This is a genomic window from Xanthomonas sp. NCPPB 1068, assembly GCF_041479385.2.
GTDB classification, from domain to species: Bacteria; Pseudomonadota; Gammaproteobacteria; order Xanthomonadales; family Xanthomonadaceae; genus Xanthomonas; species Xanthomonas cannabis.
In genome coordinates, this window is sequence record NZ_CM192986.1 from 2922774 (window position 1) to 2979715 (window position 56942).

Annotated in this window: 54 protein-coding genes and 2 tRNA genes (2 of these 56 cut by a window edge); 7 read left to right on the plus strand and 49 right to left on the minus strand. The window is 64.9% G+C overall.

Annotated elements, in window-relative coordinates; genetic code table 11:
* From ACCQ12_RS12385 to grxD, 4 genes are all read right to left on the minus strand, one after another.
* Positions 1–1704, minus strand: partial view of a TonB-dependent receptor gene (locus tag ACCQ12_RS12385; RefSeq protein ID WP_166745160.1) — the 5' portion only. The gene continues 1542 nt to the left of window position 1, outside the view; the window shows 1704 of its 3246 coding nt (coding positions 1–1704); its start codon is at positions 1702–1704; the stop codon falls past the left edge of the window.
* A 361-nt stretch (positions 1705–2065) separates the two neighbouring features.
* Positions 2066–2665 (minus strand): YhgN family NAAT transporter, encoded by a 600-nt coding sequence (locus tag ACCQ12_RS12390; RefSeq protein WP_039407493.1) that lies wholly within the window; start codon positions 2663–2665, stop codon positions 2066–2068.
* The gene (locus ACCQ12_RS12395; protein ID WP_372381850.1) at positions 2662–3405 is read right to left on the minus strand and encodes an SDR family NAD(P)-dependent oxidoreductase; all 744 of its coding nucleotides are present in this window, start codon (positions 3403–3405) and stop codon (positions 2662–2664) included. Before ACCQ12_RS12395 ends, ACCQ12_RS12390 begins: the two co-directional genes overlap by 4 nt.
* Positions 3402–3722 carry a Grx4 family monothiol glutaredoxin gene (gene grxD, locus ACCQ12_RS12400; RefSeq protein ID WP_039407489.1) on the minus strand — a complete coding sequence of 107 codons (321 nt, stop codon included), beginning with the start codon at positions 3720–3722 and terminating at the stop codon, positions 3402–3404. Before grxD ends, ACCQ12_RS12395 begins: the two co-directional genes overlap by 4 nt.
* 120 nt (positions 3723–3842) lie before the next feature.
* Between grxD and ACCQ12_RS12405 the strand changes: the two genes are divergently transcribed.
* Positions 3843–4421, plus strand: a complete 579-nt coding sequence (locus ACCQ12_RS12405) for a superoxide dismutase (protein WP_039563610.1) — start codon at positions 3843–3845, stop codon at positions 4419–4421.
* A 143-nt stretch (positions 4422–4564) separates the two neighbouring features.
* On the opposite strand, the gene ACCQ12_RS12410 is transcribed toward ACCQ12_RS12405, so the two are convergent.
* The gene (locus tag ACCQ12_RS12410) at positions 4565–5710 is read right to left on the minus strand and encodes a 5-(carboxyamino)imidazole ribonucleotide synthase (RefSeq protein ID WP_372381851.1); all 1146 of its coding nucleotides are present in this window, start codon (positions 5708–5710) and stop codon (positions 4565–4567) included.
* On the minus strand, positions 5707–6210 hold the full coding sequence (purE, locus tag ACCQ12_RS12415; RefSeq protein ID WP_372381852.1) for a 5-(carboxyamino)imidazole ribonucleotide mutase: 504 nt from the start codon (positions 6208–6210) through the stop codon (positions 5707–5709). The genes ACCQ12_RS12410 and purE overlap by 4 nt, the downstream gene beginning before the upstream one ends.
* Positions 6211–6268: 58 nt before the next feature.
* Between purE and ACCQ12_RS12420 the strand changes: the two genes are divergently transcribed.
* The 3 genes from ACCQ12_RS12420 to ACCQ12_RS12430 all read left to right on the plus strand — a co-directional run bounded on the left by ACCQ12_RS12420 (position 6269) and on the right by ACCQ12_RS12430 (position 8535).
* Positions 6269–6538 carry a Trm112 family protein gene (locus ACCQ12_RS12420; RefSeq protein WP_372381853.1) on the plus strand — a complete coding sequence of 90 codons (270 nt, stop codon included), beginning with the start codon at positions 6269–6271 and terminating at the stop codon, positions 6536–6538.
* On the plus strand, positions 6535–7416 hold the full coding sequence (gene nadC, locus ACCQ12_RS12425; protein WP_372381854.1) for a carboxylating nicotinate-nucleotide diphosphorylase: 882 nt from the start codon (positions 6535–6537) through the stop codon (positions 7414–7416). Before ACCQ12_RS12420 ends, nadC begins: the two co-directional genes overlap by 4 nt.
* Before the next feature lie 63 nt (positions 7417–7479).
* A complete protein-coding gene (locus tag ACCQ12_RS12430; RefSeq protein ID WP_372381855.1) occupies positions 7480–8535 on the plus strand; it encodes a DUF2272 domain-containing protein in 1056 nt (351 codons plus the stop codon).
* Positions 8536–8910: 375 nt separating this feature from the next.
* Here ACCQ12_RS12430 and pnp read toward each other — a convergent pair whose 3' ends face one another.
* The 25 genes from pnp to tpiA form a co-directional block, all read right to left on the minus strand.
* Positions 8911–11025 carry a polyribonucleotide nucleotidyltransferase gene (gene pnp, locus ACCQ12_RS12435; protein WP_372381856.1) on the minus strand — a complete coding sequence of 705 codons (2115 nt, stop codon included), beginning with the start codon at positions 11023–11025 and terminating at the stop codon, positions 8911–8913.
* A 167-nt stretch (positions 11026–11192) separates the two neighbouring features.
* A complete protein-coding gene (gene rpsO / locus ACCQ12_RS12440; RefSeq protein ID WP_005991399.1) occupies positions 11193–11453 on the minus strand; it encodes a 30S ribosomal protein S15 in 261 nt (86 codons plus the stop codon).
* A gap of 156 nt (positions 11454–11609) precedes the next feature.
* The gene (gene truB, locus ACCQ12_RS12445) at positions 11610–12536 is read right to left on the minus strand and encodes a tRNA pseudouridine(55) synthase TruB (RefSeq protein ID WP_372381857.1); all 927 of its coding nucleotides are present in this window, start codon (positions 12534–12536) and stop codon (positions 11610–11612) included.
* Between the two features lie 79 nt (positions 12537–12615).
* Positions 12616–13008 carry a 30S ribosome-binding factor RbfA gene (gene rbfA / locus ACCQ12_RS12450; protein ID WP_039407461.1) on the minus strand — a complete coding sequence of 131 codons (393 nt, stop codon included), beginning with the start codon at positions 13006–13008 and terminating at the stop codon, positions 12616–12618.
* Positions 13009–13150: 142 nt separating this feature from the next.
* Positions 13151–15859: a translation initiation factor IF-2 gene (gene infB, locus ACCQ12_RS12455; RefSeq protein ID WP_372381858.1), complete on the minus strand. Its 2709-nt coding sequence runs from the start codon at positions 15857–15859 to the stop codon at positions 13151–13153.
* Positions 15860–15954: 95 nt separating this feature from the next.
* Positions 15955–17466, minus strand: a complete 1512-nt coding sequence (gene nusA / locus ACCQ12_RS12460; protein WP_039407455.1) for a transcription termination factor NusA — start codon at positions 17464–17466, stop codon at positions 15955–15957.
* Positions 17467–17470: 4 nt separating this feature from the next.
* Complete coding sequence (rimP, locus tag ACCQ12_RS12465; RefSeq protein ID WP_047693160.1) at positions 17471–18061, minus strand: ribosome maturation factor RimP; 591 nt, start codon at positions 18059–18061, stop codon at positions 17471–17473.
* Positions 18062–18258: 197 nt separating this feature from the next.
* Positions 18259–18335: transfer RNA gene (locus ACCQ12_RS12470), tRNA-Met, on the minus strand.
* 202 nt (positions 18336–18537) lie between these two features.
* Positions 18538–19998 carry an NADH-quinone oxidoreductase subunit NuoN gene (nuoN, locus tag ACCQ12_RS12475; protein ID WP_372381859.1) on the minus strand — a complete coding sequence of 487 codons (1461 nt, stop codon included), beginning with the start codon at positions 19996–19998 and terminating at the stop codon, positions 18538–18540.
* Positions 19999–20033: 35 nt separating this feature from the next.
* Positions 20034–21536, minus strand: coding sequence for an NADH-quinone oxidoreductase subunit M (locus ACCQ12_RS12480; protein WP_166751401.1), 1503 nt, complete (start codon positions 21534–21536; stop codon positions 20034–20036).
* A gap of 20 nt (positions 21537–21556) precedes the next feature.
* Complete coding sequence (gene nuoL / locus ACCQ12_RS12485) at positions 21557–23728, minus strand: NADH-quinone oxidoreductase subunit L (protein ID WP_372381860.1); 2172 nt, start codon at positions 23726–23728, stop codon at positions 21557–21559.
* A 7-nt stretch (positions 23729–23735) separates the two neighbouring features.
* Positions 23736–24041 (minus strand): NADH-quinone oxidoreductase subunit NuoK, encoded by a 306-nt coding sequence (nuoK, locus tag ACCQ12_RS12490; RefSeq protein ID WP_039407444.1) that lies wholly within the window; start codon positions 24039–24041, stop codon positions 23736–23738.
* The gene (locus ACCQ12_RS12495; protein WP_372383609.1) at positions 24038–24700 is read right to left on the minus strand and encodes an NADH-quinone oxidoreductase subunit J; all 663 of its coding nucleotides are present in this window, start codon (positions 24698–24700) and stop codon (positions 24038–24040) included. Before ACCQ12_RS12495 ends, nuoK begins: the two co-directional genes overlap by 4 nt.
* A gap of 4 nt (positions 24701–24704) precedes the next feature.
* A complete protein-coding gene (gene nuoI, locus ACCQ12_RS12500) occupies positions 24705–25193 on the minus strand; it encodes an NADH-quinone oxidoreductase subunit NuoI (protein ID WP_003485557.1) in 489 nt (162 codons plus the stop codon).
* A 3-nt stretch (positions 25194–25196) separates the two neighbouring features.
* Positions 25197–26288, minus strand: coding sequence for an NADH-quinone oxidoreductase subunit NuoH (gene nuoH, locus ACCQ12_RS12505; protein ID WP_184439144.1), 1092 nt, complete (start codon positions 26286–26288; stop codon positions 25197–25199).
* Positions 26285–28519 (minus strand): NADH-quinone oxidoreductase subunit NuoG, encoded by a 2235-nt coding sequence (nuoG, locus tag ACCQ12_RS12510; RefSeq protein ID WP_166745169.1) that lies wholly within the window; start codon positions 28517–28519, stop codon positions 26285–26287. Before nuoG ends, nuoH begins: the two co-directional genes overlap by 4 nt.
* Positions 28516–29850 (minus strand): NADH-quinone oxidoreductase subunit NuoF, encoded by a 1335-nt coding sequence (nuoF, locus tag ACCQ12_RS12515; protein WP_047693166.1) that lies wholly within the window; start codon positions 29848–29850, stop codon positions 28516–28518. Before nuoF ends, nuoG begins: the two co-directional genes overlap by 4 nt.
* 3 nt (positions 29851–29853) lie before the next feature.
* A complete protein-coding gene (nuoE, locus tag ACCQ12_RS12520; protein ID WP_003485548.1) occupies positions 29854–30381 on the minus strand; it encodes an NADH-quinone oxidoreductase subunit NuoE in 528 nt (175 codons plus the stop codon).
* Positions 30378–31685 (minus strand): NADH-quinone oxidoreductase subunit D, encoded by a 1308-nt coding sequence (locus ACCQ12_RS12525; protein ID WP_047693168.1) that lies wholly within the window; start codon positions 31683–31685, stop codon positions 30378–30380. The genes nuoE and ACCQ12_RS12525 overlap by 4 nt, the downstream gene beginning before the upstream one ends.
* Positions 31682–32434, minus strand: coding sequence for an NADH-quinone oxidoreductase subunit C (locus ACCQ12_RS12530; protein WP_039407413.1), 753 nt, complete (start codon positions 32432–32434; stop codon positions 31682–31684). Before ACCQ12_RS12530 ends, ACCQ12_RS12525 begins: the two co-directional genes overlap by 4 nt.
* Positions 32435–32470: 36 nt before the next feature.
* Positions 32471–33025: a NuoB/complex I 20 kDa subunit family protein gene (locus ACCQ12_RS12535; protein WP_010371165.1), complete on the minus strand. Its 555-nt coding sequence runs from the start codon at positions 33023–33025 to the stop codon at positions 32471–32473.
* A complete protein-coding gene (locus tag ACCQ12_RS12540; RefSeq protein WP_047693170.1) occupies positions 33016–33372 on the minus strand; it encodes an NADH-quinone oxidoreductase subunit A in 357 nt (118 codons plus the stop codon). Before ACCQ12_RS12540 ends, ACCQ12_RS12535 begins: the two co-directional genes overlap by 10 nt.
* Before the next feature lie 102 nt (positions 33373–33474).
* Positions 33475–33559, minus strand: a tRNA-Leu gene (locus ACCQ12_RS12545).
* A 49-nt stretch (positions 33560–33608) separates the two neighbouring features.
* Entirely contained in the window at positions 33609–34082 is a 474-nt protein-coding gene (gene secG, locus ACCQ12_RS12550; protein ID WP_039407398.1) for a preprotein translocase subunit SecG, read from the minus strand.
* A 33-nt stretch (positions 34083–34115) separates the two neighbouring features.
* A complete protein-coding gene (tpiA, locus tag ACCQ12_RS12555) occupies positions 34116–34871 on the minus strand; it encodes a triose-phosphate isomerase (protein ID WP_372383610.1) in 756 nt (251 codons plus the stop codon).
* 112 nt (positions 34872–34983) lie between these two features.
* On the opposite strand from tpiA, the gene ACCQ12_RS12560 reads away from it, so the two are divergent.
* Positions 34984–35784, plus strand: coding sequence for an SDR family NAD(P)-dependent oxidoreductase (locus ACCQ12_RS12560; protein WP_372381861.1), 801 nt, complete (start codon positions 34984–34986; stop codon positions 35782–35784).
* A gap of 206 nt (positions 35785–35990) precedes the next feature.
* On the opposite strand, the gene ACCQ12_RS12565 is transcribed toward ACCQ12_RS12560, so the two are convergent.
* From ACCQ12_RS12565 to accD, 7 genes are all read right to left on the minus strand, one after another.
* Positions 35991–36419 carry a group I truncated hemoglobin gene (locus ACCQ12_RS12565; RefSeq protein WP_166751406.1) on the minus strand — a complete coding sequence of 143 codons (429 nt, stop codon included), beginning with the start codon at positions 36417–36419 and terminating at the stop codon, positions 35991–35993.
* The gene (locus tag ACCQ12_RS12570) at positions 36419–37291 is read right to left on the minus strand and encodes a DUF3034 family protein (RefSeq protein ID WP_372381862.1); all 873 of its coding nucleotides are present in this window, start codon (positions 37289–37291) and stop codon (positions 36419–36421) included. The genes ACCQ12_RS12565 and ACCQ12_RS12570 overlap by 1 nt, the downstream gene beginning before the upstream one ends.
* Positions 37288–39654, minus strand: a complete 2367-nt coding sequence (locus ACCQ12_RS12575) for a putative bifunctional diguanylate cyclase/phosphodiesterase (RefSeq protein WP_372381863.1) — start codon at positions 39652–39654, stop codon at positions 37288–37290. The genes ACCQ12_RS12570 and ACCQ12_RS12575 overlap by 4 nt, the downstream gene beginning before the upstream one ends.
* Complete coding sequence (locus ACCQ12_RS12580; protein ID WP_372381864.1) at positions 39651–40334, minus strand: methylamine utilization protein; 684 nt, start codon at positions 40332–40334, stop codon at positions 39651–39653. Before ACCQ12_RS12580 ends, ACCQ12_RS12575 begins: the two co-directional genes overlap by 4 nt.
* Positions 40335–40584: 250 nt before the next feature.
* Complete coding sequence (locus tag ACCQ12_RS12585) at positions 40585–41523, minus strand: isopenicillin N synthase family dioxygenase (protein WP_104580475.1); 939 nt, start codon at positions 41521–41523, stop codon at positions 40585–40587.
* 123 nt (positions 41524–41646) lie between these two features.
* Positions 41647–42996 (minus strand): phosphoglucosamine mutase, encoded by a 1350-nt coding sequence (glmM, locus tag ACCQ12_RS12590; RefSeq protein WP_104580476.1) that lies wholly within the window; start codon positions 42994–42996, stop codon positions 41647–41649.
* A 121-nt stretch (positions 42997–43117) separates the two neighbouring features.
* Positions 43118–44002 carry an acetyl-CoA carboxylase, carboxyltransferase subunit beta gene (gene accD, locus ACCQ12_RS12595; RefSeq protein ID WP_372381865.1) on the minus strand — a complete coding sequence of 295 codons (885 nt, stop codon included), beginning with the start codon at positions 44000–44002 and terminating at the stop codon, positions 43118–43120.
* Positions 44003–44277: 275 nt separating this feature from the next.
* Here accD and ACCQ12_RS12600 point away from each other — a divergent pair, with 275 nt between their 5' ends.
* Positions 44278–45030 (plus strand): hypothetical protein, encoded by a 753-nt coding sequence (locus tag ACCQ12_RS12600; protein WP_355603998.1) that lies wholly within the window; start codon positions 44278–44280, stop codon positions 45028–45030.
* 12 nt (positions 45031–45042) lie between these two features.
* Here ACCQ12_RS12600 and trpA read toward each other — a convergent pair whose 3' ends face one another.
* Genes trpA through trpB form a run of 3 tightly spaced genes read right to left on the minus strand, consistent with a single transcriptional unit; the run spans position 45043 to position 47532 of the window.
* A complete protein-coding gene (gene trpA / locus ACCQ12_RS12605; protein ID WP_355604001.1) occupies positions 45043–45846 on the minus strand; it encodes a tryptophan synthase subunit alpha in 804 nt (267 codons plus the stop codon).
* Between the two features lie 43 nt (positions 45847–45889).
* Positions 45890–46270 (minus strand): hypothetical protein, encoded by a 381-nt coding sequence (locus ACCQ12_RS12610; RefSeq protein ID WP_355604004.1) that lies wholly within the window; start codon positions 46268–46270, stop codon positions 45890–45892.
* Between the two features lie 44 nt (positions 46271–46314).
* Positions 46315–47532 carry a tryptophan synthase subunit beta gene (gene trpB, locus ACCQ12_RS12615; protein ID WP_228314023.1) on the minus strand — a complete coding sequence of 406 codons (1218 nt, stop codon included), beginning with the start codon at positions 47530–47532 and terminating at the stop codon, positions 46315–46317.
* Positions 47533–47639: 107 nt separating this feature from the next.
* On the opposite strand from trpB, the gene ACCQ12_RS12620 reads away from it, so the two are divergent.
* The gene (locus tag ACCQ12_RS12620; RefSeq protein WP_372381866.1) at positions 47640–48566 is read left to right on the plus strand and encodes a LysR family transcriptional regulator; all 927 of its coding nucleotides are present in this window, start codon (positions 47640–47642) and stop codon (positions 48564–48566) included.
* 341 nt (positions 48567–48907) lie between these two features.
* Here the strand turns inward: ACCQ12_RS12620 and ACCQ12_RS12625 are convergent, their stop codons facing one another.
* The 8 genes from ACCQ12_RS12625 to prmB form a co-directional block, all read right to left on the minus strand.
* Positions 48908–49576, minus strand: coding sequence for a phosphoribosylanthranilate isomerase (locus tag ACCQ12_RS12625; protein WP_047693184.1), 669 nt, complete (start codon positions 49574–49576; stop codon positions 48908–48910).
* A complete protein-coding gene (truA, locus tag ACCQ12_RS12630; protein WP_372381867.1) occupies positions 49573–50346 on the minus strand; it encodes a tRNA pseudouridine(38-40) synthase TruA in 774 nt (257 codons plus the stop codon). Before truA ends, ACCQ12_RS12625 begins: the two co-directional genes overlap by 4 nt.
* 179 nt (positions 50347–50525) lie before the next feature.
* A complete protein-coding gene (locus tag ACCQ12_RS12635) occupies positions 50526–50918 on the minus strand; it encodes a VOC family protein (protein WP_372381868.1) in 393 nt (130 codons plus the stop codon).
* Complete coding sequence (locus tag ACCQ12_RS12640) at positions 50915–52912, minus strand: motility hub landmark protein FimV (protein WP_506191661.1); 1998 nt, start codon at positions 52910–52912, stop codon at positions 50915–50917. The genes ACCQ12_RS12635 and ACCQ12_RS12640 overlap by 4 nt, the downstream gene beginning before the upstream one ends.
* A 200-nt stretch (positions 52913–53112) precedes the next feature.
* Positions 53113–54138 carry an aspartate-semialdehyde dehydrogenase gene (locus tag ACCQ12_RS12645; RefSeq protein ID WP_039566622.1) on the minus strand — a complete coding sequence of 342 codons (1026 nt, stop codon included), beginning with the start codon at positions 54136–54138 and terminating at the stop codon, positions 53113–53115.
* Between the two features lie 83 nt (positions 54139–54221).
* Positions 54222–55295, minus strand: a complete 1074-nt coding sequence (locus tag ACCQ12_RS12650) for a 2-hydroxyacid dehydrogenase (RefSeq protein ID WP_355604016.1) — start codon at positions 55293–55295, stop codon at positions 54222–54224.
* On the minus strand, positions 55288–56391 hold the full coding sequence (aroC, locus tag ACCQ12_RS12655; protein WP_372381869.1) for a chorismate synthase: 1104 nt from the start codon (positions 56389–56391) through the stop codon (positions 55288–55290). Before aroC ends, ACCQ12_RS12650 begins: the two co-directional genes overlap by 8 nt.
* A gap of 10 nt (positions 56392–56401) precedes the next feature.
* On the minus strand, positions 56402–56942 hold the 3' portion of the coding sequence (prmB, locus tag ACCQ12_RS12660) for a 50S ribosomal protein L3 N(5)-glutamine methyltransferase (RefSeq protein WP_047693191.1). The gene runs 386 nt beyond the window's last position; only the last 541 of its 927 coding nucleotides appear in the window; its start codon lies beyond the right edge, outside the window; it ends in the stop codon at positions 56402–56404.

Here is a 56942-nt window from a genome sequence, read left to right on the forward strand (position 1 = left end):
ATCCTGCAAGAACACGCCGACATTGCGCATGCCCCAGTTGGCCGCGATGTCGTCGATGTTGCCGCTGTTGGAGCGCGAATAACGGTAGTTCAGCGGACGATTGGCTGCGTAATCGGCAATCGAATTGAACGTGTAGGAACCGAAGACACGCTGACCGAACAGATTGAACAGGTCGTTATCTTCATAGTCGAAGCCGAACTTGACGGTGTGGTCGTTCAAGAACAACGTGCCGGCAAAGAAGGCGTTCCAGGTTTCGGTTCGCAGTTCGTTGGCCTGGGTGCTCTGCTCAGTGCCCAAGTTGACGGTGTTGTTATTGATCCGCACAGCAATGGCCGGCAGCTGCGATGCAGCGGTACGCACTGCCGAGTAATCGCGGTACGACACCTTGGCTTCGGTGGAGAACATGTCCGTCCAGTCACTGAAAAGCTGCGCCGTGTATGTCTTGAGGCTGAAATCGCGAACGTAGTGGAACGAATTCAGCGACAGCGCCTGATTGCCGAAACCATTGAGATTGGCAGTGCTCTGCTCGCTCTCGCCGTAACGAACCGACGCACGGTGCTTGTCGGAGATATTCCAGTCGAGCTTGAAGCCCTTTTCTTCCGAATCCGAATCCAGGGCCGGCAGCGCCAGGGTTCCCGGATCGAAACCATAGACATTGCGCGAGATGTCGATGATCTGATCGACCTGCGCCTGCGAAATACCGACGATATTGCTCTCGCCCGACCCCAGAGGACCGTAGCCGGAAGCGCCGGTGAACACGCCCTTGCCCTTGTACTTTTCGTAGTTGGCGAAGAAGAACAGCTTGTCCTTGATGACCGGGCCGCCCAGGGTCAAACCGTAGGTGGTTTCGTTGTCGAACAGCTGCGGACGGATGTCATTCTGGTTCTTGCCCGACCAATCGTTCTCACGGTAGGTGCCGTACACCGATCCGTGGAATTCGTTGGTACCGGACTTGGTGACCGCATTGATCACGCCGCCGGTGGCGCCGGTGATGGTCACGTCGTAGTTGGCCACGTCGACGGAGATTTCGTCGATGACATCCATCGAGAACGGCTGGCGAGGCGTCGGCAGGCCGTTGGATTCGAGACCGAACGCGTCGTTGGTGCTGATGCCATCGACGCGGATCAGGTTGAAGCGCGGATTCTGGCCGCCCACGGAAATCTCGTTACGCGCCTTGTCGGTCTGCGCCACACGCGGATCCAGGCGCACATAGTCCTGCAGGTTGCGGTTGATCGACGGCAGCGATTCGATCTGCTCGCGGGTCACGTTGGTGCCCGTGCCCATCTTGTTGGCGCTGAACAGCGCCGAGCCGTAGTCGCCACCGATGGCCTGCACCGCGCCAAGCGTGGTGACGTCGCCGCCCAGGGAAGCGTCGACGCTATTGACCTGATTGAGGTTCAGGTACACGCCCTCTTCGGTCTTGGTGCCTTCGCCGGACTTGGTGATGGTGATCGTGTACGGCCCACCCACACGCAGGCCGCGCGCGTTGTAGCGTCCGCTGGCATCGGTGGTGGCGCGGCTGACGGTGCCCGATTCGACGTGGGTGATCGTGACTTCGGCATTCGGGACCGGCTGGCCGCCGCTGCTGGTGACCAAACCAGCGACGCCGGCGGAGGTGCTCTGGGCAAAGACAGGGGCAGCAGCGAGTGCGGCGACAAGGCCAAGCGTCAGCTTGGACATGCGAAGACAACGGGGGTGGGTCATTTCGGTAGCCTCGATACAGGTTGGGCAGTGACAAAAAGGCGCAGTCAGCCCAACCGTTCCCGGGGGTGGGCTGCCGATGATCTGGGGTCCCTTGCCGCGCGGCTGGTTGCTGCCGCAACGGTTAACAACAGATTAACACGCTAAGGCCTGATTGTGACGGCGGCGTGACAAAGTTCGCGCAGTGCAACATGAACTGCCCATGTGAAGGCGCACACGCTAGGGCGCACCGGGTCGCAGAGAGAGCGAGACGTGCGTCTCGGCATATCGAGGAGTCGCGGCTTGGAGTCTCGCCGCGCACTCACCACGCCCTTCCGCGCGGATGGCGGCAACCGGTCAGGCGACCCGCCTGATGACAAGCGTCTTAAATCGAAACCGGCAGCTTGAAGTACGTGCCCAAGCCATCCAGGAACATCTGCACCGAGATGGCGACCAACAACATCCCCATCAGACGCTCGACAGCGGTCAATGCGCGGTGACCGAGCAGCTTGTACAGCAACGGCGCCGAGGCCAGGATCGAGGAAGCGCCGATCCAGGCGATCATCAGCGCCAGGCTCCAGTCCCACAGACGCGTGGGCTCGTTACTGCCCATCAGCATGACCGCGGCCATGCCGGACGGGCCAGCCACCAGCGGGATGGCCAACGGCACGATGAAGGGCTCGCCATCGGGGATCTCGCCCATCAGGCCCTCCGGCCGCGGGAAGATCATGCGGATGCCGATCAGGAACAGCACGATGCCGCCGGCGATCGCCACCGATTCCTGACGTAGATGCATCAACTCCAGCGCGTATTTACCGCCCCACAGGAACGCCATCAACACACACAAGGCGATCAGCAGCTCGCGCGCCAGCACGAAACGCTGGCGCTTGGGCGGGAGCGGCTTGAGCACGCTGAGAAAGACCGGGATGTTGCCCAGCGGGTCAAGAATCAAAAATAGCAGCAGGGCTGCCGAAAGAATGGTCATGCCGAAGGGCTCCAGATCGCACCGCGGTGCGGAGCACCTGCCATGGACAACAGGGTGACGCAGGCCGACGCCGCCACTGCGGGGTCGGCCGCCTGGCTGTCTTCCTGATGGGTAAAGGCACGCGCACGCAACGCGGTGCGCATCGGGCCGGGCTGCAGGCCGTGGATACGCACCGGGCCGGCGGCGGTTTCGTGGTGCAGGCTGGCGATCAAGCCGTGCTGGGCGTACTGGGCAGCCCCATACGCGCCCCAGTACGCCTGACCGATCCGTGCAGCATCGTCCACGACGAGCACCACTGCCGCATCGCGCTGCTGCCGCAGCAGCGGCAGGCAGGCCTGCGTCAACCATGCCCGTGCGGTGAGGTTGACGTGGATGCTGCGGGCGAAGTCTGCCGGCGCCGCGAGTTCGGCCGGCGTCAGACCGCCGAACTCGGCCGCACACTGCAGCAGGCCGTGCAGACCGCCCAGTTCGCTCTGCAACCGTTGTGCGAGCACCGCATAGTCGTCGGGCGTGGCACCTGCCAGATCCAGCGGATACAGCAATGGCTCGGGGCCGAGCTTGGCCACCGCGTCATACACGCGCTCCAGCGGCCGCAGTTTGCGGCCGAGCAGCACCAGCGTGGCACCGGCCGACGCGCACGCCTGTGCAGCAGCGCTGCCCAGCCCGCCGGCGGCGCCGGTCACCAGCACGACCCGCCCGGCCAAGGCAGCCGCTTCGGGCTGGCCCTGCACTTCGGTCACGGCTGATAGGCCTCGCTGACAATGCGCTTGAGCTCGCCGGCTTCGAACAGTTCCAGCGTGATGTCGCAACCGCCGATCAACTCGCCGTGGATGAACAGTTGCGGGAAGGTCGGCCAGTTGGAATAGCGCGGCAGATTCGCGCGCACTTCGGGTTCTTCCAGCACGTTGACCGTGCGCAGCTGGTCGGCGCCGGCAGCGACCAGCGCCTGCACCGCGCGACTGGAAAAGCCGCACATCGGGTACTGCGGGGTGCCTTTCATGAACAGCACGATGGGGTGTTGTTCGACTTCGGCCTGGATCCGTTCCATCACCGGCATTGGACTCTCCTGACTGGGAGCGGCAGGCCCGACCGCCGGGTCGGATAGACTTCCGCAAAGGCGCGCATTGTAAGCCTTCACGCGACCTGCCGCCGGACTCCTTTCGCTGCCCTTGCCACCATGCCGATCGAACACGTTGCACTGCCCTACTCCCGCGCCGCCCTCGAGCCGCACCTTTCGTCCGCGACACTGGAGTCGCACCACGGCATCTGTCATCGCAACGAGGTCGAACGGCTCAATGCGCGCATCGAAGGCAGCGAGTTTGCCGAGCTGACGCTGGAAGAGATCATCGCGCAGGCGCAGGGCACGCTGTTCCACCTGGCGGCACAGGTGTGGAACCACAACTTCTACTGGCAGTGTCTGCGCCCACGCGGCGGCGGCGAACCGCTGGGCAGGTTGGCCGACAGCATCGCCGCATCATTCGGCGATTTCGTGCATTTCAGGCAGGAGTTCAATCGCGTGGCCTTGAGCACCTTCGGCTCGGGCTGGACCTGGCTGGTGCAGCGCCCGGATGGCACCCTGGCCATCGTTGCCACGCCCAACGCCTCCACGCCGCTCACCGGGCCAGACACCCCGCTGCTCGCCTGCGACATCTGGGAGCACGCTTATTACCTGGACTACCAGCAGGACCGCGCGCACTACCTGGACGCGTTCTGGAAACTGATCAACTGGGACTTCGTGGGTAGCCGATTGAGCTGACCCTCGCAGCGGCAACCGATTCGGTTACCGCTCGCGGCACAACCCACGCGCTTCAGCAGCGCAGGCCCGTCCTTCCTGTCCTTGAGCGGCATCCCGGTACACTGCCGAACGTGGGCACCGCCGCGTAAACCGCAACGCGCTAGTCAGCCTTCCTGCAGACGCCCGACCACCGGCGCGACCTGTGCATCGCGCTGCAATGCCTTGCCCGCCTGCACCAGCGCAGTCGCCAGCGCCTGCGGTGTATCGGCACGTAAGCTGGCATGCCCGACCTTGCGGCCCTCGCGTGCCTGCTTGCCGTAGTCGTGCCAATGCCCGCCCGGCACAGCCAGGAATGCACCCGCAGCGGGCATGCTGCCCAGCCAGTTCAGCATGCAGGCATGTCCACGCATCGCGGTGCTGCCCAATGGCAGGCCAAGCACCGCACGCACATGATTTTCGAACTGCGAGGTCTCGGCGCCTTCGATGGTCCAGTGGCCGGAGTTATGCACCCGCGGCGCGATCTCGTTGGCGAGCAGCTGGCCATCGCGCACGAACAGCTCCAGCGCGAACACGCCCACATAGTCCAGCCTGTCGGCAATCGCACGTGCATGCGCTTCGGCAGCCGTCTGCAACGCCTCGTCCACCCGGGCGGGCGCGAGACTGGCCGACAGCACACCGCCCACGTGCCAGTTTTCGGTCAGCGGCCAGGCACGGAATTCACCGTCGCGGCCACGCACGGCGACTACGCTGACTTCGCGTTGAAACGGCACGAACGCCTCAAGGATCAGCCCCACCGTGGCCCCCTGCGCGCCCAGCGCGTCCCAGGCGGCATCAGCGTCTGCAAGCGTCTTGATCCGGAACTGGCCTTTGCCGTCGTAGCCAAAGCGGCGGGTCTTGAGCACGCACGGTGCACCGATCTGCGCCAACGCCGCATCCAGGCCGGCGCGATCGTCGATGGCGGCGAACGCCGGCACCGGAATGCCCAGCTCGCGAAACAGGGTCTTTTCGCTGAGCCGATCCTGCGCCACTGCCAGGGCATCCGGGCCTGGGAAAACCGGTACCTGCGCGGCAAGGTGCTGCGCGGCGGCGGCCGGCACGTTCTCGAAATCGAAGGTGATCACATCCACTTGCGCGGCGAATGCGGCCAGGGCCGCCGTATCGTCGAACGCGCCAACCTGCAGCGGCGCCAGCTGCCCTGCGCAGGCATCGGCCGCCGGGTCGAACACCGCAAAGCGCAGGCCGAGCGGCGCACCGGCCAGCACCAGCATGCGCGCCAGCTGGCCGCCACCGAGAATGCCAACGGTACTCATTGGCGCGGGTCGTCGCTGGCCATCACATCGTCGGTCTGCCTGGCACGGAACTGCGCCAGCGCATCACCGACCTGCGGCAGCTCCCGCGCCAGCATCGCCGCTGCGAACAGGGCCGCATTCGCTGCGCCGGCATTGCCGATCGCAAAGGTGGCCACCGGGATCCCGGCCGGCATCTGCACGATCGACAGCAGCGAATCCATGCCGTTGAGCGCCTTGGACTGCACCGGCACGCCAAGCACCGGCACCGCGGTCTTGGCGGCCAGCATGCCCGGCAGATGCGCCGCGCCGCCGGCACCGGCGATGATTGCGCGCAGGCCGCGCTCGCCTGCCTGCTCGGCATAGGCGAACAACACATCCGGGGTGCGGTGCGCGGAGACCACCTTGACTTCGTACGGCACGCCCAGCGCATCGAGCTTCTGAGCTGCGTGTTGCATGGTGTCCCAATCCGAACGGGAGCCCATCACGATGCCGACCAGCGGCGCGGAGTGGTTGGAGGTCATGGCCCTGCCCTGCGGTAAAGACGTATTCTAGCCAATCTCCACGCACGACAAGACTTCGATGGATCGCAAATTGCTCGACCTGCTGTGCTCGCCCGATACCCGTCAGCCGCTTTCGCTGCTGGACGGCAAGGGCCTGGAAGCACTCAACACCGCCATCGCCGGCGGAAGCCTGCAGCGCGCCGACGGCACCGTGCAGGCACAGCCGCTGCGCGAGGCGCTGATCACCCGCGATCGCAAGCAGATCTTCCGCGTCGATGACGGCATCCCGGTCTTGCTGGCCGAAGAAGCCATCGCGACCGCGCAGATCACCGGCTTCCCCGAAAAGTGAGTTCGCCCGTCCGCACCGCGCCGGAGCCGCCGCCCGCGGCGCTGATCGATGCCGACGTGGCGCGCGCGCTGGCCGAAGACATCGGCAGCGGCGATGTCACCGCGGCATTGCTGCCCGACCAGGCAGACAGCGCGTATCTGCTGTGCAAACAGGACGCGGTGATCGCCGGCAGGCCGTGGTTCGACGCCACCCATCGCACGCTCGACCCGCAGGTGCGCATCGACTGGCAGGTGCACGAAGGTCAGCAGGTCAGCGCCGGCAGCGTGCTCGCGCTGCTGCATGGGCGCAGCCGGAGCCTGGTCAGCGCCGAGCGGACCTCGCTCAACTTCCTGCAGACCTTGTCTGCTACCGCCACCACCACCGCTGCGTACGTAGCAGCCGTCGCGGGCACCGGCGCGCGCATCCTGGACACGCGCAAGACGCTGCCAGGCTTGCGCCTGGCGCAGAAATACGCGGTGCGCTGCGGCGGTGGCGACAATCACCGTATCGGCCTGTTCGACACGGTGATGCTGAAAGAAAACCATATCCGCGCGGCCGGCTCGCTCAGCGCCGCCGTGCATGCCGCACGCGCGCAGCAACCGCAGCTGCCGCTGGTGGTGGAAGTGGAAACGCTGGAGCAGCTGCGCGAGGCATTGCATGTCGGTTGCACGCGCATCCTCATCGACGACTTCGACCCGGCCATGCGCCGCGAGGCCGTGCGTATCGCAGCGTCGCTGCCGCGCGATCGACGCATTCCACTGGAAGTCTCCGGCAGCGTCGACCTGGCGGGCATCCGCGCAATTGCACAGGACGGCGTGGACTGCATCTCCATCGGCGGCCTGACCAAGCATGTGCAGGCGGTGGATCTCTCGCTCAAACTCGGCCCGCCCCCGCCGTGATTTCACGCGTGCGCGCAGGCCGCTCTGGCAGCCTGCGCGGACTGATTTCGTGCGGAATGTTCGATGACTGTAAGACCCTGGCCGTGGATGTGCTTGCTGCTTGCTGGATTGGGAGGCAGCGCGGCGGCGGCGGAAGTGTGCGATATGCCGCCGCGCTTCGGCACCAGCCCCGCCGCCATCGCCATCGTGCGCACGGCCTGCAATGAGCACCGTCTGTGGCAGCACCCGTTTATCGATGCCAAGGGGCGGCTGGCCAGCCTCGGCGTGACCGAAGCCGAATCCGGATACCTGGCCGACCATGGCGTTGTCGCATGGCAACGCGTGGCCGGCTACTGGCGCGACAGCGGCACGCTCGCCTCGATGGGCGGCCGCCCCGGTGCATCCAGCTGCGCCGCGCTGGATGGCACGCGCTACACCGCCAGCGATTGCCGCGCGTTCCTGATCGACAACCCGTGGTCGGCCGCCTTCATTTCGTGGGTGATGACCCAATCCGGCCTCGGCGGCTTCCATCGTTCCGCGCGCCATCTGGACTACATCCGCAGCGCGTACAACGACGGTGCCACCGGGCCGTACCAGTTCGCCGACCCAGCCGTCGAAAAGCCTGCGCCCGGTGACATGTTGTGCCTGTTGCGCGGCCGCAGCGTGGCGCTCGGCTATGCGGGTCTAAAGGCTGCGCTGGGTGGCAGCGCACCGATGCCGTGGCAATCGCATTGCGATGTGGTCGTCGCTGCCAACGTCGGGGGCGATCGCACCCTGTACCTGATCGGCGGCAATGTGTTCAATACGGTAATGATGCGCAAGATGCCGCTGGATCGCGCAGGCCGTGTGGTGTTACCGCCCCCGCAGTCCGACAGCAGCCAGGACCAGAACGAAGACAGTCTCGGGATCGCCAGCGAATGCACGCCAGCGCACGAGGAACTCTGCGACTTCAACCGACGCGATTGGGCCGCACTGCTGAAGCTGCGCCCGGATGCGGCAGTGGTCAGTCCGCCACCGACGGCGCCGCTGCCGCCACCCGGCATCGTGCCCGCGGAACAAACGATGCCGCCAGGCTTTCCACGCGTCGTGCCGCCGCGCCCGGAGACGCAGCCTGCGCAGACGCAACAGCAACCTGAGTAGAGCCGGTTTCAAGGCCCCTCTGCTGCGGGAGAGGGGTTGGGGTAAGGGTGCGGGCGAAGCCACTTACATTGCGAATATCACGAGGCTTTGCACGTACCCTCATCCGCCCCCTTGGGGCACCTTCTCCCGGAGGGAGAAGGAATCAAAGTCCCTCTGTTGCGGGAGAGGGGTTGGGGTGAGGCTGCGGGGCGAAGCCGCTGCAGCATTGAAACTGCACGCGGCTTCGCTCGTAGCCTCGTTACCCCTGCAGGGTACTTTTCGCGCTGGGAAAGAAACAACGCACGAGTTATTCCGAGCCAACAACGAAAAAGCGGGCCGAAGCCCGCTTTTTCGTCACGCATCATGCGTCACGCGTGATGCATCAGCCAGCAGCACTTACTCGGCCGAAGCCGGCACGCCCTCGCCTTCTTCCACTGCCTTGATCGACAGGCGGATGCGGCCCTGCTTGTCCACTTCCAGCACCTTGACGCGCACCAGATCGCCTTCCTTCAGCTTGTCGCCGACCTTCTCCACGCGCTCGCTGGAGATCTGCGAGACGTGCACCAGGCCGTCCTTGCCCGGCAGGATGGTGACAAACGCACCGAAGTCCATGATCTTGGCGACCTTGCCTTCGTAGATGCGGCCCGGCTCCACGTCCGAGGTGATCTGCTCGATACGCGACTTCGCTGCTTGCGCAGCAATGGCGTTGACCGAGGCGATGATGATCGTGCCGTCGTCCTGGATGTCGATCTGGGTACCGGTTTCCTTGGTGATCGCCTGGATGGTCGAGCCACCCTTGCCGATCACTTCGCGGATCTTGTCCGGGTGGATCTTGATGGTCAGCAGACGCGGCGCGTAGTCGCTCAGCTCCTGACGCGGGGCGGTCAGTGCATGCGCCATCTCGCCCAGGATGTGCAGACGGCCGGCCTTGGCCTGCTGCAATGCCTGCCTCATGATCTCTTCGGTGATGCCTTCGATCTTGATGTCCATCTGCAGCGCGGACACGCCTTCGGCAGTACCGGCCACCTTGAAGTCCATGTCGCCGAGGTGATCTTCGTCACCCAGGATGTCCGACAGCACGACGAAGTCGTTGCCTTCCTTGACCAGACCCATCGCGATACCCGCAACCGGCGCCTTGATCGGCACACCGGCGTCCATCAGCGCCAGCGAGCTGCCGCAGACCGATGCCATCGACGAGGAACCGTTGGACTCGGTGATTTCCGAGACAACGCGGATGGTGTACGGGAATTCTTCCAGGCTCGGCATCACGGCGAGGACGCCGCGCTTGGCCAGACGGCCGTGGCCGATCTCGCGACGCTTCGGCGCACCGAAACGACCGCACTCGCCCACCGAGTACGGAGGGAAGTTGTAATGGAACAGGAAGTTCTCTTTGTACTCGCCCGAGACGGCGTCGATGACCTGACCGTCGCGCGCGGTGCCGAGCGTGGTGATCACGATCGCCTGCGTTTCGCCACGGGTGAACAGTGCCGAGCCGTGGGTACGCGGCAACACGCCGGCCTTGGCACTGATCGGACGCACGGTGTCCAGCGCACGGCCGTCGATACGCACCTTGGTGCTCAGCACCGAGCCACGCATGGTCTGGTATTCCAGCTCGCCGAATTCCTTGGCCAGATCACCGGCAGCCCAGCCTTCGATCGTGGCGCGCGGCGCCAGCGAACCCAGCACGTCCTTCTTGATCGCCGAAATCGCATCGCGGCGTTGCAGCTTGTCGCGCACCTGGAAAGCCGACGCGAGCTGCTCGCCCACTGCTTCCTTCAGTGCGGCGATCATGCCGTCGTTCTTGGCCGGAGCCACCCAATCGGACGGCTTGGTACCGGCCTCGACGGTCAGCTCGTTGATGATGTTGATGACCTTCTGCATCTCGCGATGGCCGAACGTCACCGCGCCCAGCATCACTTCTTCCGACAGCAGCTCGGCTTCGGACTCGACCATCAGCACCGCGTTGGCGGTACCGGCCACGACCAGCTCCAGCTGCGAATCCTTCAGCTCGGTCACGGTCGGGTTGAGGATGTATTCGCCATTCTTGTAACCGACCTTCGCCGCAGCGATCGGGCCGTTGAACGGGGTACCGGCCAGCGACAGCGCGGCCGATGCGCCGATCAGCGCGGCGATATCGCCGTCGATGTCGGGGTTCATCGACATCACGGTGGCGATGATCTGCACTTCGTTCTTGTAGTCCTCCGGGAACAGCGGACGGATCGGGCGATCGATCAGGCGCGAGATCAACGTTTCCTTCTCGGTCGCGCGTCCTTCGCGCTTGAAGAAGCCGCCCGGGATGCGGCCGCCGGCGTAGAACTTCTCCTGATAATCGACCGTCAGGGGGAAGAAGTCCTGCCCTTCGCGCGCGCTCTTGGCGGCGACGGCGGTGACCAGCAGTACGGTGTCGTCGAACTTGACGATGACGGCGCCGCCTGCCTGGCGAGCGATTTCGCCCGTCTCAAGAGTGACGGTGTGCTTGCCGTACTGGAAGGTTTTGGTGATTTTTGCCACGGAGGTTTTTTCCCTTAGGTGTTGCTGTCTGCGTTGGACCGTCGTCGACCCATGCCGAGAACGGGCGGCCGGGAGGCTCCGGCCCAAGAATGCGTGTTGCAGTAACTTAGTGCGATTGACCAAAACAAAACCGCGGCGCATCGCTGCGCCGCGGCGGTAGGACTCGATTAGCGGCGCAGGCCGAGCTTCTCGATCAAGGACTTGTAACGATCGTTGTCCTTCTTCTTCAGGTAGTCGAGCAGGCTGCGGCGACGGTTGACCATCTGCAGCAGGCCACGACGGCTGTGGTGATCCTTCTTGTGGGTCTTGAAGTGACCGGTCAGCAGCTCGATGCGGGCGGTCAGCAGAGCGACCTGCACTTCCGGCGAACCGGTGTCCTGGGCGCTGCGCTTGTTGTCTTCAATAACTTTCTGGGTGTCGACGGACATGATGTTTTCTCGATAGACGCGTGGTCGACAGGAACGTGCGTGACGCACCGCCGGACTCGCCGTTTGCTTGGGATGAGCGCGCTTGGCGCTGAGGTGCCCCGATCGGGGCCGCGAAATTGTACCGTCGCACGGCCCGGGTAACAAGTTGACTAAACCTTAACAAGTCAATTCTTGGTTCAGTCCGTTGAACAATCGCTGCGGCGACAGACGTCCGTCGGCGTCCACCAGGCCAAGTCCCGACGGGCTTCCATCCGGCCCGAACACGGCCACCTGCCCCGCCGGGAAGGCCGGATCGCGCAGCCGCTGCCCCATCCGGAACCGGGCCGCATGCGCCTCATCGAGCGTGATCTGCGCAAAATCGGCCAGCCCGGCCTGGATCGGCAGCAGCAGATCTTGCGCTTGCGTGCCCATCTCCAGCGCGGCGGCCAGCTGTTCCAGGGTGATCATCTGCGGCGCACGGAACGGCTCCACCCAGCGCCGACGCAGCGACGCGATATGCGCACCGCAGCCGAGCACCTCGCCCAGGTCGCGAGCCAGGCTGCGGATGTAGGTGCCCGAGCCGCAGGTCACGCGCAGCTGCAGACGCGGCGCGCCATAGCCCAGCACTTCGATCGCCTGCACCTCGACCTCGCGCACCGGCGCCTCGATGACGTCGCCACGCCGGGCCTTGGCGTACAGCGGCTCCCCGCCCTGCTTGAGCGCGGAATAGATCGGCGCCTGCTGCTGGATGCGGCCGACAAAAGGCAGCAATGCGGCACGCAACGCGTCTTCGCCAAGCTCGGGCACCGCACGCACACGCAACGGCTCTCCATCGGCATCGTCGGTGTCGGTGGTAACGCCCAGCACGATCTCGGCGTCGTAGGCCTTGGCCGAGCCGAGCAGCAAACCGGCGATCTTGGTGGCTTCGCCAAAGCAGAGCGGCAGCAGGCCGGTGGCCAGAGGATCCAGGCTGCCGGTATGGCCGCCCTTTTCCGCCCGCAGCAGCCGGCGCGCGGCCTGCAATGCAGTGTTGGAACTCAGCCCGGCCGGTTTATCCAGCAATAGGATACCGTGCAACGGGCGATAGACGATGCGGGGTTTCAAAGGATCGGTGCTCGAATCGGGCGCCGTGCGCGCCCGCGGGAATCAGGGCCGCAGCAAAGGCGGCAGGCCGTCACAGCGCTCAGCGCGGCTCGGCATCTTCGTCGCTGGACGTGGCATCGGGGCCAACGTCGTCCAGGTCACGCAACAGATTGTCGATGCGCTCGCCGCGATCGACCGAGTCGTCGTAATGGAAGTGCAGCTCCGGCACGTGACGCAATTTCATTGCACGCGCCAACTGCGAGCGCAGCTGGCCGGCAATCTCCTTGAGCCCTTTCACTGCTTCGGCCGAGCGCTCCTGCTGCAACGCGGTGACGAACACCTTGGCATGCGCCAGGTCGCGGCTGATTTCGACATCGGAAACGCTGACCGACGGCAGGCCGTGGTCGCGCACGGCCGCGTGCACGATCGTGCCGAGGTCGCGACGCACCTGTGCAGACACGCGGTCGGTGCGATGGAATGATTTGGTTGGCATGGTCGTGGACCTGGTTGATTCGGAGGGCCAGATGGCACCGAAGCCAAAAACGAACGTGGGCGGCCATGCCGCCCTCGCCTTGCAGAACTTGCACGCAGCATCGGCTGCGTAGAGAACCGGGGCCTGCAGGCCCCGGCCTCCATTACAGCGTGCGGGCAACCTCGATACGCTCGAAGCACTCGATCTGGTCGCCAGCCTTGACGTCGTTGTAGGCCTTCACGCCGATACCGCACTCGGTACCGTTGCGCACTTCCTCGACGTTTTCCTTGAAGCGACGCAGCGATTCCAGCTCGCCCTCGAACACCACGACGCTGTCGCGGAGCACGCGGATCGGCTTGCTGCGCTTTACCACGCCCTCGACGATCATGCAGCCTGCAACCGCGCCGAACTTGGAGCTGCGGAACACATCGCGCACCTGCGCAATACCGATGATCTCTTCGCGGATTTCAACACCCAGCAGACCGGATGCCACCTGCTTCACCTGATCGATCACGTCATAGATGATCGAGAAGTAACGCAGGTCGATACCGTTGGACTCGACGATCTTGCGCGCCGATGCATCCGCACGCACGTTGAAGCCGATGATCGTGGCCTTGGACGCAGCTGCCGAATTCGCATCCGACTCGGTGATGCCACCCACGCCGGAGTGGATCACGTTGATGCGGATGTCGTCGTTGGACAATGCCACCAGCGACTGCTTCAGCGCCTCCACCGAACCCTGTACGTCGGCCTTGATCACCAGGTTCAACACCTGCTGACCTTCACCCTTGCCCATCTGGGCCAGGATGTCTTCCATGCGGTTGCTGGCCGAGGCCACCAGGCGCGATTCGCGACGCTTGGTCTCGCGCTGCTGCGCCACGTCCTTGGCCAGACGCTCGTCGTCGACGACCACGAAGTCGTCACCGGCTTCCGGCACGCCGGACAGGCCGAGCACCTGCACCGGAATCGACGGGCCCGCCGAGGCCGGCTGATGGCCGGTCTCGTCGAACAGCGCACGCACGCGGCCGTACTGGATGCCGCACACCAGGTAATCGCCACGCTTCAGCGCGCCCTGCTGCACCAGCACCGTCGCGACCGGGCCACGGCCCTTGTCCAGCGAGGATTCGATGACGGTACCGCTGGCGCGGCCTTCGGCCACTGCCTTGAGTTCCAGCACTTCGGCCTGCAACGAGATCGCATCCAACAGCGTGTCCACGCCGGTACCGACCTTGGCCGACACTTCGATAAACTGGGTATCGCCGCCGAAATCTTCGGCCACCACATTTTCGGCCAGCAGTTCGTTCTTGACCCGCAACGGATCCGCGCCGGCCTTGTCGATCTTGTTCACTGCCACGATCAGCGGCACACCGGCCGCCCTGGCATGCGCCACCGCTTCCTTGGTCTGCGGCATCACGCCGTCATCGGCAGCCACCACCAGCACCACGATGTCGGTGATCTTGGCACCGCGTGCACGCATCGAGGTAAACGCGGCATGGCCGGGCGTATCCAGGAAGCTGATGACGCCACGACCGGTTTCGACGTGGTACGCACCGATGTGCTGGGTGATGCCGCCGGCTTCGCCGGAGGCGATCTTGGTGCGGCGGATATAGTCCAGCAGCGAGGTCTTGCCGTGATCGACGTGACCCATGATGGTCACCACCGGCGGACGCGGCGAGGCATCGCCCTGCGCATCTTCGGCGTGCGCCAGCAGCGCATCCTCGAAGTCGGCATTGTCGGCACGCACGGCCTTGTGGCCGAGTTCCTCGGTCACCAGCGCGGCGGTATCGTGATCGATGCTCTGGGTGATGGTCGCCATGACGCCCATCTTAAACAACGCCTTGACCACGTCGCCGCCCTTGAGCGCGAGCTTCTGCGCCAGGTCGGCCACGGTGATGGTCTCGCCGATCGCCACCTCACGTACCACCGGTGCGGTGGGACGCTCGAACCCGTGCGGGCCGCTGTTGCCCTGGTTACCACCACGGCCACCATCGTTGCCGCGACGCGACGACGACGAACCCGGACGCCCGGTCGGCTTGCCACGCACATTGGAACGGCGCGCACGGTCGGCGGCGGACAGATGCAACTGCCCGGCAAAGCGCTTGGTCGCATCGTCGTCTTCGACGCCGGCCACCATGACGTGCGAACCGCGCGTCTTGTGCTTGGCCGCGTTGTTGCGGTCGTCCGGACGGGCCGGCGTCGCCGGGCGCGATGCGGGCGAGGCGCCAGCCGGACGGGCCGGACGCGGCGCGGAAGACGGCGAGGACGGTGCACGTGCGGCAGGCGCCGACGGCGTCGGCGCAGCAGCAACCGGGGCCGGCGCGCTGGCAGCCGCAGCGGCTTCCTCGGCAGCCTTGCGCTCGGCTTCTGCACGGTCCTTTGCCGCCTGCTCTTCCTCGCGCTTGCGCTGAATTGCTTCATCGCGCACGCGGTCGCTTTCGGCCAACGCCTGCTGCTCGTCGAGATTGCGCTGACGCGAGGCGGCGAGCTTGGCCAGGATGTCGGCGCGCTCTTCGTCCGGCGTCATCGGCGCGGCGCGGCCGCTGCCTTCGTTCTCGGATTTCACGTAGGTACGCTTCTGCCGCACTTCCACGTTGACGGTGGTTTTGGTGCGACCGGCGTTGACCGTGACTTCCTGCAGCTTGCGCCGGTTGAGGGTGATCTTCTTGGCTGCTTCGCTGGCCGCATCGGCGGGCGTGTCGGCCTTGCCATGCGTGCGACGCAGGAAGCCAAGCAGTTTCATCTTCTCGGTGCTGGTCACGACCTGGTCGGGACCGCTGAACTTCATTCCGGCCTCGGCCAGTTGAACCAGCAGTTTATCGACCGGCGTATTGACCAGTTCGGCAAGCTTGCGGATGGTGGTTTGCTGCGACATTCGGATCCTATGATCTGGTTGGCGCCCCCTCGCCCAGAGCAAGGGATACGCTGATTCTAAGCCCTGATGGGGTCAGGGCGCGGTTCATTGCCGGCTCATTCGCCGCGCTCCAAACGGGCGATCTCCTCGGCGCGGGCCGCCAGGATCAGCGCCGCGGCGCGCTCCTGGGTCATGCCCTCGATGCCGAAGTCGACGATCTCGTCCGCGGCCAGGTCGGACAAGTCCTCGCTGGTGCGCACGCCGTGCTCGGCCAGAGCAAAGGCCGTTTCCTCGTCCATCCCCTCCAGCGCCAGCAGGTCCTCGGTGGGCTGAGTCCCTTCCAGGCCTTCTTCCTCGGCCAGCGCAGCGTTGAGCAGCGCATCGCGGGCACGGGCACGCAGTTCCTCGACGATGTCTTCGTCGAAGCCTTCCACCGCCAGCAACTCGCCGACCGGCACGTAGGCGATTTCTTCCACCGTGTTGAAGCCTTCGGACACCAGGATCGCGGAGATTTCCTCGTCCACTTCCAGGCGGTCCATGAACAGCTGGCGTGCCGACGCCTGTTCAGCCTCGGACTTGGCAGCCACCTGGTCGGCGGTCATCACGTTGAGCTGCCAACCGGTCAGGCGGCTGGCCAGACGCACGTTCTGACCGCCCTTGCCGATCGCCTGGGCCAGGCGGTCTTCTGCCACAGCCAGGTCCATCGAATGCTTTTCTTCGTCGACGATGATCGACTGCACTTCGGCCGGCGCCATCGCGTTGATCACGAAGTTGGCCGGATTCTCGTTCCACAACACGATATCCACGCGCTCGCCATTGAGCTCGTTGGACACCGCCTGCACGCGCGAACCGCGCATACCGATGCACGCGCCGATCGGATCGGTGCGGGTGTCGTGCGCAATCACCGCGATCTTGGCGCGGTCGCCCGGGTCGCGTGCGCAGGCCTTGATCTCGACCAGGCCCTGGCCCACTTCCGGCACTTCGAGCTTGAACAGCTCGATCATGAATTCCGGCGCAGCGCGGCTGATGAACAGCTGCGGGCCACGCGGCTCGGAACGCACCTCGGCCAGGTAGCCGCGCACACGGTCGCCCGGGCGCAGCACGTCGCGCGGAATGCCCTTGTCCTTCGGAATGAAGGCCTCGGCATTACCACCCAGATCGACAAAGATGTTGCCGCGCTCGGCGCGCTTGACCACACCGGTGATCAGCTCGCCCACGCGGTCCTTCCATGCATCCACGACCTGCTGGCGCTCGGCCTCGCGCACACGCTGCACGATCACCTGCTTGGCGGCCTGCGCGGCGATGCGGCCGAAATCCGGGTTTTCGATCTGCTCTTCGATGTAGTCGCCCACATCCACGCCGTCGGCTTCGTCGATGGCATCCATCAGGCGCACCTGGCGGTCCGGCGACTCCATCACCACATCGTCGGCCACCACTTCCCAACGGCGGAAGGTTTCGTAGTTACCGTCCTTGTGATCGATGGTCACGCGCGTCAGCACGTCCTGGTCGGGATAGCGCTTCTTCGCTGCGGACGCCAACGCGGCCTCGATCGCATCGAAGATCACTTCGCGCGGCACGCCCTTTTCGTTGGCTACCGCATCCACTACCAGCAAAAGTTCCTTGCTCATTTCGTCACTCCGCGCGCGGCTTGCCAGCCGCCGACTCGTTGGATGGTTTCTTCTTGTCGTGCCCGGGTTTTTTCGGGCCGGGCTTATTCGGTTTTTGCGGTGCCAGGCCCAGAGCGACCCAATCCGGCACGATGCGCGCCTTGTCGATATTGTCGAAACCGATCTGTAGGTCCTTGCCGTCCACCGCAAACACGACGGCATCGGCGTCGGCCTCGATCCGTAGAATCTGGCCCTGGAAGCGGCGCCGACCATCCTGCGCAAGCTTCAACACGATCTTGGCGGACTCGCCGGCGTGACGCGCGAACTGCTCGAGGGTGAACAACGGACGATCCACACCCGGCGACGACACCTCGAGGGTGTAATTGCCGCTGATCGGGTCTTCGACATCGAGCTGGGCTGACACTTCGCGGCTCACGCGCTCGCAGTCGTCGACGTTGATCACGCGCTCGGGCTGTTCGGCCAGCGGCACATCGATATACAGGCGCAATGTGGCGCCACCTGGAGCGGGAAGATACTCCACGCCCAGCAGTTCCAAGCCCAGGGACTCAACCGTTGGACTCAGCAGATTCGCGATTTCGGTCGCTTTTTCGCTCACAGACTGCCCTGATCAGATGATTGCCAGTAGAACCCCGGCAACCGGCAGCTAACTTTCCGGTTCCGGAAAAAACAAGGGGCCCGATGGGCCCCTTGCGTGAAAAAAGCCCGACCTCTCAGGGTCGGCGTAAAGACGGGAACAAGCGTCCTTACGATCCAAGAAGTTGAATCACTGCGGTAAAGCAACAATTCGAAACTTGGTAGCGGGGGCAGGATTTGAACCTGCGACCTTCGGGTTATGAGCCCGACGAGCTGCCAGACTGCTCCACCCCGCAGCAGAAGCGGAATTATGAAGAACTTGAGCGGCAATTGCAAGCCCTAGTTTTTCATCTGTTGGACACCGTGGCGGGTGTCTAACGTCGCGGCGAATGATACCCGCAATGCAACAAAAACGAAACACTTATCACGACTTTATTTCAATCTCTCGCCGCATGCCTGGGGCCAGAGCCGCCGCGCGTGCGGCGCAACGCAGCCTGCTTACGCGAGACCGGCGAAGGCGCGCTGGCACCACACCATGATCGGGCTCCAGGCCAGGCCGAGAGCGAGCAAGGCCAATGCGTTGACGCCCAGCACCGTTCCCAGCACGCGGTCGTTGTTGGCCGGCAAAGGCTCGCCCACCGGCTCGTCGAAGTACATGACCTTGATGACACGCAGGTAGTAGTACGCACCGATCACGGCACAGATTACGCCGACCAAGGCCAGCCACAGCATGTCGCCCTTCACCGCAGCGCCAAGCACGGCCAGCTTCGTCCAGAAGCCCAGAAACGGCGGAATACCTGCAAGCGAGGCCATGATGCACAGCACCAGGCCCGCCATCCACGGATTACGCGCATTGAGCCCCTTGAAGTCGTCGATGTTCTCGGCTTCGAAGCCATTACGCGACAGCGCGATGATGGCGCCGAACGAGGCGGTCGACATGATGGTGTAGCTGACCGCATAGAACATCGCGGCGGCGTACCCCTCCTCTCCACCACCGGCCACGCCCATCAGCAAAAAGCCGATATGCGAGACCGTGGAGTACGCGAGCATGCGCTTGAGATTGCTCTGTGCGATGGCCATCAGGTTGCCGATAACCAACGACACCGCCGACAGGCCGCCGATCAGCAGATGCCATTGCGGCGACAGCGGGCCCATGCCCACTTCCAGCAGACGGTACGCCATGCCGAACGCCGCCAGCTTGGGCGCCGAGCTGATGAACAGCGCGATGGGAGCCGGCGCGCCCTGATAGACGTCGGGCAGCCACATGTGGAACGGGGCCGCACCCAGCTTGAACGCAACGCCGGCGATCATGAAGATGGTGCCGGTCAACAGCAGCGTGCGCTCGCCCGAGCCATCGATTGCGTCATGGATGCCGGCCAGGCTCAAGGTGCCCGTGGCGCCATAGACCAGTGACATGCCATACAGCAGCAGGCCCGACGCCAGCGAACCAAGTACGAAATACTTCATGGCCGCTTCGGTGGCCAGACCGTTGTCGCGGTTGGAGGCCACCAGGGCATAGGAGCACAGCGCCAGCAGCTCCAGGCCGAGGTAGACCATCAACAGGCTACCGGCGGAGGCGAGCAGCATCATGCCGGCGGTGGCGAACAGCACCAGTACCGGAATCTCGCCCTGATACAGATTGCGTTCGCGCAGGTAAGTCCAGCCGTACACCAGGCTCAGACCGCTGACCAGCACGATGACGGTCTTCATGACGTCCGCCGCGGTATCACGCACGAACATGCCGTGGAAGATCTCGCCCTGCCCGCCCGTACCGGTCGCCAGCAGTGCGAACACCACGGCGAGAACAGCGACGGAAAACAGGTGGGTCCAGACCTTGTTCCGCTGGCTCACGAACAGGTCGAGCATCAGCAGTGCGAAGGCGCCGCCGATCAGCACCAGCTCCGGAACGAGCGGAGCCAGGTCAGCGGTGGTCAACGGCGTGAGCGTTGGCGTGGTCATCATCAAATCCTGGAGTCAAAACGTACGGCAAGCAGTCACAGCTTGGTCGCGGCAATCTGGGTCGCCAGCTTGGCGATCGAGGGTTCCATCAGATCGGTCAGCGGCTTCGGGTACAGGCCCAGGGCCAGTACGCCAGCGGCGAACACCCCCAGCACGAATGCCTCGCGGCCATTGATGTCCTTCAGCTCGGCCACGTGTGCGTTGGCCACTTCGCCGAAGAACACGCGCTTGTAGAGCCACAGCGTGTACGCGGCGGTAATGACCAGCGTGGTGGCAGCGGCAAAGGCGATCAGCGGATGCTTCTGGAAGCTGGCCAGAATCACCATGAACTCGCCGACGAAGCCGCTGGTGCCAGGCAGACCGGCATTGGCCATGAAGAACAGCATCGCGAAGGTGGCGAACCACGGCATCACGTTGACCACGCCGCCGTAGTCGGCGATGCGGCGGGTATGCATGCGGTCGTACAACACGCCGATGCAGGAGAACATCGCGCCGGACACGAAGCCATGCGAGATCATCTGCACCATCGCACCCTGCAGGCCGAGGCGTGCGGCGTCGGTGCTGCCGTACTCGCGCACCAGTGTGAAGGCGATGAAGGTACCGAGCGTGACGAAGCCCATGTGTGCGATGGACGAGTACGCCACCAGCTTCTTCATGTCTTCCTGCACCAGCGCCACCAGGCCGACGTAGACCACGGCGATCAACGATAGGGCGATCACCAGCCAGGCGAACTCGTGGCTGGCGTCCGGCACGATCGGCAGGTTGAAGCGCAGGAAGCCGTAGCCACCGATCTTCAAGGCAATGGCAGCCAGGATCACCGAACCGGCGGTTGGTGCCTCGACGTGTGCGTCCGGCAGCCAGGTGTGCACCGGGAACATCGGCACCTTGACCGCGAATGCGATCAGGAACGCAAAGAAGATCCAGGTCTGTTCCTTGGCAGTCAGCTGCAGCGCATACAGATCGGCCAGCTGGAAGCTGCCGCCCTTCAGGTACAGGTACACCAGGCCCACCAGCATCAGCACCGAGCCGAGGAAGGTGTAGAGGAAGAACTTCATCGCTGCGTAGATGCGACGCGGGCCGCCCCAGACACCGATGATCAGGAACATCGGGATCAGCATCGCTTCGAAGAACACGTAGAACAGCATCGCGTCGGTGGCAGCAAAGATGCCGACGGTGACGCCTTCCAGGATCAGGAAGGCAGCCACGTACTGATTGACGCGCTTGTCGATCGAGCGCCAGGCGCCAATGAGCGAGAGCACGGTCACCAAGGTGGTCAGCACGATCAACGCGACCGCGATGCCGTCCACGCCCAGGTTGTAGCCGATGTTGTAGGCCGGGATCCAGGCGTGCAGCTCGACGAACTGCAGGGCGTCATTGGCCGTGTCGTAGCCCAGCAGCGGCAGACTCAGCACAAAGGTCGCCACTGCCACCGCCAGGGACGCCCAGCGGGCAGTCTCGGCGTTGCGCAGCGCAAGGATCAGGGCGCCACCGATAATCGGCAGCCAGATCAAGATAGACAGTAAAGGCCAGTTCGACACGTTTTCTTATTCCGTACAGGTCAACGCCAGAAATGCATCAGTACCGCCAACAAGGCGATCAAACCGATGATCATTGCGAAGGCGTAGTGATAGAGGAAACCGGATTGCGTGCGACGCAGCAAATTTGCAGCCAGGTCGATCAGTCGGGCAGAACCATTGACGACCACACCATCGACCACATGGGTATCGACGGCACGTGACGCCTTGCCAAGGACAACACCGCCACCGGCGAAGCCATTGATCCACAGCTTGTCGAAGCCGTACTTGTTCTCCAGCAGCCACACGATGGGCGCGAACGCCTTGCGCGACTTGGTGGCCAGGTCCGGCTTCCACAAATAGAACAGCGCCGCGAGCAGCAGACCGGCCACCGTCAGGAAGAACGGAGCGGCCATCATGCCGTGCAGTGCAAAGGCCACCGGGCCATGGAATTCTTCCGCCAGCGCACCAACGGTGTCGCGTGCCGGATCGTAGAAATCGACGATGCCGGTGAAGAACGAGACGGCCTGGCCCTTGAGCGCATGCGCATGGTGCCCCTGCCAATCGGTACCGAACAGCATCGGGCCGATGGTGAAGAAGCCGATCGCCACAGACGGAATCGCCAGCAGGATCAACGGCAACGTCACCACCCACTTCGACTCGTGCGGCTCGTGGGCGCCGTGGTGACCATGCCCGTGGTCGTCGTGACCATGGCTGTCATGGGCGTGTGCGTCGTGCGCATGGCTGTCATGCGCATGGACCTGCGCTTCGGCATCGGTATGCGCGTTGTCGTGGTGCGCATGCGCGTCGTGAGCATGGGCATCGCGGAAACGCTCCTTGCCATGGAAGGTCAGGAACAGCAGACGGAAGCTGTAGAAGCTGGTGACCAGCACGCCACCAAGCACCGCCCAGTAACCGTAGGTCGCGATCCAGCTATGCGATTCGTGCGCATGGTGCGCGGCCGCCTCGATGATGGTGTCCTTCGAGTAGAAACCCGAGAAGAACGGAGTCCCCACCAGCGCCAAGGTGCCGATCACGCTGGTCCAGTACGTCACCTTCATGTACTTGCGCAGGCCGCCCATCTTGCGCATGTCCTGCTCATGGTGCATGCCGATGATGACCGAGCCGGCCGCCAGGAACAGCAGCGCCTTGAAGAAGGCGTGCGTCATCAGGTGGAACACCGCCGCCGAATACGCCGAGACGCCCAATGCCACGGTCATGTAGCCGAGCTGGGACAGCGTCGAATACGCAACCACACGCTTGATGTCGTTCTGCACGATGCCGATCAGGCCGGTGAAGAAGGCCGTGGTCGCACCGATGAACAGGATGAAGTTCAGCGCGGTTTCCGACAGCTCGAACAGCGGCGACATGCGCGCAACCATGAAGATGCCGGCGGTCACCATCGTCGCGGCGTGGATCAGCGCCGAGATCGGCGTCGGGCCTTCCATCGAGTCAGGCAGCCACACGTGCAACGGCACCTGCGCCGACTTGCCCATTGCGCCAATGAACAGGCAAATGCAGATCAGCGTCATCACGCTCCATTCGTGACCAGCAAACAACTGCACCTTGGCACCAGCCATGGTGGTCGCGTTGGCGAACACGGTGGAGTAATCCAGCGAGCCGAACCACAGCAACACGCCGGCAATGCCCAGAATGAAGCCGAAGTCGCCGACGCGGTTGACAAGGAACGCCTTCATGTTGGCGAACACGGCAGTCGGGCGCTTGAACCAGAAACCGATCAGCAGGTAGGACACCAGACCCACCGCTTCCCAGCCGAAGAACAACTGCAGGAAGTTGTTGCTCATCACCAGCGTGAGCATGGAGAAGGTGAACAACGAGATATAGCTGAAGAAACGCTGGTAGCCCGGATCTTCTTCCATGTAGCCGATGGTGTAGATGTGCACCAGCAGCGACACGAAGGTCACCACCACCATCATCATCGCGGTCAGGCGATCGACCATGAAGCCGACATGCGCGGAGTAGTTGCCGACGTCGAAGAAGGTATACAGGTTCTGGTTGAACGGGCTGGCGCCCTGCTCCACCAGTTGGTACAGCGTCAGGCACGACAGCACGCAGCTGACCGCCACGCCGAGGATGGTGACGTACTGCGCGCCCTTGCGCCCCACCTGACGACCGAACAAGCCGGCGATGATGCTGCCGACAAGCGGTGCAAGCACCACTGCAATCAGCAGACTCTTGGAGAGAGTGATTTCCATCTACGGGTCAGCCCTTCAACGTGTCGACTTCGGCCACATTGATCGTGCGGCGCGTACGGAACAGAGTCACCAGGATCGCAAGGCCAATCGCGGCCTCCGCAGCGGCAACGGTCAGGATGAAGAACACGAACAGCTGGCCGGCGGTGTCGCCGAGCTCGCGCGAGAACGCAATGAAGTTGATGTTGACCGACAGCAGCATCAACTCGATCGACATCAGCAGCACGATGACGTTCTTGCGATTGAGGAAAATGCCGGCCAGCGAGATGCAGAACAGCACTGCGCCCAGTCCCAGCAGGTGGCCCAAGGTAATCAAGACTTCGCCTCCTGTCCGTCCGCCGCATCGACGCGCGGCGCAATCTGTGCGGGTTTTTCCACTGCCATCTTGACGATGCGCAGGCGGTCGGTCGCCTTGACGCGCGATTGCTCGCTGGCGATCTGGATCTTGATGCCGGTGCGCTTGCGCAGGGTGAGCATCACGGCAGCCACCACGGCCACGGTCAGGATCACCGCAGCAAACTCGAACGGCAGCAGGAACTCGGTGTACAGGCTCTTGGCCAGCCAGGTCAGGTTCGAAACATCTGCAGCCTGTGCGGCCGCATTGTCGGCCGGAAACGGCGTGGCGCTGCGCGACTTGACGCCGATCAGGGTCACCATCTGCGCCAGCATCGCAACCGCGACGATGACGCCCAACGGCATGTACTTGACCCAGCCCTCGCGCAGGCGGCTGGTGTCGATGTCGAGCATCATCACCACGAACAGGAACAGCACCATCACCGCGCCGACGTACACCAGCACCAGCGTAACGCCAAGGAACTCGGCACCCACCAACAGCCAGATACACGCCATCGAGAAGAAGGTGAGGATCAGGCACAACACGGCATACACCGGGTTACGCACGCTGATCACCGCACCGGCGGACACCACCGCGATGGCGGAGAAGGCGTAGAAAGCAATAGAGACCCAGTCCATCATGACCTCAACGGAAGGCGGCATCGGCAGCGCGACGCTCGGCGATCTCGGTTTCTAACCGGTCTCCGATCGCCAGCAGCTGCGGCTTGTTGACAATGTTCTCGCCACGCTTCTCGAAGTGGTACTCGAGGATGTGCGTCTCGACGATCGAGTCCACCGGGCAGCTTTCTTCGCAGAAGCCGCAGAAGATGCACTTGAACAGGTCGATGTCGTAGCGCGTGGTGCGGCGGGTGCCGTCTTCGCGCTTGGCCGAGTCGATGGTGATGGCCAGCGCCGGGCACACCGCTTCGCACAACTTGCAGGCGATGCAGCGCTCTTCCCCGTTGGGATAGCGACGCAGTGCGTGCAGGCCACGGAAGCGCGGCGACTGCGGGAACTTCTCCATCGGATACAGGACGGTGTACTTGGGCTTGAACGTGTATTTCAACGTCAGCCACAAGCCGCCGAGCAGTTCGAGCAGCAGCAGGCTCTTGAAGTAATGGGTGATCTTGTTCATCAATTACACGCCCTTCTGGATCACGCCGTAAAACACCATCAATGCCGTCACTGCGATCCACACGATCGTGAGCGGAATGAACACCTTCCAGCCCAGCCGCATGATCTGGTCGTAGCGGTAGCGCGGGAAGCTGGCGCGGAACCAGATGTAGGCACTGGCGAAGAAGAACACCTTCATCAGCAACCACGGCCAGCCGCCGGTCCACAGCCAGTTGATCCACGGCGAAACGTCCGCAGTGACCCAGCCCTGGATCGGGCTCAGCCAGCCGCCGAGGAAGAAGATCGAGATCAGGAAGCTGACCAGGATCATGTTGGCGTATTCGGCCAGGAAGAACAGTGCGAATGCACCGCCGGAATATTCCACCATGTGCCCGGCAACGATTTCCGACTCGCCTTCCACCACGTCGAACGGCGCGCGGTTGGTTTCGGCCACGCCGGAGACCCAGTACACAATGAACAACGGGAACAGCGGAATCAGGAACCAGTCGAAGAAGCCGGAGTTACCCGCTTGCGCAAATACGATCTGGCTGAGGTTGACGCTGCCGGAGGCGATCATTACGCCGACCAGCGCAAAGCCCATCGCAATTTCGTAGCTGACCACCTGTGCGGCCGAGCGCATCGCGCCGAGGAACGCATACTTGGAGTTGGACGCCCAGCCCGCGAGGATGATGCCGTACACGCCCAGCGAGGTCATTGCCAGCAGATACAGCAGACCGACGTTGGCGTTGGACAACACCAGCTGCGCATCGAACGGCACCACCGACCAGGCCGCGAATGCCGGCGCCAATGTCAGCAACGGCGCGATGATGAACATCGCCTTGTGCGAGCTGGCCGGCTGCAGGATTTCCTTGAACAGTAGCTTGAAGACGTCAGCGAAGGCCTGGAAGATGCCCATGCCCACGTACATGGGCCCGTGACGCACGTGCATCCAGCCGATCAGCTTGCGCTCCCATACCACGTAGAAGGCCACCGCCACGATCACCGGCACGGCGATCAGCAGGATCTTCAGCACGGTCCAGAGCACCACGCCGCCATCGCCCAGCCCGAGGAACCACTGGTGGAGGGGGTCGACCACGTTCAACAGCAATTCGTTCATGCAGCCACCACCGTTACCCGACCGGCGCCGAGCGGCGCAGTTGCGCCATGGCCGGATTCGATCCACACCGTGCCCGGTGCAACGCGCTTGTCCAGCACCACCGGCAACGTCGCCTTACCAGCATCCGTACCGACCTTGACCATCTGACCCGCGCCAAGCTGCAACTGCGCCGCCTGCTCCGGGTGCATTGCCACACACGGCGCGATGTTGAGCGGATGCGACTGCAACGCAGCGGCCCGGCGTACGACAGCATCGGTGCGATAGATCGCCGCGGTTGCCGCAACCTCCAGCCCGTCGCTCGCCGTGGCCGGCTGCGCAGACGCGACCGGACTGACGCTGCGGTTCTGCATGCCCGCACGCAGGCCGACCAGATCGATGAATTCGAAGCCGGCCAGGCCGAGCTCGCCGCCAAGTGCACGCAGCACCCGCCAGCCTTCGCGTGCCTCGACCGGCAGGCGCCCTGCGGCGCGTGCGGTCTGTACACGACCATCGAGATTGGTCAGCGACGCATCGATTTCCGGCAACGCACCAATCGGCAGGATCACATCGGCCACGTCGCGCGTCGAGGCGCAAGCGAACTGACTGAACGCCACGACCTTGGCACCGGCCAGCGCACTGCGCGCGGCAGCGGCGTCAGCAAAATCCAGGCCAGGTTCGATGCCGTACAGCACATAAGCCTGACGCGGCTGGGCCAGCATGCCGGCGACGTCGCGCGCGGTCGGCAACACGCCCTGCGACACCAGACCCACCGCGTTGGCGCCCTGTGGAATGCGGCACAGCGACGCACCGGTTGCAGCGGCAAAATCACGTGCGGCCGCACGCAGCGCAGCAGCCTGCGGATGATTTTCAGCCAGCGCGCCGACCACGATCACGGCGCGGGTTGCGCCCTTGACCGCATCACGCAACGCTGCGTCGTCGAGCGCCGCAGCCAGCTGCGACGGCGCGACCACGGTGCGCGAGGCCTGGGTAAAGGCAAAATCGAAATCGACCGGATTGACCGAGTGGATCTGCGTGCGGTTCTGGATGTGCGCCTTGCGCAAGCGTGCATGCAGCAGCGGCAGCTCGTGGCGCACGTTGCTGCCGAACAGCACGACAACATCGGCCTGTTCGATCTCGGCCAGCGGCGTTGCGAAAGCTTGCGCCACCGCAGCGTCGGAAAAGTCACGATTGAGCAGACGGTGATCCAGATTGCCGCTGCCCAACCCTTCGGCCAGACGCGCCAGCAGCGCGCCCTCTTCGTTCGAGGTGGACGGGTGCACCAGCACGCCGAGCGCATCACCCGCGTTTTCGCGCAGGATCTGGGTCGCTGCGGCCAGACCTTCGGTCCAGCTCACTTCGGTCCACTGCCCGTTGACCTTCTTCAGCGGCTTGACCGCACGGTCCTCGGCGTACAGGCCCTGATGCGAATAACGGTCGCGGTCGGACAGCCAGCATTCGTTGACCGCCTCGTTCTCGCGCGGCACGGTGCGCAGCACTTCGCCGCGGCGCACGTGCAGGAACAGGTTCGAGCCCATCGCATCGTGGTAGCCCAGCGACTCGCGCGCCATCAGTTCCCACGGACGTGCGCGGAACTGGAACACCTTGTTGGTCAGCGCGCCCACCGGGCAGACGTCGATAACGTTGCCGGAAATTTCGGTGGTCAGCGGCTTGCCGTCGTAGGTGCCGATCTGCAGGTTTTCGCCGCGATACATGCCGCCCAGCTCGTAGGTGCCGGCGATGTCTGCAGTGAAACGCACGCAGCGGGTGCACTGGATGCAACGGGTCATCTCGGTAGCGACCAGCGGACCGATATCCTCGTCCGGCACCACGCGCTTGCGCTCGTTGAAGCGGCTCACCGAACGGCCATAGCCGAGCGAGACGTCCTGCAACTCGCACTCGCCGCCCTGATCGCAGATCGGGCAATCCAGCGGGTGATTGATCAGCAGGAATTCCATCACGCTGCGCTGGTACTTCAGCGCCTTTTCGCTACGCGTGGTGACCTTCATGCCGTCCATCACCGGCGTGGCGCAGGCAGGCGACGGCTTGGGCGACTTTTCGACATCGACCAGGCACATGCGGCAGTTGGCCGCGATCGGCAGCTTCTCGTGGTAGCAGAAGCGCGGGATCGGGATACCGGCCTTGTCGGCCGCCTGGATGATCATCGAGCCCTTCGGCACCACCAGGGACTGCCCGTCGATCTCGACGGTGACATGGTCCGGTGGCACGTTCGGGTTCACTGGTTGGGCGCTCATGCAGCCACTCCGACTTGCGTATCGACGATCGAACGACCGTTGACGATGTAGTACTCGAACTCGTCCCAGAACTGGCGCAGGAAGCCCTGAATCGGCCATGCCGCCGCTTCGCCGAACGCACAGATGGTGTGACCTTCAATCTGGCCGGCAACCGTGCGCAGCTGATGCAGGTCTTCCATCGTGGCCTTGCCGGCAACGATGCGCTCCAGCACGCGGTGCATCCAGCCGGTGCCCTCGCGGCACGGGGTGCACTGGCCGCAGGATTCCTTGTGGAAGAACTGCGAGATGCGACAGGCGAAACGCACGCAGCAGACGCTGTCATCCAGCACCACGATGGCGCCCGAACCCAGACCGGTGCCCAGCGCACGCAGGGTGTCGTAATCCATCTGCAGGCCAGCAACCTGGTCGGCCTTCAATACCGGCATCGACACGCCGCCGGGCACCACGCCCTTGAGCTTGCGACCCGGACGCAGGCCGCCGGCCATTTCCAGCAATTCGTCGAAGGTGGTGCCGAGCGGCACTTCGAAATTGCCGCCCTTCTGCACGCAACCGGAGACCGAGAAAATCTTCGGGCCGCCGTTCTTGGTCTTGCTCAAGCCGAGGAACCACTCCGGGCCATTGCGAATGATCGCCGGCACCGATGCATAGGTCTCGGTGTTGTTGATGGTGGTGGGCTTGCCGTACAGGCCGAAGTTCGCTGGGAACGGCGGCTTGTAGCGCGGCTGGCCCTTCTTGCCTTCCAGCGATTCCATCAATGCGGTTTCTTCGCCGCAGATGTAGGCGCCAGCGCCCAGCGCACCGTAGATATCGATATCCACGCCGCTGCCGAGAATGTTCTTGCCCAGCCAGCCATTGGCGTACGCATCGGCCAGTGCCAGCTCGAAGTTTTCGAATGGCTCGTGGTGGAACTCGCCACGCAGGTAGTTGTAGCCCACCGTCGAGCCGGTGGCGTAGCAGGCGATCGCCATGCCCTCCACCACCGAATGCGGGTTGTAACGCAGGATGTCGCGGTCCTTGCAGGTGCCCGGCTCGGATTCGTCCGAATTGCACAGGATGTACTTCTGCATCGTGCCCTTGGGCATGAACGACCATTTCAGCCCGGTCGGGAAGCCCGCGCCGCCACGGCCGCGCAGGTTCGATGCCTTGACCATTTCGATGACGTCGGCAGGCGCGATCTTCTCTTCGAGGATCTTGCGCAGCGCCGCGTAGCCACCGGTCTTCAGATAGCTCTCGTACGACCACGGGGTGTCGTAATGCAGCGTCGTGTAGACGACCTGGTGCGGCAACGGCGCCGGGCCGACCGGACCGGTAGGTGCGTGATGATGTGCCATGTCTTACTCCAGCCCGTCCAGCAGCGCGTCGACCTTCTCTTTCGTCAGGTGCTCGTGGTAATGGCCGTTGATGACCATCATCGGCGCTGCAGAGCAGGCCGCCAGGCACTCTTCCTCGCGCTTGAGGTAGACGCGGCCATCGGCCGTCGACTGCCCCAGCTTGCAACCCAGTTTCTTTTCCGCATGCGCCAACAGATCTTCGGCGCCATTGAGCCAGCAGCTGATGTTGGTGCAGAACGCCACGTTGTGGCGGCCGACGCGTTCGGTCTCGAACATCGAGTAGAAGCTGGCGACCTCGTAGGCCCACACCGGCGGCAGTTCCAGGTACTTGGCCACGCCGACGATCAACTCGTCGGTCAGCCAGCCCTGGTTCTGCTCCTGCGCAGCGTGCAGACCCTGCAGCACCGCCGACCGCTTGCGGTCCGGCGGAAACTTGGTCAGCCAATGATCGATGTGCGCACGCGTCTTGTCGCTCAGCACAACCTGCGGATCGACGTCGCGCGCCGCTTCGAAATTACCCGTCGCCTTCATCGGTCAACCTCACCGAAAACCAAATCGTAAGTACCGATCATCGCCACGACGTCGGCCAGCAAATAGCCACGCACCACCGCGTCCATCGACGACAGATGCGCAAAGCCCGGCGCGCGCAGATGCACGCGGAACGGCTTGTTGGCGCCGTCGGACATCAGGTAGCACCCGAACTCGCCCTTGGGCGCTTCGACCGCGCTATAGGTTTCGCCGGCCGGCACGCAATAGCCCTCACTGAACAGCTTGAAGTGATGGATCAGCGCTTCCATGTCGTCCTTCATGCCTTCGCGGCTGGGCGGAGCGACCTTGAAATTGGTGACCATGACCGGACCGGGATTGGCCTTGAGCCACTTCACGCACTGCTTGATGATGCGGTTGGACTCGCGCATCTCGGCCACGCGTACCAGGTAGCGGTCGTAGCAGTCGCCGTTGGTGCCGACCGGGATATCGAAATCCACTGCGTCGTACTTGGCGTAAGGCTGCTTCTTGCGCAGATCCCACTCGATTCCCGAACCACGCAGCATCGGGCCGGTCATGCCCCAGGCACGCGCCAGATCCGGGCTGATGATGCCGACATCGACGGTGCGCTGCTTCCAGATACGGTTGTCGGTGAGCAGCGTTTCGTATTCGTCCACGCGCGCCGGGAAGGTATTGGTGAATTCCTCCAGGAAGTCCAGCATCGTGCCTTCACGACCGGCGTTACGCTTCTTCAGTGCCCCACCCTTGTGCCAACGGGATTCCTTGTACTTGGGCATGAAGTCGGGCAGATCACGGTACACGCCACCGGGGCGGTAGTAAGCCGCGTGCATGCGCGCACCGCTGACTGCCTCGTAGACGTCCATCAATTCTTCGCGCTCGCGGAATGCATACAGCATCACCGCCATTGCTCCCAGATCGAGCGCGTTGGAGCCGACCCACATCAGGTGGTTCTTGATGCGGGTGATCTCGTCGAACATGGTGCGGATGTACTGCGCACGCTCGGGCGCCTCGATGCCCATCAGGGATTCGATCGCACGTACGTAGGCGTGCTCGTTGCACATCATCGACACGTAGTCCAGGCGATCCATGTACGGAACCGACTGGTTGAAGGGCTTGGACTCGGCCAGCTTTTCGGTGCCACGGTGCAGCAGGCCGATATGCGGATCGGCACGCACCACGGTCTCGCCGTCCATTTCCAGGATCAGGCGCAACACGCCGTGCGCCGCAGGATGCTGCGGGCCGAAGTTCATCGTGTAATTGCGGATTTCCTGCTTGCTTTCCACAGGATTGCTCGCGAAGGCTTCGGTTGCCTGGCGGAACTCACTCACTTGGCAGTCTCCGACTTGCCCACTTCACCAGCGGCAGTCTCATAACGGGCATCGTCGCGAATCACGCGCGGCACGCCGACGCGCGGCTCGACCGAAGTGACCGGCTCGTACACCACGCGCTTGCGCTCTTCGTCGTAACGCACTTCGACGTTGCCGATCAGCGGGAAATCCTTGCGGAACGGGTGGCCGACGAATCCGTAGTCGGTCAGGATGCGGCGCAGATCCGGGTGCCCATCGAACACGATGCCGAACAGGTCGAACGCCTCGCGCTCGAACCAGTTCACGCCCGGCCAGATATCGGTGACCGACGCCACCACCGGCACCTGCTCGTCCGGTGCGTAGCAACGCACGCGCAGACGCTGGTTATGTTGGTAGGAAATCAGTTGCGCGACCACCGCAAAACGCTGCTTGGGCAGCTGCTGCGGCTGGGCACCATCGGAACTTTCCTGGCTGGGGAATTCGCCCCAGGCAAAACGGCCGACGGCCTTGCCTTCGACGCCGCGGCTGAAACCCTGCGATGACACGTCGGCGGTATCCCACTCGTCGCTGCCATAGCCCAGGTAATCGACGCCGCACAGATCGCTGAGCTGCTCGAAACCGAGCTCATCGCGCAGGGCCAGACAGGTGGCATGCCAATCGGCGGCAGCGACTTCCAGCGTCACTTCGCCGCGCGGCAATGCCACGGCGATCTGCGCACCGGCGAAACGTGCCGCAAGTCGGTCAGTGAAGGAAGATGCTTGCTCTGCCATGGGGGCTTGGCTGCTCTCGGTAGGAGAAGACGGGTGTCAGCGTGCGATTGTCTGGGTGCGCCAGATCTTCTTCTGCAGCTGCAGGATGCCGTAGACCAGCGCCTCGGCGGTCGGCGGGCAGCCCGGGACATAGATGTCCACCGGCACGATGCGATCGCAACCGCGCACCACCGAATACGAATAGTGATAGTAGCCGCCGCCATTGGCGCAGCTGCCCATCGAGATGACCCACTTCGGGTCGGGCATCTGGTCGTAGACCTTGCGCAGCGCCGGGGCCATCTTGTTGACCAGCGTGCCGGCCACGATCATCACGTCGGACTGACGCGGCGACGGGCGGAACACCACGCCGTAACGGTCCAGGTCCAGACGCGAGGCGCCGGCGTGCATCATCTCGACCGCACAGCAGGCCAGGCCGAAGGTCATCGGCCACATCGAACCGGTCCGCGCCCAGTTCAGCAGCGCGTCGACGCTGGTGGTCACGTAGCCCTTTTCGAGCAACGGGTTTTCGCCTTCCGGGCGCAGGATGTCTTCCACCCGGCCTTCCGGCATCGGGTTGGTCATCAGACGATCCAGGGTCTGAATCACTCCCATTCCAGCGCTCCCTTCTTCCACACGTAGATAAAGCCGAGGAACAACATGCCGACGAACAGCCCCATGGTGACCAGCGAGCGTGCGCCGATCTCCATGAACACCTGCGTCCACGGCACGATGAAGATGATTTCCAGGTCGAACACGATGAACTGGATCGCGATGAGGTAGTAGCGCACATCGAACTTCATGCGCGCGTCTTCGAAAGCTTCGAAGCCACACTCGTAAGGCGAGAGCTTGCGCGCGTCCGGGGTGCGTGGAGCGAGGAATCGACCGACCAACATCAGCACGATGCCGATACCGGTGGCGACGATCAGAAACAGCAGACTCGGCAAATATTCGGCCAGCACAGCGATTCTCTCTTGCCTCTGCCCGCACGCGCCGCGTGCCGGCATGGGGTATAGGCAGGCCCCGCGCGCGACAAGCGATGCGCAGGAACTGCAGCCAAACAATGGTGCCCAAGAGGGGACTCGAACCCCTACGACCTAAGTCGCTACCACCTCAAGGTAGTGCGTCTACCAATTCCGCCACCTGGGCATACGTTGCGCCGCTGGGCATCCCAGTGCGCAGCGTATTGTAACCGGCTTCAGCGTTTTTGTGCTGGTTCTGAAGCGTTTTCTTCGCTGGCCGCAGGCGCCGGCTGTGCCGGGGCGGACTGCACCGGGGCTGCCGCCGGCGCAGCGGCAGGAGCCGGCTGCGACGGAGCGGTCGGCACGGCACCAGCGGCCGGAGCCTGCGGCAACGGCTGGGTGAGTTCGCCTGCGGCGGCCGGAGCCGGCGTTGCCGACTGCGACATCACGCCCAGGTTCTGGTCCGTTGGACGCGCCCCATGCGTGGCGTACCACGCCATGAACAGGCTGATGCTGAAGAACACCACGGCCAGCCACTTGGTCGACTTGGACAGGAAGTTCGACGCACCCTGCGAACCGAACACCGTGCCCGACGCGCCGGCACCGAAGCCGGAACCGGCCGCCGCACCCGCACCACGCTGCATCAGGATCAGCGCAATCATCGCCAGCGCGACCAGCACGTAGACCACATTGAGGATCAACATCAGCATTTCGAAATCCGTCCCCGGACAAAACTTAATGGGTTAACAAGCAGCCGCCGCACGTGCAATGGCCAGGAAATCTTCGGCAACCAGTGATGCGCCGCCGACCAGCCCCCCATCGACATCGGGCTGTGCGAACAGCTCGCCGGCGTTGTCGGGCTTGACGCTGCCCCCGTACAGGATGGGCAGACCATCCGCAATTCTAGCATCCGCCTTCGCGACTTCGCCACGCAGGAAGGCATGCACGGCCTGGGCCTGCTCGGGGCTGGCGGTGCGGCCGGTGCCGATCGCCCAGATCGGCTCGTAAGCCAGCACCGCGCGGGCAAAGCCCTTGCTGCCCACCAGGGCCAGGACCGGTTCGAGCTGGGCACGTAGGATTGCCTCAGTCTGACCGGCCTCACGCTGTTCCAGCGATTCGCCCACGCACAGCACCGGGATCAATCCGGCGTGGATGGCAGCGGCAAACTTGCGCGCGACCAGCTCGCTACTCTCCTGATGGTACTGGCGCCGCTCGGAATGACCGACCAGGCCATAGCCGGCGCCCACGTCCACCAACATGGTGGCCGAGACTTCGCCGGTGTAGGCACCTTTCTCGTTGCTACTGACGTCCTGGGCTCCAAATGACAGGTGATGTGCCTCGAAATCCTCGATCAGGTCACCGAGGTAAGGCATTGGTGGCAGGATGACGACGTCGACACCCTCCAGGGGCATGTGCGCGGCGACCTTTGCCACCAGTTCGGTGGCAAAGGTGCGGCTGCCATGCAGCTTCCAGTTTCCAGCAACGATCTTTCGACGCATCAGGCGCAGGTTCCTGAGTTGAAGACAGGCGACAGAATAGCCCATGACCTGTCGGCAACCGGCACACTTCTGTCCGCTGCATGTCCCATCCCTCCCCCACCAGGAACCCGTCATGTCCGTTTCGCCTGTCTTTGCGCTGATCACCGGTGCCTCCAGCGGCATCGGCCGCGAGATTGCGCGGGCCTATGCCCGGCGCGGGGTGCCGTTGATCCTGACCGCGCGGCGGGTGGACCGGCTGCAGGCATTGGCGGAGGAATTGCGCAGCGCCGTGCGGGTGGAAGTACTGCCGGCCGATCTGGCCGACCCTGCCGCGGCAGAGGCACTGGCGACGCAAATCCAGCGCAACGGCTGGACGGTGGGCACCCTGGTCAACAACGCCGGCTACGGTGTGCCGGGCCGCTACCTGCACAACGACTGGGCCACGCATGCAAGCTTTCTGCAGGTGATGGTGGGCGCAGTGTGCGAACTGACCTGGCGGCTGTTGCCGATGATTCGTGCCAGCGGCCAGGGCCGCATTCTCAACGTCGCCTCGTTCGCGGCACTGACACCCAGTGCCGATGGGCAGACGCTATACGCGGCCAGCAAGAGTTTCATGCTGCGCTTCAGCGAATCGCTGGCGCTGGAAAACGCCGATTGCGGCGTCAAGGTCTGCGCCCTGTGCCCCGGCTTTGCATGGTCGGAATTCCACGATGTCACCGGCACGCGCGAGGCGATGTCCGCCCTGCCCGGCTGGGCCTGGCTGCAGGCCGATGACGTGGCCGAGTACGGCATCCAGGCGCTGGAGCGCGGCCAGGTGCTGGCGGTGCCGGGCTGGCGCTATCGGCTGGTCCATGCAGCGCTGCGCCTGCTGCCGCATGCGCTTGCCCTGCGGCTGATGGCACGCGGCTCGCACCGGGTGCGGCCGCTGGAGTGAGGCGGCTATGGACGGTCGGCGGAAGGCATCGCATCTGTGCAGGTGCCCGCGTGCCGGGCTTCGACGTGCAGCGGCTGGGCAAAGCGCGATGACCGCGCAAGCGCGCAGTTGAGGAACGTGCACGTGCTCGAACACAGGCCTATCGCATGCCGCAGCGCTCCCGACTCATGCACGCCCGACGAACGACGGCAGGAGACCCGTCGCTCTCAGCGATTGACGATCTCGCCATGCATGGCTGCCAGCCGCGCGAGCAGGCGATTTTGCGTGCGGCGCGGGATCTTTTGCTGGTCCATCGCCCAGTTCAGGTCTTCCACCAGTGCGTTGAAATCGCCTTCGCGAATGACCAGGTGCGCGTGCGCCTGCTGCATCGACTTGGCCGTGTCCGGGCAGGGGCCGTCGGCGACGTGGCAGAACTTCTGCACCAGGCGTGCATTGAGCATGACGATGTTGACGCGGGCGAACTTGTCGACGATGCGCTGGTCGTCGGCGATACGCGAGAGCATGGTTTCCACCAGCGCTTCGATGCCGGCTTGCCCGCCGAGCTCGTCGTAGAGCGTCTGGCGCGGTTGCGTGCTGGCGCAGGCGCTCGTCAGGCCCAGCACGCACAGCAGGCACCAGCGCAGCCATAGGTTCATCAGAACGCCACCTGCAAAGAGAGATAAGGACCACGCTGATCGGCCAGCGTGGCGACATTGCCCAGATCGGCCCAGGCGGCAGTCAGCGAAACGTGCTTGCCGGGGAACCAGGCGACGAACACATCCGCCCACGCCTGCTCGCGCGCGAAGCGCAGGTTGTTCGGTTTGTCGCGATATTCCACGCCCACCGCCCAGGATGGCGACAGCACGACGGCGGCACTGGCCTCGGGCACCAGACGATAACCGTTACGCCGGTCGCCGCCGAAACCGAGCAAGCCGGTCTGGTTGGCGCGGGTGGCGCGCACCGTGCCGTTGAGCAGCAGCTGGTACCCGCCAGCGCCCTGCAGCAACAAGCGGCTTGCACTGAGGTAGACGTCCGTGCCGTGATCGTCGCGCGCACCGATTGCCAACGGCAAGGTCCCGTTGCGCAAGCGCTTGTACTGCACGCCCAGGCTGACTTGCGGTGCATGCCCGTAGACCAGGTCGCCGGCCAGTCGCACCTTGGCACCGAACACGTCCTGGCCGAGCGCATTCCACGGCAAGCCGAGCCGGTCCTGCAGCGCGCCCAGATCCAGACGCTGGCGTGCAAGCGACAGCTCCAGCCGATTACCGACCGTAAGCGCCGCGCCCTGCACATCGAGGCGGTAATCGCCGCTATCCACATGCGTGGCGAACAGCACGGTGCCCAACTCATCGCGCGTGCCGTAACCCGACAACGTGGCCCATGGCACGATGCCGCCACCGCTGCTGCCTTCGATCATCGACACGCCACCGGTGGCGAGCAGGCGCCCGTCGCCAGCCATTGCCTTCAATGGCGCGAACGCACCGGCAGCAACCGTCACGACGAGGGCGACACGCAGACACGCGCTCATCGCTGCATGCCCGCATGGGCTGCCGACGGCATGCCCAGTTGGCGCATGCACCACGCCACCAGCGGCGCCTCTTCCAGCGGCGGCGCGTACAGGTAGCCCTGCACCATGTCGCAGCCATAGCCGCGTAGCAGGCCCAGGGCCGTGGTGTTTTCGACGCCTTCGGCGATCACGCTCAGGCCGAGGTTGTGGCCCAGGTCGATCGTGCTGCGCACGATGAATGCATCGTCGGTGCCTTCGGCCAGCTGCATCACGAAGCTCTTGTCGATCTTCAATTCGTTCACCGGCATGCGCTTGAGTTGGGCCAACGAGGAATAGCCGGTGCCGAAGTCGTCGATGGACAGACGCACACCCACGCCACGCAACTGATGCAGCATGTGCAGCGCAGATTCGACATCGCGCATCAGCGCGCTTTCGGTCAACTCCAAAGTGACCGACTGCGCCGGCACGGCGTGCTGCTCCAGCCGCGCACGCACGTAGTCGGGCAGACCCGGATCGGACAGATCAAGGGCCGACAGGTTGATCGCCATGCCCAGCTCCAGGCCTTGCGCGCGCCAGTGCGCCTGGCAGCGCAGTGCCTCGTCCAGCACGAAGCGGGTCAACGGGTGGATCACGCCGGAATGCTCGGCCAGCGGAATGAATTCGTCCGGGCCGATCGGGCCCAGCGTCGGGTGATGCCAGCGCACCAGCACTTCGACCTGTTCGACACGGTCGGTCCGCAGGCAGATCTTGGGCTGGAAGCGCAAGGTCAACTCGTTGCCGCCGATGGCCTGGCGCAGATCGCCGGTGAGCCGCAGCCGGCGCAGATGCTGCTCGTCCTGGCCCATGCGGTAGACGCTGGCGCCGATGGTGGTCACATCGCCCACCTGGCGCCGTGCGATATCGGCGCGACGCAGCAAGGTGTCCGGGTCGGCACCATGCTCGGGAATCAGCGCGATGCCGATGCTGGCTTCAAGCTGGATGCGTGCCTGCGGCAAGGCCAGCGGACGGCGCAATTGCAGCAGCAGCCGTTGTGCGTCCAGCTGCACGCTGTTCGCATCGGCCTGCGCCACCACCACCATGAACTCGTCGCTACCCAGGCGCCCGACCAGGTTTGGCGCGTGCACCACATCGGCAAGCCGCCGCCCGGCTTCGACCAGCACCTGGTCGGCAAAATCATGGCCCAGGCTGTCGTTGAGCTCCTTGAAACGCTCCAGATCCAGGATCAGCACGGCCGCGGTGCCACCGGAAGCGACGGTGTGTTCGACCACCTCCTTCAACCGCTCCAGCAGCCACAAACGATTAGGCAAGCCGGTGAGTGCGTCGTGCCGCGCCTGATGCAGGATGTGCTGCTCACGGCTGGCGATCTGCTGCTGCATCCGCCCGAAGCTGTCGGCCAGCTCGGCCAGCTCGCGGCCCGGCGGCACGTCCACTGCCGTCTGGTAATCGCCACGCTGGATGCGCCGGGCGGCCTGCACCAGTTGCGCCACCGGCTTGCTGACGCTACGCGCCAGAAAGATCGCCACGCCCAGGGCCGCAGCCGTGGCCAGACCGGCCAGCAACAGGATGCGCAACTTGAGAATGCGATACGGCGCAATCGCCCGGTCCAGCGACGCCTGCAAGGCCACCCGCACATGGCTGTCGCCCTGGATCGGTTGCAGCTTGACCAGGTAGCGCGACTGGCCCAGCGTCAGCGCAATCGCTGCGGCCTGGGTGCGCTCGGCGGTGGGCAACTGCTGCGCAAATTCGGCACGCGCGGGCGGCTCCAACGTCGACGCGAGCACGTGCACAGGCGGGCCGTCGGTAAAGAACGTGGCATCCAACCCGGTGGTCGTGCGGAAATCCTGGGCCAGGCCCTCGCCGGATTCGTTGCCGATCGCAATCCAGCCGACGCGACTCGGCGCCAGCACCTGGACCACGGCCAGCCGCACGATCTGCTGATTCAGTGCAACCACCCCCACCGCACGACCATCGCGCTGCGCCTGCTGCAACAGGGCCTGCACCGCGCGCAATTGCTCGGCCTGGGGCAGATCGGCCAGGCCGGTCAAAAATTCGCCATCCGGCGAGAGCAGCACCGCAGTCTGCGCGGACATGCGCGCGGCATGATTGCGTAGCGCCGACTGCATGGTGGGCACATCCCCGCTGGCCACCGCAGCACGAAAGCCGAAATCATCGGCCAGCACCGAGGCCGATTGCAGTAGTTGTTCGTCGCGGCGCAAGTTGATGCGCTGCCAGACGCGCTCGCCGATCTGCAGTTCTTCGCCCAGCTGCGCCTTGACGCTGCGATCGGTTGCCAGCTGCACCGCAATGAAGGTCAGTGCCTGGGTAGCCAGGACGACCAGCACCAGCAGGACCGCGATGCGGGTATGCAGTCGCATCGCCCTCATGGATGGGTCTTCTTCGGCTCGGCGCGGCGAAATTTATCCTGCAACGCGCGGACGCGCGCATCCGGCGGCGCCACCATCGGTGCCGCGCCCGTGGTCTGTACGGTGATGCGGCGCTGCACCGGGTCGCGCGCGACGACCAGCGGCTCGGACACTGCAGCGCCCTTGATGCGGGGATGCCACACGCGCAGCGTGTAGTTGCCGGCGGGCGCATCGAGCTGCACGCGCCCGTCGCTGCCGGTCTTGCCGAAATACGGGGTCTCCAGCACCACGATATAGCCCAGCATCCAGTCATGGATATTGCAGCCCACCGTCACCAGACCGGCTTGATCGAAGCGCACCGGCGCGGCCGTGGTGCCCTGGAACAGCGGCAGTTCAAAGCGCTTGGCCGGCGAGAACGAATACACCTGATGGCGGATCTGATCGTTGTTCGGAAACCGCACCGACGTGCCGGTGCGCACCGCCAACACCGCAGGCACGAACTGCGAATTGACCTGGTCCATCTCCACGGTCTTGCCGGCACTGGCCGCGGCGGGCCGCGGCAACTCCAGGCTGACCACTGCATCGACCAGGACGCCGTTGGCATCGGCCACCGCCACGCTCACCGGCGCTGCTGCCAGCGGCACTGCCACGCCGCAGAGCGCAAGCAGGCCCAGCGCCCCCATGTGTTTGATCCCCTGCATCCGCATGCGCCCCCTGACCGTGCAATCGGCAGCGGGCGCCAGGCGAGTCCGACGTCGCGCTAGCGATCAGACTGGATTATCGGCGCGGGTGAACGCAAGCTTTAACCAGACGCGAGCACAATTTTATGAATAAAACTGTGGTCGCAGTCATGGGCAATGTTGCGAGCGCGACTACGGGCTGTGCGCACTGCCTGCCGCCCATGCGCGGCGCGGCCATTGCCGCGCACAGCGCCAGCGACGACCACACCGCTTACTTCAGCTTGATCTCGCGCAGACGCTCTTCCAGGAAGCCGTGTGCGGTGATCGGCTCGGGATACCGGCTCGGGTTGTCGGCACTGATGCACGAGGGCAACACGTCGATCAGGAAATCCGGGTTGGGGTGCAGGAAGAACGGCACCGAATAGCGCGGCTTGCGCGCGGCTTCACCGGGCGGATTGACCACGCGATGGATCGTGGATGGATACACGTGGTTGGTCAGGCGCTGCAGCATGTCGCCGATATTGACCACGATGGTGTCGGCGTCGGCAGTGAACGGCACCCACTCGCCATCGTTGGAACGTACTTCCAGCCCGGCGGCACTGGCACCGACCAGCAAGGTGATGAAGTTGATGTCGCCATGCGCGCCGGCACGCACGTTCGGGATGTCGTCGCTGGTGATCGGCGGGTAGTGGATCGGCCGCAGGATCGAATTGCCGTTGTTGGTCTTGTCGACGAAATAGTCCTGCGGCAGACCGATATGCAGTGCCAGCGCGGAGAGCACGCGCGAGCCGAGTTGATCCAGCTGCTGGTACAGCTGATAGCCACGCTCACGGAAATCCGGCACTTCCTCCGGCCACAGGTTCGGCGGCATCACCGCGCGATACGGCGAGTCGTCCGGAATCTCGCGACCGATATGCCAGAACTCCTTCAGGTCGAAGTGCTTGGAATCCTTGGCGGTTTCCACACCGAAGGCGGTATAGCCGCGTGCGCCGCCGCTGCCCGGCACGTGATAGCGCCGCTTCACCTCCTCGGGCAAGGCAAAAAACGCCTTGAACACTTCGTAGGCAGCATCGATGTCGGCCTGGGCGATGCCGTGATTGCGGATGCCGGCAAAGCCCCACTGCCGATAGGCTGCGCCGAGTTCGGCGACGAAGGCGTCGCGGTCGCTGTCGAAGCGGGTGATGTCCAGGGTGGGGATGCGGGCGCTCATACGGGTGTCTGCAATGGAAGTTTGAAAAGGTCGAGAGAGCCTGCGGCTCAGATCAGCAGGCGATACAACAGGTAGAACGTCGCGGCCTTGGCCACGATCACGCAGACGCCAATGATCAGCGACTCACGCCGCGTCACGCACCGCACCTGAGAGTCGGTCGAGCGTGTCCTGCATCAGGCCGGCGTCGTCGGCTTCCACGGTCACGCGCACCACCGGCTCGGTACCGGACGGACGCAGGAACGCACGCCCCCGGCCCTGCACGGCCGCCTGCGCCTGCTGCAGCGCCTGCTGCACGCTCGCCGCCTCGACGATGGCCTTTGCCGCGCCGCCGCCCAGACGCACGTTGACCGTCTTTTGCGGCACCTTGGTCAGGTCGCGCAAGGCCTCGCGCAGGCTGTGGCCATCGCGGCTGAGGGCTTCGAGCACCTGCAGCGCACTGACGATGCCGTCGCCGGTGCTCGCGCGGTCCAGGCACAGCAGATGGCCGGAGGTTTCTCCGCCCAGCGTGCCGCCGCCTTCGACCAGCGCCTGATGCACATAACGGTCGCCCACCTTGGCGCGCTGGAACGGGATGCGCAGCGCCGCCAGCGCCGGCTCCAGCCCGTAATTGGTCATCAAGGTGCCGACCACGGTGCCGGTGAGCCGGCCGCTGGCCTGCCAGGAGCGCGCAAGCACATACAGCAGGTCGTCGCCATCGACCGGGTTGCCCTGGTCGTCGGCCATCAGCACGCGGTCGCCGTCACCGTCGAAGGCAATGCCCAGCTGCGCCCCGCTCTCGCGCACCTTGGCGGCGAGATTGTCGATATGCGTGGAGCCGACACCGTCGTTGATGTTGAGCCCGTCCGGCGCTGCACCGATCACTACCACTTCAGCGCCCAGCTCGCGAAACAGCATCGGGGCGATGTGATAGGTGGCGCCATGCGCGCAGTCCAGCACCATCTTCAGGCCCTGCAGGGTGAAGCCGCGCGCCACGCTGGCCTTGCAGAACTCGATATAGCGGCCGATCGCATCGCGGGTGCGGATCGCCTTGCCCAGGCGCTCGGATTCCACGGTATGGAACGGCTCATCGAGTGCGGCTTCGATGGCCGCCTCGGTCGCATCGTCGAGCTTTTCGCCTTCGGCAGAGAAGAACTTGATGCCGTTGTCGTAATGGGGATTGTGCGAGGCGCTGATCACCACGCCGGCATCGGCACGCAAGGTACTGGTCAGAAACGCGATGGCCGGCGTCGGCATCGGGCCGATCATCTGCACATCGGCGCCTGCCGCCACCAGGCCGGCTTCCAGCGCCGCTTCGAACATGTAGCCGGAAATGCGCGTGTCCTTGCCGATCAACACCAGCGGCCGCTTGCTGCGGCCCTGCGTCAACACGCGTCCGAGCGCATTGCCCAGACGCAGCACGAAATCGGCCGAGATCACGCCCTGCCCGACCCGACCGCGAATGCCGTCGGTGCCGAAATATTTGCGGGCGCTCATGGAGCCAGGACCCGGGACCCGGGACCGGGGACCCGGGAGGAGCAGCCATCGGACGTACGCAGGCAGCAGACCACGCTTTTCCCGGGTCCCCGGTCCCGGGTCCCGGGCCCCGTCAGCCCCCTCATGCCACCGCCTCCTGTGGACGCGGCTGACGCATCATCATCGCGCTCAGCTCGGCAATGCGGTCACGCATCTGGCGGCGGTCGCAGATCTGGTCGATGGCGCCGTGGTCGAGCAGGAACTCCGAACGCTGGAAACCTTCAGGCAGGGTCTCGCGCACGGTCTGCTCGATCACGCGCGGGCCGGCGAAACCGATCAGCGCATGCGGCTCGGCGATGTTGATGTCGCCCAGCATCGCGAACGACGCCGACACGCCACCGGTGGTGGGATGGGTCAGCACCGAGATGTACGGCAGGCCGGCTTCGCGCAGGCGCCCGAGTGCCGCGGAGGTCTTGGCCATCTGCATCAGCGAGAACAGGCCTTCCTGCATGCGCGCACCGCCGCTGGCGGAGAAGCACACGAACGGGCAGCCCACTTCCAGCGCTACTTCGGCAGCGCGTGCAAAACGCTCGCCGACCACCGATCCCATCGAGCCGCCCATGAAGGCGAAGTCGAAGGCGGCGGCGACCAGCGGGTTGCCCTTGAGCGTGCCGCGCATGGCGATCAGCGCGTCGTATTCGCCGCTGGCCTTCTGGCTGGCCTTGATGCGCTCACCGTAGCGCTTCTGGTCCTTGAACTTGAGCACGTCGACCGGGCCAAGTTGGGCGGCGATCTCGGTGGTTGCGGTGTCCGGGTCGAACAGCGAGTTCAGACGCGCGCGCGCGCGGATCGCCATGTGGTGGTCGCACTTCGGGCACACCTCGAGGTTTTCCTCGAGTTCCGGGCCGTATAGTGCGCTACCGCAGTTGCTGCACTTTTCCCACAGCCCCTCGGGGACGCTGCGCTTCTTGGCCGGGGTGTTCTCGGTGCGGATGCCGGAGGGCATCAATTTGCTGAGCCAGCTCATTCGATTTCGTAAAAAGCACCCCTACGGGGCGACAGTACTCAGTGTACCAGTCCGATACCCGACGCTTTCGTACGCCCGAGTATCGAGACATCATCAAGAAAATTAAACAGGCAGCCGCCAGTCGGTAAGAACTTCCATGAGGAACGCGATTGTGATAATGGGAAAATCGGCACCGAGAGTTTTATATGGTGCGCTACAGCAGTCATGCCCCAAATCAGGTACGTATAGCCACAAATGGAATAGCCCCTATAGACAAACGTGAACAAGGATCGATCATGAAAATCCCAGCATGCCTTGCAGCCCTCTTACTCCTGGTCTCCGTTGTCGGTAGCAGCCAGGCTCAGGTAAAAATGTGCGGAAGCGAGACCAGCGCACAGCTTCCGAGCAAGACAACGTCGCACATCAATCCAGATGGCTCGATGACAATACGGGTACCTACTGGGTGGTTCATGTTTACCCAGGAAAAAGGTGTCTGGGCAATCAGCCCGACTGCCGTCCTGACCTGCGCATGTCCTGGAGGGTCTGGATGCAGTCCCACATTGCTTCCCAATGGGCAGACTTTTTGTGCGATGAGTTCAGACTGCACCCAGTGCAATCGCGGCGGAAGCACCGCGATGTATCCGGTTCCGCAAGATCAAATCGGCGTGACTTTCGCCAGCGTCGATGAAGTCAAACGCTTGCCACGGGTCGATCCACGCTTTTTGTCGATCCCCGATGTCAGAAAGGATCTACTTGCATTCAAAAAGGCCCTTGGCATTCCGGTAGAGGCTAGCGGGCGCGATGCCGTGTGGATCCGCCTATACGGTTATGTCGCACCAATGGACGTTCCCGATGGCTATCAGATCCCTATGACTGGCTCTGCGACTGAAAACATGGCGCTCGGCTTGCTGGTAAGCCAATCTATTCGGGTTCCTTCGGCTGCAGTGAAATGCAGTTGCAGCAGCGGAGGAAGTTGCAAGCTTGAATCCAATTTCGGGGTCAAGGTATGCAACGCAGCCGCATGCGCGACCTGCAGCATGACTTACTGATCGCGGGACAGATCAGCGGTCCAATTCCCGGCGCAATGGGACCAGAAAGGCTTCGGCGCCTTCGCGGGCACTGCGGACGTCGTCTGCGTCGGCCAGGGCAGCGACCAGGGCGCTGCCTACCACCACGCCGTCGGCATCCACGGCCATGGCCTTGGCGCTGGCGGCGTCCTTGATGCCGAAGCCGGCCACCACTGGCGCACCGGCACGTTGCCGCAGCTGGCGCAGGCGGTCGCTGGCGGCATGGGTGTCGAGCAGGTTGGAGGCGCCGGTGACGCCAGCAAAGCTGACGTAGTAGAGGTAGCCCTGCGCCGTGCTGCACAACATGTCCAGGCGCTGCTCGCTGGTGGTCGGCGATGCCAGCGCAATCAGCGCCAGCCCGACCTCGCTGAAGATGTGGCGGGTTTCGTCCGCCTCTTCCGGCGGCAGGTCGACCAGCAACAGACCGTCAACGCCCGCCGCGACGGCGGCTTCGGCGAACCGGCGCGTGCCGTGGATTTCGATCGGGTTGAGATAGCCCATCAGCACCACCGGGGTGGTGGCATCTTCGCGGCGGAATTCGTGCACCGCTTCCAGCACATAGGCCAGGCCGGCACCGCGTGCCAGCGCGCGCTCGGAGCTGCGCTGGATGGTAGGACCGTCGGCCATGGGGTCGGAGAACGGCACGCCCAGCTCGATGACGTCGGCACCGGCGCGCACCAGCGCGTGCATCACCGGGACGGTGGCTTCCAGCGATGGGTCGCCGGCGGTGATGAAGGGGATCAGTGCCTTGCGCCCATTGGCACGCAGCTCGGCGAAGCGGGAATCGATACGACGCATGAAATCACTCGAACAAGGGAGGGAAGCCAGCCGCCATGGAAGCTCAGGTGGCAAAGAAATACCGCATCAGCGCAAAGCACAGTGCAAACAGGTAGCCGTAGGAAAATCGATCGATGCGGAACACCGGGTCGCCGCGCCGCGCTCGCCACGCACCAAGCGCGGCCATCAGCCCACCGGCGACCAGTGGCGCGATCACTACCGCTGCCAGTCGCGCACCGTGGGTCGCCGTGAGGTGCTGCGGCAGCAGCCAGAGACTGACACCGCCAAGCAGTGCACCCAGGATTGCGTAGCCCACTGCCGCCAGCCCTGGCGAGGGCCTGCGCTCCAACGACTCGGCGACAGAGTGCAGGCCCAGTTCGATCAGCATCTCGGCCAAGGCCTGCAGCAGCACCTCGGCTACCAACTGGATGATTCCTTCGAGCATCGCTGCGTCCCTGCATCCGGATAGAGCGTTAGCCGCAACCACGCTTAGAGCGCGATTCCCTCGCGCGCGGCGATGGTGTGCACGTCCTTGTCGCCACGCCCGGACAGGTTGCACAACACCAGCGCATCCTTGGGCAGCTCGCGCGCCAGCTTGATCGACTGCGCCACCGCATGGCTGGACTCCAGCGCTGCCAGAATGCCCTCGGTGTGCGCCAGCAGGTGGAAGGCGGCCATCGCCTCGTCGTCGGTGATGCCCTGATACACCGCGCGGCCGCTGTCGGACAGGAACGAATGCTCCGGACCCACGCCGGGGTAATCCAGGCCGGCGGAGATCGAGTGGGTTTCGGTAATCTGGCCGTCGTCGTCGCAGATCACGTAGGTGCGGTTGCCGTGCAGCACGCCGGGGCGCCCGGCGGCGATCGATGCCGCGTGGCGACCGGTGGCGATGCCGTCGCCGGCCGCTTCGGCGCCGTAGATCTTCACGCCGGGGTCGTTGAGGAAGGCATGGAACAGGCCGATCGCATTACTGCCGCCGCCCACGCAGGCGCTGATCGCATCCGGCAGCCGGCCGTAGTCCTGCAGCATCTGCTCGCGCGCTTCGCGCCCGACGATGGCATTGAAGTCGCGCACCATGCGCGGATACGGGTCGGGGCCGGCAACGGTACCGATGATGTAGAAGGTATCGCGCACGTTGGTCACCCAGTCGCGCATCGCTTCGTTGAGCGCGTCCTTGAGCGTGGCCGAACCGGAGGTCACCGGAATCACCGTCGCGCCCAGCAGCTTCATGCGGTAGACGTTGATCTTCTGCCGCTCGATATCGGTGGCGCCCATGTAGACCACGCATTCCAGGCCCAGGCGCGCTGCGACCGTGGCGCTGGCCACGCCATGCTGGCCGGCGCCGGTCTCGGCGATGATGCGGGTCTTGCCCATGCGGCTGGCCAGCAGCGCCTGGCCGATGGTGTTGTTGATCTTGTGCGCGCCGGTGTGGTTCAGGTCTTCGCGCTTGAGCAGGATCTGTGCCCCGCCCACTTCGCGACTGAGCCGCTCGGCATGATAGATCGGGCTGGGCCGGCCGACGTAATGCTTGAGGTCCTTGTCGTATTCGGCGATGAAGCTCGGATCCTGGCGCGCCTGGTCATAGGCGGCGGACAGCTCCTGCAATGGACCGATCAAGGTTTCGGCGACGAAGCGGCCGCCGAACTTGCCGAAATGGCCGGCAGCATCCGGGTAGGCGTAAAAGTCACTGATGGGCTGGGCCGACATGGGAATCCTCTGCAACGGTGCGGTCATACGCGAGGCCGTCACTCTACCCCAGCCCGGGGCGGCGATAAATCGATAAGATTGCTGCAACCTGTGATCTGAGCTCACACATGAGCAGTCTACTCCCACCACTGGCGGCCTTGCGCGCCTTCGAAGCCGCCGCACGCCTGCAGAGCGTCAGCCGCGCGGCGCAGGAGCTGCACGTGACCCATGGCGCCATCAGCCGCCACGTCCGCGCGCTGGAACACGCCCTGGGTGCGGCCCTGTTTGTCCGCCAGGGCCGCGGCCTGGTATTGACCGCTGCCGGCGCGCGCTTGCGCGATGCCACCGGGGAAGGGTTCGCCCTGATTGCCGACACCTGGGCCGGTCTGCGACGCCCGGCCACCGAGGCGCCATTGGTGCTGGGCTGCTCCGGCAGCCTGCTTGCCCGCTGGGTCATCCCGCGCCTGGGCCAGTTGCAACACGACCTTCCGGACATGCGCCTGCACCTGTCGGCCAACGAACAACCGCCCGGCGCGGATCTGGATGGCCTGGACGCGGCCTTGTTGCTGGACACCCCACCCTGGCCCGGCAACTGGCAGGTGCATGACCTGGGCGTGGAATGGATCGGGCCGGTGCTCAGCCCGCACCTTGCCTCGGCCTTGCGGCTCGCTGGCAACCGCCCGGCCGCCCTGCTCGATCACGCCGTGCTGCACACCCGTTCGCGCCCACAGGCGTGGCCGGAATGGGCCCAGGCCCACGGCCTGGCGCCCGACGCGTTGCGGCTGGGAACCGAATTCGAACATCTGGTCTATCTGCTGGAGGCGGCCGCCGCGGGCCTGGGCATCGCGATCGCCCCACAGGCCCTGGTCGCGGCCGATCTGGCAGCCGGGCGCCTGCTGGCGCCCTGGGGATTTACCGCCACCCGCGGCCGTTGGGTGCTATGCGCCGCAAAGCGCAACCCGGACCCACGCATCGCCCAGCTGGCGGATTGGCTAGGCAGCGCCCTGGCAAACGATCAACACACCTCGCCGGCCATGCATGCCGCAGCCACCTGAGCCGCATCGCAAGCGGCCGTCGCACGACCGCGGCGCCAGCACGGCTGATAACGACCATGCACCGACGACACGATTACCAGGCGAAAGACCACGCACCGATGTCGCTACCAACGAGGCGCGGAACGACACGTCTAGGCATCGCAAGCGGGAAAGCTGCGGTCACTGACTGAATCGCTCAAGCGGACAGGCTCCACCTCAGCGCAACCGGAATAACAACAACGCGCGAGTCTAAAGCTGCCCACCTGATCGAAGGCAGAAACTGCCAGCGCGCAGACGCGCACGCCTTGCCCAATCAACCAATCGCCTCAACCCACCGCTGTTACGAATCCCGACTCCCGACCTCACCCCATCTCGTGACAATCGGCGCGGCGCACCTCTTCGACAAACTTGCGCATCTTGTGGCCATCCTTGATGCCGGGCGCAAGTTCCACACCACTGGAGACATCCACGCCCCAGGGCAGCGTCGCGACGATCGCGTCGAACACATTGTCGGCGGTGATGCCGCCGGCAAGAAGAAATGGGCGGTGCAAGCCGGTGGGGAGTCGCGACCAGTCGAAGGTCTTGCCGGTACCGCCGCCAGCGCCAGGTGCATGGCTATCGAACAGGAAACCGGCCGTATTGGGATAGGCCAGCTGCAGCGTGCGTGCATTGGCGTCTTCGCCGTTCACGCCGGCGCTGCCCATCGGCACGGCCTTCAGATACGGCAGGTTGAAACTGCGGCAGAACGCGTCGTCTTCCTCGCCGTGGAACTGCAGCAGGGTCGGGCGCACGGTACGCACCACCTCACGCACTTCTTCCTTGGAATTGTTGCGGAACAGGGCCACCACATCGACCATCGGCGCGGTGGCCTGGCGCATGGCGCGCGCCTCGGCCGGCGCCACGCGGCGCGGGCTGCCGTGGGCAAAGATGAAACCTACCGCGTCCACACCCAGCTCCCCGGCCAGTCGGATGTCACCGGCGCGGGTCATGCCACAGAACTTGATACGGGTGCGGTACAGCGATCGATTCATTGGGTCACCTCGGCGGGCAGAAGCCACTCTGCAGGATACAGAGGCCCGATAAACACCAGACCTTGTGGCGGCGCTGTCGGCCCGGCAACCGTGCGGTCGCGCCCGGCGAGCAACGTCGCGATCCAGTCGGCCGGCTGTTCGCCGGTTCCGACCAACATCAGCGAGCCCACAATATTCCGCACCATGTGATGAAGGAATGCATTGGCCTGCACCTGCACCTCCACCACTTCGCCGATGCGCTGCACGCTGATTGCCTGCAGGTTGCGACGCGCATGCAAGGCCTGGCATTGCACGCTGCGAAACGCGCTGAAGTCGTTTTCGCCCAGCAAGGCCTGGGCGGCAGCATGCATGGCCTGGGCATCGAGCGGCCGACGTTCCCAGCTCAGCGTCTGCCGATACAGTGCCGGGCGGATCTGACGATTCAGCAGGCGGTAGCGATACCGCCGGGCGCGCGCGGAAAAGCGCGCATGGAAGTCGTCGGCAACGGGCACGCACCAGCGCACCGCGATCGAAGCCGGCAGCCGCGCCGTGGTGCCCAGCATCCAGCCACGCGGCTGACGTCGCGCATCGCTGTCGAAGTGCACCACCTGGCATTCGCCATGCACGCCGGCGTCGGTTCGCCCTGCGCAGACCACCTGGGTCGGGGCATCGGCCACCGACGACAGCGCCGTCTGCAGGCTGGCCTGCACGCTCGGCCCGCCATGCTCGCCCAGTTGCTGCCAGCCCTGAAACTCGCTGCCGTCATATTCCACGCCCAGCGCGTAACGCATCGGTACCTGCCCTATGAATGAATCGATGAAACCGAACGCCGGTCATGCCGACGCCGCCATCGCAGGCAGGTGCCAGCACAGCCCCGCTGTGCGGAGAAGGTGAAGTGTACGAGCAGCGTTGTCCGATAGCATCGGCCGATGGCGAGCCGCGGTAGCACGCGGCTCACACAGGCGCGCGGTCAGTCGTTTGACGCGATCGTGCGCTCGGACCACACGGCCAGCGTGGTGCCGCCGGGCTCGCGGAAGTGGAACCGGCTGCCACCCGGAAAGCCGAAGACCGGCTTGACGATCTCGCCGCCGGCGGCGCGCACCCGATCGAGCATCGGCGTCAGGTCGTCGGCATACAGCACGACCAGGGGGCCGCCTTCTGCCGGAGCGGGCGTGCCGGCGCGGTAGAAGCCGCCATCCAGGCGGCCGTCGTTGAAGGCCAGGTAGTCCGGCCCGTAGGCCTGGAACTGCCAGCCGAACACGGTTTCGAAGAAGGCCCGGCTGGCATCGGGATCGGTGGATGCGAACTCCACGTAGTCGATCCGTCGCTCGCGCACCGCAAGGCTGTCCATGGCCGGGCTCATGCCAGGCGTTCCAGCAGTTCGGCGGCTTCGGCGCGGGTGGCATCATCGCCGGTGGCCGCAACTTCCAGCAGCAGGCCGCGCGCCGTGTCCTTGTCGCCCAGGTCCATGTACGCCACCGCCAGTTCCAGGCGGTCACGGCCTGCGGAGGCAACCTCCCTGCGGCCCACCGCGCCGGGTGCAGCCGCTGCCAGCGGAGTCGCAGGGGCCGGAACGACATCCTGGGCCGCGCGTTCGACGTCGAAGCCGTCCTGGACGCCATCGTGCGCAGCCGACGCTCCCGCGGATGGGACGCCGAGGTCGGGCGCGCGCTCCGCGTGCACGGGCTGGACAGGCTCGGCCTGCTCGGGCGCCTGCGACGCGTCAGACGGGAACGGGGCATCGGTGGCCTGGAACGCGGCGGCCGGTGGCGACGATGCCGCCGGGGTGGCACGCAGCGAACGCCACTCGTCGCTGTTGACCACCGGCGGCGGCGCCGCTGGCTCGGACAGCAGCGGCTCGCGCCGCAGCACCTCCGACAACGGCGGCTGCACGTCATGGGTGCGCTCGTCTTCGCGCAGGTCGACCTGTTCGAATTCGGTTTCGTCCACCACATCGCGCTCGCTCGGCTCGGTGGCGTGCACCTCGTCCTGCGGCTCGCCGCCATCGGCCGGCGCGACCGGTGGCACGAAATCGAACTGGCGCCGCGGCAACGGCGGCAACGGCGAGGGCTTGCGGCGACGCGCGGCCAGCCACGCGACAACCGCGGCCACGATCAGCACCAGCCCACCGATCAGCCACAGCGGGAAGCCACCACCTTGCGGTGCTGCCTGCGGCGCCTCGGCAAGGCGCTTCTGCGCGGCGGCCAGGTCGGTGTCCTTCATCGCGATCAAGGCTTGCTGCTGCTGCTTGAGCTTTTCCAGATCGGCCACGCGTGAGCGCAGGTCCTGCAATTCCGCATCGCGGGTGGCGATGTCTTCCTTGGCCTGTTGCAACTGTTGGTTGGCCGCCATCTCGCCCTCGCCTTCGGCACTGGTGCCGGACGTAGCGCCGGCGGTGTTGGTCTGACTCGCCACTGCCGGGGCGATTTCGAGCCGCGCGCCGGCACCGGGTGCGGTGGACGCGGGCGGGGCCGGGGCTGTCGCCGCCGCGGCACCGGCATCGGCCGGTTGCGGAATGGCCGACCGCGCCTGACGCCACTGGGCAGCCTGCTCGCGCACCATCACGGTGGCTTCGGCAGCACCGACCTGCGCCAGCGCGTCTTCCTGCGGGGTGCGCAGCACTGCGCCCTGCTTCAGTCGATTGATGTTGCCGTTGACGAAGGCATCGGGATTGGTGCGCAGCAGCGCCAGCATGGTCTGGTCCAGCGAATGCCCGCTGGAACGTGCCAGGCGCGCCGCGATCTCCGACAAGGTCTGGCCCGAGCGCACGGCCGGCAGCACATCGCCGGCCTGCGACGCCGCGGTGGTGGCCGGGGCGGGCCGTGAGGGCGCCGCGGCGGCACTGGGAGCGCCCTGCACAGCGCGTTCGACCGCCGCCTGCGCAGCCGCCGGCTCACGGGCGATGGTATTGCTGGCGCCGGCGCGCGGCGCCTCGATGGCGGGCTCGGCGATCGCGGCAGCGGTGTTGGGCGCATCGACCAGGGCGGCGTACTCGCGCACCAAACGGCCCTGGCCCCACTCCACTTCGATCAGGAAGTTGATCGCCGGTTGATCCACCGGCTGACTGCTGGTCACCCGGATCACCGCCCGCCCGCGCGCATCCTGCGCGAACTGGAACTGCAGACTGCTGACCAGACCCTGCGGCCGCTCCAGTCCGACGCGCGCGAAGGTGGTGGCCGACGCCAGTGCCACGCGGGCGTTGTCGAGCTCGCCCGGCTCGTTGGAGATGACCGGAATTTCGGCCACCAACGGCTGCCCGGGCTTGGACAGCACCCGGATATCGCCAAGCCCCAATGCCATGGCTGCGCCACTGCAGGCCATCAGCAGCAACGCACCCAACCCGTGTATCGGACGCATCGCGCCCCTGCCCCTATGTTTCATGGGCATCAATATAGCCGCTGGATGAGCGAAAAAGTCGGCGACCCCGTGCAGAGCGCACAAGCCGTCGCAATGCGACATCCATGCGTCAGGTCATCGGTAGGAGCGCGCTTGTGCGCGGTGGGGCTTCACCGGGAAAGCCCCATCGCGCGCAAGCGCGCCCCTACGCAGCCGACGGATCAGCCTTCCTGGGCGACCAGTTCGGCCAGCTGCACCGCGTTGAGTGCAGCGCCCTTGCGGATGTTGTCGGAGACGATCCACAGGTTCAGGCCACGCGGGTGCGAGAAGTCTTCGCGGATGCGGCCGACGAACACCGCGTCCTTGCCGGAGGCATGGGTCACCGGGGTCGGGTAGCCGCCAGGCTTGCGCTCGTCCACCACTTCCACGCCCGGCGATGCAGCCAGCAGGGCACGCGCCTGCTCGACGGTGATCTTGTCGCGGGTTTCGATCGCCACCGCTTCGGAGTGGCCGTAGAACACCGGCACGCGCACTGCCGTCGGGTTCACCTGGATGCTGTCGTCGCCGAGGATCTTGCGGGTCTCCCAGACCAGCTTCATCTCTTCCTTGGTGTAGCCGTTGTCCTGGAAGTCGTCGATGTGCGGGATCAGGTTGAAGGCAATCTGCACCGGAAAGCGCTGCGGGTCGATGTCCTGGAAGCTCAGCAGCTCGCTGGTCTGCTTGCCCAGTTCTTCCATCGCCGAACGCCCACCGCCGGAGACCGACTGGTAGGTCGCCACGTTGATGCGCTCGATACCGTACGCACGGTGGATCGGGCCCAGCGCCACCAGCATCTGCATGGTCGAGCAATTGGGGTTGGCCACGATGCCGCGCGGGCGCTGCTTGAGTGCTTCCGGGTTCACTTCGGAGACCACCAGCGGCACGTCGTCGTCGTAACGGAACGCGGAGGAATTATCGATCACCACCGCACCGGCCGCAGCGAACTTGGGGCCGTACTCCTTGGACACGCTGCCTCCTGCGGAGAACAGCGCGATGTCCACGCCGGTGGGGTCGAATTCGGCCAGGTCCAGCACATCGACCTTGCCGCCGTTGAATTCCACCTGCCCGCCGGCCGAACGCGACGACGCCAGCGCGTACAGGGTGGCGACCGGGAAATTGCGCTCGGCCAGGATGCTCAGCATGGTCTCGCCGACTGCGCCGGTGGCGCCCACGACCGCGACGTTGAAACGACGGTTTTCGTTGCTCATGAGTTTGTCTTCATCGAAAAGGGAAAAGAGGAAGCACTGCGCGCTGGGTTCGGGGAACCTCCAAAGCTGGCCGCGGAGGTTCCCTATCGTTTGGTCGAAATCGTGCCGGTGACGCCGGTCTTTTTCGCGTCCACACCGGTGCCGCCCTGTTTGGCAGCGGCAACCGCATCGGCATTGAGCGCGCTCGGCGGATGGCCGGCATTGGGGCCTTTGCCCAGCGCAGCGATCAGGTTGTCCACCGCCAGCTGCACCATCGCGCGGCGCGTGGCCAGGCTGGCGCTGCCGATATGCGGGGTGAGCACCACGTTGCGCAGCGCCAGCAGTTCCGGGCGCACGCGCGGCTCGCCTTCGTAGACATCCAGGCCGGCACCGGCCAGGCGCCCGTTGGCCAGCGCATCGGCCAGCGCCAGCTCATCGACGATGCCACCGCGGGCGATGTTCACCAGCGTGGCGGTAGGGCGCATCTTGCCCAGCGCCGCCGCATCGATGATGTGGTGCGAATCCTTGGTGTACGGCAGCACCAGCAGCAGGTGATCTGACTGCGCCAGCAACGTCTCGAAATCGACGTACTGCGCGCCCAGCGCCTGTTCGGTGGCGGCCGGCAGCTGGCTGCGGTTGTGATACAGCACACGCATGCCGAAGCCGTGTGCGCCGCGGCGTGCGATGCCCTGCCCGATCCGGCCCATGCCCAGGATGCCGAGCGTGCTGCCGTGGATATCGGCGCCGAGCATGGTCTTGAACGACCATTGCCCCCACTGCCCGTCGCGCAGCCAGCGCTCGGCTTCGGTGATGCGGCGCGCGGTGGCCATCAGCAACGCGAAGCCGAGATCGGCGGTGGTTTCGGTGAGCACGTCGGGCGTATTGCTGGCCAGGATGCCGGCCGCGCTCAGCGCCTCGATGTCGAGATTGTTGTAGCCCACGCCGACATTGGCGATGGCGCGCAGCTGCGGCGCCGCCGCGATTTCGGCCGCGCCGATGCGCTCGTTGAGGGTGATCAAGGCACCGTCCTGCGATGCCAGTTGCGCGGCCAGTTCGGCCGGCGAATACGCGCTGACGAGCTCGGTGGTGGTCAGCTCGAAATGCTCGCCCAGCTGCGCGACGACATCGTCGAACAGCGGCTGGCTGACCCACACCTTGGCGCGCCGCGTATCAGACATCGATCTGACCGGGAATGCGGGGCGACACCTCGCCGACGTCGCCGCATTGGGCGCGATGACGCAGCGCCTGGTCCATCAACACCAGCGCCATCATCGCTTCGGCGATCGGGGTGGCGCGGATGCCCACGCATGGGTCGTGCCTGCCGGTGGTGATCACATCGACCACGCTGCCGTCGGCATCCACCGTGGCGCCGGGCAGGCGCAGGCTGGAGGTGGGCTTGAGCACCATCGAGGCGGTGACCGCCTGGCCGGTGGAGATGCCGCCCAGAATGCCGCCGGCATGATTGCTAAGGAAGCCTTCCGGGGTGATCAGGTCGCGGTGTTCGGTGCCCTTCTGCGCCGCGCTGGCGAAACCGTCGCCGATCTCCACGCCCTTGACCGCATTGATGCTCATCAAGGCGGCGGCCAGTTCGGCATCGAGCTTGCCGTAGATCGGCTCGCCCCAGCCTGCCGGCACGCCGCCGGCCACCACGTCCACGCGCGCGCCGACCGAATCGCCGGACTTGCGCAGCGCATCCATGTAGCTTTCCAGCTCCGGCACCTGCGCGGCGTGCGGCCAGAAGAACGGGTTGTCTTCCACCGCATCCCAGTCGAAACCGGTCGGGCGGATTTCGCCCAGCTGCGAGAGAAATCCGCGCACCAGCACCCCGTAACGCTGCTTGAGCCACTTCTTGGCGATGACACCGGCGGCCACACGCATGGTGGTTTCGCGCGCCGACGAACGTCCGCCACCGCGCGGGTCGCGGATGCCGTATTTCTGCCAATAGGTGTAATCCGCATGGCCGGGGCGGAACTGCTGGGCGATGTTGCTGTAGTCCTTGCTGCGCTGATCGGTGTTGCGGATCAGCAGCCCGATCGGCGTGCCGGTGGTGCGGCCTTCGTACACGCCGGACAGGATCTCGATGGCGTCGGCCTCGCGGCGCGCGGAGGTATGCCGGCTCTTGCCGGTGGCACGCCGCTGCAGGTCGTGGGTGAACTCTTCCGGCGCGATTTCCAGGCCGGGCGGGCAGCCATCGACGACGCAGCCGATGGCCGGCCCGTGCGATTCGCCGAAGGTGGTGACGGTGAACAGCTTGCCGAACGAATTGGCACTCATGCGCGCAGGCTCATCGCTGCGCGGCCAGCTCGCTGATGCGCGCGTGGTGTGCGATCAGCTCACGGCATTCCACCGCAAAGATGCCCATCTGCCCGACCTTGAACTCGACCCAGGCCAGATCCACCTCCGGCAGCAGCTTGATCAGGTGCTGCTCGGACTCGCCCACTTCGCAGATCAGCAAGCCGTCTTCGCTCAGGTGCTGCGGCGCATCGCGCAGGATCTTCAGCACCAGATCCAGGCCATCGTCGCCTGCACGCAGGCCGAGTTCGGGCTCGTAGGAATACTCCTGCGGCAGCGCATCGGTTTCGTCGTTGGTGACGTACGGCGGGTTGGTGACGATCAGGTCGTACCGACGCCCGGCCAGGCCAGTGAACAGGTCCGACTTGAGCAGGGTGACGTTGTCGGCATGCAGGCGCGCCTTGTTGTCGGCAGCCAGTGCCAGCGCGTCGTCGCTGATGTCCACGCCATCCACGTCCCAGTGCGGGTTGTAGTGGCCCATGGCAATGGCGATGCAGCCCGAGCCGGTGCACAGGTCCAGCGCGCGGGTGACT

Coding starts and splice junctions, on each gene's coding strand:
- ACCQ12_RS12390 (WP_039407493.1), bottom strand. CDS start 2,665: ATGACCATTCTTTCGGCAGCCCTGCTGCTATTTTTGATTCTTGACCCG.
- grxD (WP_039407489.1), bottom strand. CDS start 3,722: ATGCCGGTGATGGAACGGATCCAGGCCGAAGTCGAACAACACCCCATC.
- ACCQ12_RS12405 (WP_039563610.1), top strand. CDS start 3,843: ATGCCGATCGAACACGTTGCACTGCCCTACTCCCGCGCCGCCCTCGAG.
- ACCQ12_RS12410 (WP_372381851.1), bottom strand. CDS start 5,710: ATGAGTACCGTTGGCATTCTCGGTGGCGGCCAGCTGGCGCGCATGCTG.
- purE (WP_372381852.1), bottom strand. CDS start 6,210: ATGACCTCCAACCACTCCGCGCCGCTGGTCGGCATCGTGATGGGCTCC.
- ACCQ12_RS12420 (WP_372381853.1), top strand. CDS start 6,269: ATGGATCGCAAATTGCTCGACCTGCTGTGCTCGCCCGATACCCGTCAG.
- ACCQ12_RS12430 (WP_372381855.1), top strand. CDS start 7,480: ATGACTGTAAGACCCTGGCCGTGGATGTGCTTGCTGCTTGCTGGATTG.
- rpsO (WP_005991399.1), bottom strand. CDS start 11,453: ATGTCCGTCGACACCCAGAAAGTTATTGAAGACAACAAGCGCAGCGCC.
- rbfA (WP_039407461.1), bottom strand. CDS start 13,008: ATGCCAACCAAATCATTCCATCGCACCGACCGCGTGTCTGCACAGGTG.
- infB (WP_372381858.1), bottom strand. CDS start 15,859: ATGTCGCAGCAAACCACCATCCGCAAGCTTGCCGAACTGGTCAATACG.
- nusA (WP_039407455.1), bottom strand. CDS start 17,466: ATGAGCAAGGAACTTTTGCTGGTAGTGGATGCGGTAGCCAACGAAAAG.
- nuoN (WP_372381859.1), bottom strand. CDS start 19,998: ATGACCACGCCAACGCTCACGCCGTTGACCACCGCTGACCTGGCTCCG.
- nuoL (WP_372381860.1), bottom strand. CDS start 23,728: ATGGAAATCACTCTCTCCAAGAGTCTGCTGATTGCAGTGGTGCTTGCA.
- ACCQ12_RS12495 (WP_372383609.1), bottom strand. CDS start 24,700: ATGATGGACTGGGTCTCTATTGCTTTCTACGCCTTCTCCGCCATCGCG.
- nuoI (WP_003485557.1), bottom strand. CDS start 25,193: ATGAACAAGATCACCCATTACTTCAAGAGCCTGCTGCTGCTCGAACTG.
- nuoH (WP_184439144.1), bottom strand. CDS start 26,288: ATGAACGAATTGCTGTTGAACGTGGTCGACCCCCTCCACCAGTGGTTC.
- nuoG (WP_166745169.1), bottom strand. CDS start 28,519: ATGAGCGCCCAACCAGTGAACCCGAACGTGCCACCGGACCATGTCACC.
- nuoF (WP_047693166.1), bottom strand. CDS start 29,850: ATGGCACATCATCACGCACCTACCGGTCCGGTCGGCCCGGCGCCGTTG.
- nuoE (WP_003485548.1), bottom strand. CDS start 30,381: ATGAAGGCGACGGGTAATTTCGAAGCGGCGCGCGACGTCGATCCGCAG.
- ACCQ12_RS12530 (WP_039407413.1), bottom strand. CDS start 32,434: ATGGCAGAGCAAGCATCTTCCTTCACTGACCGACTTGCGGCACGTTTC.
- ACCQ12_RS12535 (WP_010371165.1), bottom strand. CDS start 33,025: ATGGGAGTGATTCAGACCCTGGATCGTCTGATGACCAACCCGATGCCG.
- secG (WP_039407398.1), bottom strand. CDS start 34,082: ATGCTGATGTTGATCCTCAATGTGGTCTACGTGCTGGTCGCGCTGGCG.
- tpiA (WP_372383610.1), bottom strand. CDS start 34,871: ATGCGTCGAAAGATCGTTGCTGGAAACTGGAAGCTGCATGGCAGCCGC.
- ACCQ12_RS12560 (WP_372381861.1), top strand. CDS start 34,984: ATGTCCGTTTCGCCTGTCTTTGCGCTGATCACCGGTGCCTCCAGCGGC.
- ACCQ12_RS12565 (WP_166751406.1), bottom strand. CDS start 36,419: ATGAACCTATGGCTGCGCTGGTGCCTGCTGTGCGTGCTGGGCCTGACG.
- ACCQ12_RS12570 (WP_372381862.1), bottom strand. CDS start 37,291: ATGAGCGCGTGTCTGCGTGTCGCCCTCGTCGTGACGGTTGCTGCCGGT.
- ACCQ12_RS12575 (WP_372381863.1), bottom strand. CDS start 39,654: ATGAGGGCGATGCGACTGCATACCCGCATCGCGGTCCTGCTGGTGCTG.
- ACCQ12_RS12580 (WP_372381864.1), bottom strand. CDS start 40,334: ATGCAGGGGATCAAACACATGGGGGCGCTGGGCCTGCTTGCGCTCTGC.
- ACCQ12_RS12585 (WP_104580475.1), bottom strand. CDS start 41,523: ATGAGCGCCCGCATCCCCACCCTGGACATCACCCGCTTCGACAGCGAC.
- glmM (WP_104580476.1), bottom strand. CDS start 42,996: ATGAGCGCCCGCAAATATTTCGGCACCGACGGCATTCGCGGTCGGGTC.
- accD (WP_372381865.1), bottom strand. CDS start 44,002: ATGAGCTGGCTCAGCAAATTGATGCCCTCCGGCATCCGCACCGAGAAC.
- ACCQ12_RS12600 (WP_355603998.1), top strand. CDS start 44,278: ATGAAAATCCCAGCATGCCTTGCAGCCCTCTTACTCCTGGTCTCCGTT.
- trpA (WP_355604001.1), bottom strand. CDS start 45,846: ATGCGTCGTATCGATTCCCGCTTCGCCGAGCTGCGTGCCAATGGGCGC.
- ACCQ12_RS12610 (WP_355604004.1), bottom strand. CDS start 46,270: ATGCTCGAAGGAATCATCCAGTTGGTAGCCGAGGTGCTGCTGCAGGCC.
- trpB (WP_228314023.1), bottom strand. CDS start 47,532: ATGTCGGCCCAGCCCATCAGTGACTTTTACGCCTACCCGGATGCTGCC.
- ACCQ12_RS12620 (WP_372381866.1), top strand. CDS start 47,640: ATGAGCAGTCTACTCCCACCACTGGCGGCCTTGCGCGCCTTCGAAGCC.
- ACCQ12_RS12625 (WP_047693184.1), bottom strand. CDS start 49,576: ATGAATCGATCGCTGTACCGCACCCGTATCAAGTTCTGTGGCATGACC.
- truA (WP_372381867.1), bottom strand. CDS start 50,346: ATGCGTTACGCGCTGGGCGTGGAATATGACGGCAGCGAGTTTCAGGGC.
- ACCQ12_RS12635 (WP_372381868.1), bottom strand. CDS start 50,918: ATGAGCCCGGCCATGGACAGCCTTGCGGTGCGCGAGCGACGGATCGAC.
- ACCQ12_RS12640 (WP_506191661.1), bottom strand. CDS start 52,912: ATGCGTCCGATACACGGGTTGGGTGCGTTGCTGCTGATGGCCTGCAGT.
- ACCQ12_RS12645 (WP_039566622.1), bottom strand. CDS start 54,138: ATGAGCAACGAAAACCGTCGTTTCAACGTCGCGGTCGTGGGCGCCACC.
- ACCQ12_RS12650 (WP_355604016.1), bottom strand. CDS start 55,295: ATGTCTGATACGCGGCGCGCCAAGGTGTGGGTCAGCCAGCCGCTGTTC.
- aroC (WP_372381869.1), bottom strand. CDS start 56,391: ATGAGTGCCAATTCGTTCGGCAAGCTGTTCACCGTCACCACCTTCGGC.